Raw genomic sequence first — 55,938 nt, 5'->3', positions numbered from 1 at the left:
CGCGAACGCGGGCGGAACAGCGCCGGAGGGCGCGGTGGATGCGGAGCGGGAAGCGAAGCTGAAGGCGGCGGCGGAAGCCCGCGCGGCGAGAGCGGCGGCGAAGGAAGCCGCGAACGCGGGCGGAACAGCGCCGGAGGGCGCGGTGGATGCGGAGCGGGAAGCGAAGCTGAAGGCGGCGGCGGAAGCCCGCGCGGCGAGAGCGGCGGCGAAGGAAGCCGCAAACGCGGGTGGAGCAGCGCCGGAGGCGGCAGAGCCGCCGCCACCGCCGGAGCCGTCGCCCAGGCAGCCGGAGCTTGATGCGGCAGCGAAGCTGATTCGCAGCCTCGTTCATGAAGAGGCGCTGGAGGATGCATATATTAACGAGATGAGCCGGCATATGCCGACGATTATCGTAAAGAACGAGCATTGGGCCGCGACGGCCGAACTGCTGAAGCGGCATGAAGAGCTCCATTTTACTTATTTGCGGAATGTCTCCGGCGTTGATTACGAGACGCATCTGGAGGTTGTCTATCACCTGGTCCACCTCGAAAGCCGGCGAGAGCTGGCGGTGAAGGTGAAGGCAGACCGCAGCGACCCCGTTATCGCTTCGGCGACGCCCGTCTGGGCAACCGCGAATTGGAACGAACGTGAAATCTATGATCTGTTAGGAGTAACATTCCCGGGCCATCCCGATCTGCGCCGCATTATGATGTCCGACGACTGGGTCGGCCACCCGCTGCGCAAAGATTATGAGCCGCTCGATTCGGAGGTGTAGCTGCAGCGTGATTCGTACCGAAGAACTTCTATTGAATGTCGGTCCCCAGCATCCCAGCACGCATGGCGTTTTCCGTATCGTTGTCAAACTCGATGGTGAAGTCATCACGGAAGCAACCCCGGTTATGGGGTATTTGCACCGCGGTACCGAGAAGCTTGCCGAGCAATTGAATTATACGCAGATTATCCCTTATACCGACCGGATGGATTACGTGGCGGCCATGACCAATAACTACGTGTTGGTTCATGCCGTCGAGACAATGATGGGGCTTGAAATCCCCGAACGGGCGGAGTTTATGCGCCTTATCGTAATGGAACTGCAGCGGGTTGCCAGTCACCTCGTATGGTGGGGTACTTACCTGCTGGATATCGGGGCGATGAGTCCGTTCCTCTATGCCTTCCGCGATCGGGAGATTATTATTAATTTATTTAATGAACTGTGCGGGGCTCGTTTGACTTACAATTATATGAGGGTTGGCGGAGTGAAATGGGATGCGCCGCCGGGCTGGCTGGATAAAGTGCGGGGTTTCATTCCGTACATGTACGGCAAGCTGCAGGAATACGACAAGCTGGTGAGCGGCAACGAGATTTTCCTCGCCCGAATTAAAGGCATTGGCCGATACGATGCGGCAACGGCGATCGATTATGGTCTGTCCGGCGCCAACCTGCGCTGTACCGGCGTAGACTGGGATTTGCGCAAGGCGGAGCCGTACAGTTTGTATAGCCGCTTCGAATTTGATGTACCGCTGGGCAAAAACGGAGACTGTTACGACCGTTATGTCATTCGGCTGGAGGAGATTAAGCAGAGCCTCCGCATTCTCGAGCAGGCGCTTGAGCAGATGCCGTCAGGCGGAGAGACGATGGGCAAGGTGCCCCGCGTTATCCGTCCTCCGGCAGGAGAAGTGTATGTACGTATTGAATCACCCCGCGGGGAGATCGGCTGTCATATCGTCTCGAAAGGAAAAGCAGAGCCTTACCGCCTGAAGTTCCGGCGGCCGTCCTTTGTGAATCTGCAGATTTTGCCCAAGCTGCTGGTGGGAGAGACGATGACCAACCTGATTACGATCCTCGGCGGCGTCGACATTGTAGTCGGGGAGGTTGATTGCTGATGGGTGCATGGCTGCATGACTCGATGACTTGGGGCAATGCGGTTATTATTTTTCTATGGAGCGCGGTGTTCCTGTTCGTTGTGCTTGGCTTTGTGACCTACGCTATTTATTTTGAACGGAAGGTTATCGGCTGGATGCAGCTTCGGATCGGTCCAAACCGGGTTGGTCCTCTTGGCCTTCTTCAGACGGTGGCCGACATATTCAAGCTTCTTATTAAGGAAGACACGATTCCGCGCAAAGCCGACCGCCTTCTGTTCATTCTGGCCCCTATACTCTGCTACGTGCCCGCTTTTACGGTACTCGCGGTTATTCCTTATACGGAGAAGCTTTATTTTGCCGATCTGAACGTCGGTTTGCTCTATTACGCCGCCTTATCGGGCATCTCAACCTTGGCCATTGTGCTTGGGGGCTGGGCTTCGAACAATAAATACGCTCTTCTTGGCGGCATGCGCTCGGCAGCGCAAATGATCAGCTACGAGGTTCCGCTCGTTATCTCCGTCGTTGGCGTAATCCTGCTCAGCGGCAGCCTTAATCTGAGGGATATCGTGGCGGCGCAGTCCGGCGGATGGTTCTGGGATTGGAACTTTATTCCGCAAATTATCGGCTTTGTAGTGTTCATGATTGCGGCGGTATCCGAGCTGAACCGTACGCCGTTTGACCTGCCCGAGGCCGAGTCGGAGCTGGTTGCCGGTTATCATGTGGAATACAGCGGCTTCCGTTTTGCGTTCTTTATGCTGTCGGAGTATGTCTACGTCTATGCGATTGCGGCTTTGACGACCGTGCTGTTCCTCGGCGGATGGCACGCGCCGGCGCCGTTTCTTGATTTTGTGCCGGGAATTATCTGGTTCCTGCTCAAATTCGCGTTTATCGTGTTTTTCTTATTCTGGATCCGGGCGAGCTTCCCGCGTATCCGGGTTGATCAGCTGATGGGGCTGGGCTGGAAGGTGCTGCTGCCGGTATCGCTGCTAAACGTATTTCTGACGGCGGGTTATCTGGAGCTGTTCGTAAAATAAAGGCTGCTTCGCAATTCTTTAAGCTTATGCTTACGAAGCAATTCTTTTTAGGAGGATCTAGCCATGAATGGACTTGTGCAAGGGCTTGGCGTGACGCTCAAATCAATGGTATCGAAAAAAGTGACGACATCTTATCCCGACGAGCCGATTGTTATGCCGGACCGGTTCCGCGGCATTCAGCATTTTATTCCGGACCTCTGCATCGTCTGCAACCAGTGCGCAAGAATCTGTCCGACCGACTGCATTACGCTGACCGGCAAGCCAAACCCCGACCCGGCCAAAAAAGGCAAAGTCATCGACACGTTTGATATCAATTTCGAAATTTGCATCCTATGCGACTTATGCACCGAGGTTTGTCCGACGGAAGCGATTGTGATGACCAATCATTTCGAGCTGTCCGCGTACAGCCGCGATGATCTGTTCAAGGATGTCGAGTGGCTGACCGACAATAACACGCTAGTCCGTCAAGATAACAATAACATCGGGGCTCCTGCGAAAGGAGGCGCCAAATAAGTTGTTCAATATTGATTTTAATGGCGAGTTCGCCACCTTTTTTATCTTCTCGGCGATTATGATCATCGGAGCTGTCCTTATGGTTAGTCTTCAGAAGGTCGTGCATATGGTCATCTCCATGGCTGCGGTGTTCCTGGGCCTAGCCGGGATGTTTGTGCTGCTGGACGCGGAATTTGTGGCTTTTGTCCAGGTGCTGATCTATGCGGGGGCTGTGTCCATTCTGATGATATTCGGCATTATGATGACCAATCATCAGAATAAACAGGCCGATCCGGTTAAGCCTCTCCACGAGACGCTGGCCGCTGTAGGAGCGTTATGCCTGTTCGGGATTCTGTTTTATGCCATCCGAACGACGGATTTTCCCGATGCCCAGCCGCTGCAAGCGGTAGAGGATAATACGTCGAGCATTGGCCAGCTGCTGTATACGGGATACGTCGTGCCGTTCGAGCTGTTGTCGGTGCTGCTGACGGTTGCTTTTATTGGCGCGATTGCTATTGCGAAAAAGGGGGCGGATTAACATGCTTCCATCCTATCTGACGATGGCGGCGATCCTGTTTTGCATCGGGCTGTATGGAGCCTTGGTGAAACGGAATGCCGTGATCGTCCTGTTATCGATTGAGCTTATGCTGAACGCGGTAAATCTGAATTTGGTCGCGTTCTCCAAATACGGGGTTGTTCCGTCTCTGACCGGCCAGGTATTCGCTTTGTTCGCCATTACGGTGGCGGCGGCGGAGGCTGCTGTTGGGGTAGCGGTGCTAATCGCCTTGTTCCGCGCGCGAGGTACCGTTAATGTAGATGAATTCGACGAAATGAAGAGGTGATGTGACCCGTGGATCAATTAACGAAAGCAGCGTGGCTCATTCCGCTCTTCCCGTTTGCTGCCTTCCTTCTGCTCACGGCCCTCGGCAGGAGCTACCGGCTGGCGGGCGTGCTGATCGGTACGATTGGCTCGCTTGCGTCGCTGGTCATGTCCCTGCTTGTTTTTATCGAGAGATTGGGTCCGAATGCAGTAGATTACAGCGGCGACAGCTACAAATGGATTGGTCTTGGCGAATATACGCTTAAAATCGGTTTTGAAATTACGAATCTGAATGCCCTTATGCTTGTTATCGTGACGGTGGTCAGCTTTCTCGTAAACGTGTATTCGGCCGGCTACATGAAAAAGGATGAACGCATCACGGTCTTTTACGGCTATGTCGCGCTCTTTACCTTTGCGATGCTAGGGCTGGTGCTGTCCGACAATATGCTGGTCTTCTATATGTTCTGGGAGCTTGTTGGCGTCTGCTCCTTCTTGCTTGTTGGCTTCTGGTATGCAAAACCGGCGGCCCGCGCTGCGGCGAAAAAGGCGTTTATCGTGACTAGAATCGGCGACGCGGGGCTGCTGCTTGGCATTATCGTGCTGTTCTGGTATATGCCCGGCCATGCGCTTGATTTCAGCAGCATACATAATGTGTTTACCGAAGGGCAGTCCGGTACGATTACGATGGCCATTACAACCTCGATTGCCCTGCTTCTGTTCATGGGGGTCATCGGCAAGTCCGGTCAATTCCCCTTGCATGTGTGGCTTCCGGATGCGATGGAGGGGCCAACGCCGATCAGTGCCTTGATCCATGCGGCGACGATGGTAGCTGCCGGCGTATTTCTCCTTGCGAGAACGTTTGATATCTTCGAGGCTTCCGCGGCCGCGATGCATACGGTCGCTTACTTCGGCGGGTTTACGGCAATATTCGCCGCAACCGTAGCGCTCGCGCAAAACGATATTAAACGGATTCTTGCCTACTCAACCATCAGCCAGCTTGGTTACATGGTTATGGCGATGGGGCTTGGCTCGATGACGGGCGGTATTTTCCATCTGTTCACGCATGCTTTCTTCAAGGCGCTATTGTTCCTGGCGGCCGGCAGCGTGATTCATGCGGTACATACCCAGAACATTCACGAAATGGGCGGTCTTGGCTCCAAAATGCGAATCACGGCATGGACTTTTGCAATCGGAGCGTTATCCCTATCCGGTATTCCGCCGTTCTCGGGCTTCTGGTCCAAGGATGCGATTCTGGCTTCCGCGCTTGACGAGAATCCGTTCCTGTTTGCCGTTGGACTGGCGGCGGCCTTCTGTACAGCGTTGTATATGTCCCGATTATTCTTTATCGTCTTTATGGGCAAATCCCGTCTTCAGCAGCCGGCCGAGGTGAAAGAATCCTCGAAGGTGATGACCATTCCGCTGCTCGTGCTTGCCGTTATATCGGTTGGAGCGGGTTTTATCGAAACGCCTTGGAACGGTTGGCTGGGCAGCTGGCTGACGGACGGCGCGGAGGACGTTCATGCAAGCGGCGCTGCGATTGTGGCTTCCATAGCCGTCGGCGTGCTTGGCATCTATGTAGGTTGGCTTATGTACGGCAAAGGCAGCATCGAGCGAGGCGCTGCAGGAGACAAGATACCGTGGCTTGTTAATCTGCTGGAGCGGCAATATTACGTAAACGAATTTTATGACGCCGTAATTGTCAAATCGGTACGCGCCGTGGGCAAGGGCCTGAACGCTTTTGACGAATATGTGATTGGCGGCGCAGTCCGGCTAGTTGGTTATACCGCTGGAGCGGGCGGCCGGGTGCTGACCAGGCTGAACAACGGTCAGACGCAAGCGTACGGCTTGACCGCGGTTATTGGTCTTATCGTTATAATCGCGGCAATCGTTGGAAGGAGGTTTTGGTAAATGACGGACCTGACCGATCTTCCGATTCTATCGATTATTCTCGTAACCCCGCTTATCGGGCTGCTGGTTGTTCTTTTTCTGCCGAAGCACCGTAACCGATGGCTGCAGACTGCAGCTATCGTTGCCACGCTGATTCCGCTTCTCTTGTCCCTATGGCTGTATGCCGATTACGACAAGCATCAGGGCGGCAACTCCTTTGAGGAGACGGCTACCTGGGTAGAAGTTCCGTTAAACAAAGAGACGCAAGCCTCGAATGGGGTAACGAGCTACACGCTGTCGTTCCAGTATGATGTGGGCATCGACGGTTTGTCCTTGCCGCTTGTCATTCTGACGACGCTGATTACGGCGATGGCGGCATTTGCTTCCGTTCACGTGAAAAAGCGATGGAAGGCGTTCTACGCCTGGTTCCTGCTCCTGGAGACGGGCGTGCTTGGCGTATTTATGGCGCGGGATTTATTCCTGTTCTTTATTTTCTTCGAAATTACGCTTATCGCGATGTACTTCCTGATCGGGATCTGGGGTTACTTCAACCGGGAGCGGGCCGCTAATCAGTTCGTTATCTACAACGGGCTTGGATCGGCTATCATGCTTATTGCCTTTATTCTTCTTGTGAATACGGCCGGCTTCCATATCGATCAGGATACCTCATCCTTTATTTACAGCGGCAGCTATGCGGATATTCTTCGCAATTTGTCCGATCCTTCTGCGTGGGTGAACCTTGCTCCGGATCAGACGGGCGGATTGAACCCGTTCCATATGTCGGCTGCTATGCATACGGTTATTTTCCTCCTGCTGGTAGTGGCGTTTGGGATCAAGCTCCCGATTCTGCCGTTCCACACCTGGATGCTGAAGGTTCACAATGAGGCGCATCCGGCGATCGTTATGATTCACTCCGGCGTGCTGCTCAAGATGGGGGCATACGGTCTGATCCGGTTCGGCATTGTGCTGTTCCCCGAGCAGGCGAAGGACTGGGCGATTGTACTGGCCTCTCTTGGCCTGGCCAATCTGCTGTACGGGGCTCTTGTTGCTTTTCGGCAGACAGATCTCAAGCTGGTTCTCGCGTACTCCTCGATCAGCCATATGGGGATCGTTCTGCTGGGGCTTGCGGCCTTTAACCAGATAGGCTTGCAGGGGGCCGTGTTCCAGCTTGTCTCGCATGGCCTGATCTCGGCGCTCCTGTTCCTGATTGTCGGAAGCCTATACGAGAGAACGAAGACGACAAACTTATCCGAGCTTGGCGGGCTGGCGCGATCGATGCCGTTTATCTCGGGCATTCTGCTTGCCGGAGGTCTTGCATCCTTGGGTCTGCCGGGTCTATCGGGCTTTGTGGGCGAATTCCTGTCGCTGCTTGGCTTGTTCGACAGCCAGCCTTGGATTGCCGGCTTCTCGGTCATCGGCGTCATTCTGACCGCCGTATACGTCCTAAGGGCAGTGCTGAAAACAACCTTTGGCCCTATTGAAGAACGGTATCTCGCGGTCAAGGACGCCAGGCTGGTTGAAGCTCTGCCGATGATCGTGCTGCTGGCGTTTATCCTGCTGCTGGGCTGTTACCCGTCCGTGCTGACGGATACGTTCCAATACAGCGTTGACAGCCTGTTCAAGCCGTTATTTTCGTTAAGGATGGGGGGGTAAGCGATGGCCGAATTTGTACCGTTGACATGGCATGATACGTTGTATCTCGCTCCGGAGCTTATCCTTGCCGCCATGTTCCTAATCCTTATCGTAACGGACTTGATTCTTCCGGGGCGGACGAACCGCGCGGTTATCGGCTGGTTGTCTTTAGCGGGCTTGCTGCTGTCGCTTGCAGCCGTCATCTGGCGGATGATGGATATGAATCCTTCCGGCGTTTCGGCGGCGGAGGCGGCTGAAGCCGGTAAAGCCATCTCGCTCCTTGGCGCCAGCTATCGGGTGGATGATTACGGCAATCTGTTGAAAATAATCTTCCTGATCGGTACGTCACTGGTCGTATTGCTGGGGCTTGGCTCCACGCAAAAGGATGACGCGGTAACGGACAAAGCCGAATTCTATTACTTGCTGCTTCCGGCAGCGGCCGGAGCTATGATTATGGCCTCCTCCGGCAATCTCGTCACCTTGTATATCGGGCTTGAGCTGCTTAGCATCACGACCTATGTACTGGTTGGCTTGCGAAAACGCTCTACGCTATCGGCCGAGGCGGCTTTCAAGTATGTGGTTACAGGAGGCATCGCGTCAGCCTTTGTCTTGTTCGGAATGTCTTATCTGTACGGCGTGACCGGGTCGGTAAGTCTTGCCGATTTCCCGACGGCGCTGCCGCAGGCGTTTGCGGATTATAAGGCTTTGGTTTATGTAGGATTCTTCTTCCTGATCGCGGGCTTCGGAATCAAAATCGCGGCCGCTCCGTTCCACGTATGGGCAGCGGATGTGTATCAAGGAGCGCCAACGCCGGTTTCCGCTTTCCTGGCGGTAATTGCGAAGGGAGCTGCTCTGGCAGCGGTATTCCGTTTCCTGTACAGCAGCGCGTTTTTCCTCACCGGCGGTCCGGAAAAGCAAGCGGGCGATGATGTCTTCTTCGCTCTGCTGGTCATTGCCGCTGCGGCGATGATAGCCGGTACGGTATCGGCTCTGCGGCAAAAGCAGGCGAAACGGCTGCTCGCCTTATCGGGCGTAGCGAATGCCGGGTATTTGCTCGTACCGATTGCGATCTCGGTGACGATCATCCATAGCAATAATTTCGCCGAGTTTGTGTTTTACCTGGTTGCGTACCTGCTCATGAACGTAGGCGCATTTGCCGTTGTAACGGTAATCGCGAGGGCAGCGGGGCATGAAGAGCTGAAAGGCTTCTCCGGTCTCTATTACCGGGCCCCGTGGACAGCGGCGGCTATGCTGATCTTTATATTGTCGCTCTCGGGATTGCCGGTTACGGCCGGATTTTTCGGCAAGCTGTTTATCCTTCTCGGAGCGGCCAGCGTAAAAGCTTACTGGCTGGTTGCCATTATGGTGGTTAGCACCGTTATTTCCTACTACTTCTACTTCGGCATTATCCGGCAGATGTTTATGCGGTCAAACGGCGAGGAAGAGGATCACATTCATGTGCCGGCTGTAACGGGAATCGTCATCTGGATCTGCGCGGCCGCAACGGTTGCTCTTGGCGTATTGCCGGGTCCGCTTATGAAATGGATCGACGCGGTGTTTACGATTCAGGCGGATTTGTTCGTGAAATAGATTGGTTGGGTTGGGCTCAGCGGCTGGATTGCCGCTGGGCTTTTTTGTGTTGGGAAGGGGGGAGTTGAGTTAGAATTGGGAGATGAAAAAGCGTATGGCGGTTAACGATCCTTTTGCGGGACATGGGAAAGGGGAGGGAATGAAAGGATAAGACCCTGGCAGGGTCTTATCAAGCTGGTTGGGGGCTGGAATAGGAAGGATAAAGACCCTGCGGTTCCTTTATCAAGTTAGCTGGCTGCCGAGTTGGATTGAATAAGATCCTGACAGGGTCTTATATAAAATGGGGAGTAAGCGGAGCCTAAGTAGAAGTTAATAAGGTGGGGATGCGGGATGCGGCGGAAATTCGGTGTAGGCGGAGGTTAAGGTCCTTGAGGGGCCTTAATAGACAAGAAGCAGCTAGTTTGTGAGTGTTTAAGGTCCCTGAAGGACCTTAAGTAGAGTGGTTGAGGTGGGAAAGCGGGGGAAATGCGGTTGTAGGTGGAGGTTAAGGTCCCTAAGGGGCCTTAATAAACAAAAAGTACCTAGTTTGTGAGTATTTAAGGTCCCTGAGGGTCCTTAAGTAAAGTGGTTGAGGTGGGGATGCGGCTGAAATACGGGTGAAGGCGGAGGTTAAAATCCCTAAGGGAGCTTAATAGATAAGAAGCAGCTAGTTTGTATGTGATTAAGGTGCCTGAGGGATCTTAGGTAGGGTGGTTGAGATGGGAATGCTGCGGAAATGCCGGTGAGGCTAGGTTAAGGTCCCAAAGGGGCCGGCGTGGTGGGAATGCGGCGGAATATGGGGAAGACGGAGATTAGAGTCCCCAAGTAATTAGGAGTGACGGAAGAGTAGGGATATGCGAACTTCGTTAGCTATATCATGGCTTTATCATCCTCTTTACAGGTAATTATCTTTTGCTAGAGACAGGAGATCGGGGCCCGGAAATCGAATGGTAATAGGAGATAAATAGAGACTATTAAACGGTCAATAAAGAAACGTGTGGCAAGAGCATACGTATAATTTGAGACGGAGACAAATATACCGATAAAGGCAGAAACTGATGAGAAGAGATGCTCTCGGCAGCGTATTGAAAAGATCCCTCCCCGCGCTTCTCCTCGCGGGGATTCTCGCCTGCGGGGCGGCTATGCCCGCCGCACCTGCAGGCTTAGCCCCGGCTGAGGCCGCTGCGGCAAGCAAAGCCGTCGCAGGCGCCCCCGCCGGGGCAAAAGAGGAGCCGCAAGGCTGGCTCCTCAAATGGCGCGAACCCGCGCAGGCGCATGAGCTGCGCGGGACGCGTGTGCTCCGCCGCCAGAGCAGCGAGGCGGCGGAGGTCTGGCTCGTCCAGCCCGCGGACAGCGGGGCGGACACCAGCGCCTGGGCCGCCCGGCTGCAACGCGAGCCGGGCGTCGAATACGTGCACCCGAATGAGCGGGTGCATATCCTCGCCGCGGAGCAAACCGCGGCGGATGATCCTGAAATCGGCAAGCAGACCTATCTGAAGCAGATCGGCGCGCTGGAAGCCTGGAAGACCGAGCGGACGCAAACCGATCTGACCATTGCGATCGTGGATACCGGGATTGATCTGGATCACCCGGATTTGAAGCGGAATCTGGTTCCCGGCACCAACTTTGTGCAGCCGAACAAACCGCCGGATGACGATAATGGCCACGGAACCGCGGTGGCCGGCGTTATTGCGGCTGAAGGCAATAACGGCGTAGGGGTAAGCGGCATCCTCTGGGAAGCCAAGCTGATGCCAATTAAAGCGCTTGACTCGCAAGGGGACGGAACGGAACGCGATTTAGGGGAGGCCATCCTGTACGCGGTCCGTAACGGTGCCCGGATTGTTGTCATGTCCGTAGGTCTTAACCGTTACTCGCCTTATATGCTGGACATCGTCAATTACGCCGAAAGCAAAGGCGTGGTCCTTGTTGCCGCCGCGGGCAACGATGGGCTGACCCACGGGGATAAAGCGGAGGTCAAATACCCCGCTGCTTATCCGACCGTGCTTGGCGTCAGCGGAGTGAAGCCGGACAATACGCCGGATCCCCGTTCGAACCCCGGACCGGAAATCGATCTTGCGGCGTCCTGGAATGTATATACAACCGCAATAGGAGGACGCTATAAGAAAGAAGAAGGGACGTCCATGGCTGCCCCGCAGGTTGCGGCTGCGGCAGCGCTGGTATGGGCCCGTTATCCTTCGCTTGAGCCTTACCAGGTGAGGGAACTTCTCCGCCAGTCCGCCAAGGATATCGGTGCCCCCGGCCTGGATGACAAATCCGGATACGGTCTGCTGCAGGTGGATAAAGCCGTTACGATGACGGCGAAGTCCGACCGCTTTGAACCGAACGGCACTCGTGCGAGCGCCAAGCCGCTGCCGGCAGGCAAACAGGTTACGGCGCTGCTCTCCGGCGGCAGCGATCTCGACTGGTATACGTTAGATGCTCCTTATGATGGCATCATCACGCTGAATTTTGAGGAGCTGACCCCAGAGGGCAGCGCAACGCCGGCTGTCCGTTTATCGCATTATGCCGGCGATACGCTGAAGGCTTCGGCGGAGACCAGGCTGGGGAGCCGCGTAGTTGATTTTGCGGTGAAAAAAGGCAAGCAAGCTTTTTTGATTCAATATATGAACAAGGACTTGGATCTGAAGCTGCCTTACCTGTTGACGGCAACCTTCAGCATGGCTCCGGACAGTTACGAGCCTAATGACAAACCGTATGAGGCGTTTACGCTTCAGCCGCGCAGTCAGAGCATCACCGGTTCCTTCCATCAGCTAGCCGACAGGGACTGGTATGCGGTGACTTTTACGCAGGGCGGTACGTTAAGTCTCCGGGTAACCACCAATACGGTGCGAATGGATCCCGAGCTTGCGGTTCAGCAGGCTGGCCAGGCGCTTATGTCTTACGATGAGGAGCGGGAGGGCGAAGCCGAGCAGTCTCCCGTCCTGACCGTTTCGCCGGGCAAGTACTATATCCGGGTGCACAATGCGATATCTTCCGAAGCAAGTCCCACCGTCGGAACCTACACGCTGAAGATGGACTACGTTCCGAAATACGTGGATCCCAATGAACCTAACGACAAATATTACGAAGCGCTCATGACAACCTCCGGCACGGAATATGTCGGGGTCATAGGCAGCGCAAGCGATGTTGACTGGTTCCAGATCCGACTTGCTTCAACAAGCGTCGTAGACCTGAATTTGTTTAACGTTCCGGCAGGCAAAATGATGAAGCTGGAAGCATACGATAAGAAGCAGAAGCTGGTCTTCACTCAGCTGACCGGACGAAGCGGATCGCTTCAAGCCGCAAATAAGGTTCTGCAGCCTGGCGTGTACTACATAAAACTTACGGCTAACGGCGCTTTTGACAAGCAGTATTATCGGTTTAAAGTGAAGTTCGATCCGCTCGTGGCAGGCTTCCGCGATATCGGCAGCCATTGGTCGAGGGACGCCGTCGTGGAGATGAGCCAGCTTGGCATCGTGAGCGGCACCGGTCCTTATACCTTTGAGCCGAACCGTCCGATTACCCGTGCGGAAGCGGTAGCAATGGCGATCAAAGCGTATAAGCCGGTTGTATACGGCATGCCTTCCGATGTCCGGTTCAAGGATCTGGATTTCGATCATTGGGCTTACGGGGCGATTGCCAAAGCGGTTCAGAAGGGATGGATCAAAGGATTCCCGGACGGGACTTTCCGTCCGGACCTGCCGGTAACAAGAGCCGAGATGGCGATGATTATCGGTTATGCGGATCAGGTGAGGCCCGTAGCGCCGCTGGGCAATCCGTTCAAGGATGTAGGGCGCAATCATTGGGCCGCTCCGATGCTGAACGCACTGAAGCTGAAGGGGGTTATCAGCGGTACGGAGGACAATGTATACGAGCCGGGCAAAAAAGCGAGCCGGGCGGAGTTTACAACGATTTTATACCGGGTATATAGACAATAACCATGAATCAGACATATTGATGTAGAAGGGAAATTTAAACCAGATGGGTATCGATCAAATGGTGAACGATGCGCAAAATGCAACCGGGACCATCGCGTTATTTTCAATCGTCGTTAATTTATTCAGTATTGTTTTCGTCTGGTATATCCTGCAGGAGATCAAGCTGGATGTATTTTTTAAATTCCCGCGCAGTCCCAAGGCAAGGATGTTTCAGGTTGTCATGGCTGTTGTTATCGGTCACGGCTTCGCCGGTTTTATACTCGATTATTGGAACTGGACGAAGCTCCTGCGGTATTTTGTCGAATAACAACGTACAAAAAAGCCAACAATGGATACTACAGGACGGTATGAAAATGACACGAGACTACGAACAACTATATATAAAGCCCCGGATTCGAATTGAAAATGCTGCCCGAACGGCAACAGAGGGCAGTGCTTTCGACTCGGCATTAGCGGTTTTTTTAGTGCTTTTTGACGATCTTTCTGGTAATAATTTACCGCTTGTCGATTTGTGTAAATGAATGATAAGATGAAGGTTGGATAAAGCATGAATTTGTCATTTTCTTATACTAAAAATGGAACTAATGTTTGGAGAAATTCAGTTCGCGGAGGGAACTATAAGATGACCAAAATTATCGTCCGCGGAGGCCAGCGTCTATCGGGAACGGTCCGTGTCAGCGGTGCAAAAAATGCAGTACTTCCCATTTTGGCGGCCTCGTTATTAGCGGCGGAAGGAGACAGCGTCATCTGTGACGTTCCCCTCCTCGACGATGTAATGACCATTCAGAAAGTATTAGCTTCGTTAGGCGCAAAAATTACTTACAACAATGAGACGATGCAGATTTCTGCGGGGAAGATTTCCACCTTTGAGGCTCCATACGAGTTTGTACGCAAGATGCGTGCTTCCTTTCTCGTTATGGGTCCGTTGCTCGCCAGAATCGGCAAGGTCCGTATTTCGCTTCCGGGCGGCTGCGCGATTGGTACAAGACCAATTGACCAGCACCTGAAGGGCTTCGAGGCAATGGGAGCGGAGATCACGCTTGGACACGGCTTCATTGAAGCAAGTACGAAGACGCGACTTAAAGGTGCGAAGATCTATCTGGATGTAGCCAGCGTCGGGGCAACGGAAAATATTATGATGGCCGCCGCTTTGGCGGAAGGCACAACAACGATCGAGAACGCGGCGAAAGAGCCGGAGATCGTTGACCTTGCTAACTACTTAAACGCCATGGGTGCTAAGGTTCGCGGTGCCGGTACGGGCGAGATCCGGATCGAAGGCGTTGACTGTATGCATGGCGTAACGCATAACGTGATTCCCGACCGTGTGGAAGCAGGCACGTTTATGATTGCTGCAGCAATCACGGGCGGGGACGTATTTGTGGAAAATGCGATTGGCGACCATTTGACGCCGGTCATCTCGAAGCTCCAGGAGATGGGCGTGGAAGTCACGGAATCGGATAACGGCATTCGTGTTCGTGCTCCTAAATCGCTTAAATCGGTGGATGTGAAAACATTGCCGCATCCGGGCTTCCCAACTGACATGCAGTCCCAGATGATGGCGCTGCTGCTTGTATCGGAAGGGACCTCTGTCGTAACGGAGACGGTATTCGAGAACCGTTTCATGCATGTGGAAGAGTTCAAGAAGATGAGCGCGCAGATTAAGGTCGAAGGCCGTTCGGCGTTCGTAACCGGCAATGTACCGCTCGTTGGCGCCAAAGTGTGCGCAACCGATCTTCGCGCAGGCGCCGCTCTGATCTGTGCGGCTCTCCGCGCAGACGGGGAGACGGAAGTATCCGGCATTTACCACGTCGACCGCGGTTATGTCGATATTACAGGCAAGCTTGCCGCACTAGGTGCGGATATCAGACGGGTTGAGCCGGAAGCTCCGGTTGCCGCGGTAGCGGCAGCGCCAGCTGTCGAACTTGAGCCGGTGAGCACCTACAAGCGCGAAGCTGCAGTCTTGAAAGTACAGCCTACTTGGGCATAACGGATATAATAGAAAAAAAGCTGGTTCCTGACAAAGGAACCAGCTTTTTTTTGCGTGCAATTCTATGAGTTATGTCTGTTCGCGTTGACGTGCATTTGAAGCCCATAGTCCTATTCGCATAGGCTTGTTCATGCTCTGTTCATTTTCCCGTGATATATTCGTCGGTAGATATGACCGATGGAGGGTGGAGTACAGTCAATGAAGAAGTGGACATTATGGCTTGGTATAATCATTATTCTTGCTGCCGCCGGCGGGGGCGCGTATTACTACTATTACATGCGCGACGATAAGGCAACAACTAAGACGCCTCTTGCCGTACAGGCTAGAGCGATCAAAGGCGATATTAAGACCTCGATAAGCGGTACGGGCTCGGTAGAGGCCAACTCGAGAGAGACGGTAACCGCAGGCAAAAGCGGCACGATAGCGACGCTCTCCTTCAAGGAAGGGGACAAGGTGAAGAAAGGGCAGGTGTTAGCCACTTTCGAGGATAACAGTAATTACGATGATCAGATCGAGACGATTAACAAAAATATCACCAAAACAAAAAGTCAAATCGCCGATAAGCAAGAGGAGTATAAACAGGCGATCGGTACGGAGAATGAAGAGCAAACGACGAAGTCAATCAAGGATGAGATTGATGATCTGCAATCAACCATAGATGATTATAACGATCAGCTTCAAAAAATCTACGAGGATCAAGCGAAAGAAGTAAAGCAGGTTATCGCCCCGATTGACGGCGAGGTCACTACAAGCGATATAAGCGTTGGCGATGAGGTTCAGGCCAATACAACCATTGCCGAGATTGTTGATTATACGCATCTTGAGTTTGTCACGGGCATTGATGAGCTCGATATTCCAAACGTTAAGCTGAAGCAAACGGCTCAAATTACGCTTAGCGCAATTACGGACCATACCATTGAAGCAACGGTATCCGAAATTGCGAAGGAAGGTACATCTTCCAACGGTTCCGCATCCTACAGCGTCAGCTTGCTGCTCAATGATATTGACGGCGTTATGGTGGGCATGTCCGGCCAGGCGGATATCGTAACGGAGCAAAGCACGGATGCCGTGCTTGTGCCGGTAAATGCGGTTGTTGAATTCGGCGGAAAATCCTATGTCCGCGTGCCTGGTACCGGAAGCGGAACAGGTACGGGAACAGGCGCAGCGGGTTCGGGCGCGGCAACGGGCAGCCAAGGCGGCCAACAACAAGGTCAACGCAACCAGGGTACGCAGGGCGCAACCGGCAATGAAGCGGCTGCAGCCGGCGGCTGGCAGGGCAGAGGCGGAACTGGCGGAGGCAGCGGCCGATTCCAAGGCGCCGGCAGGGGAACAACGACTGCGGAAGGCGGCCAAAGCACAGGCCGCAATATAGCGGCTGCGGACGGCGGCAATCAGAGCGGAACGGGAACAACTCCGGGAGGAACGGCTCCAGGCGGAGGCGCTGCTCCTGGGGGAGCAGCGCAAGGAACCGCGCCAAGCGGCAGCGGTACGAACCGTGGTGGAACTGGCCAAGGCAATGCATCAGGCGGTAATTTCCCTGGAGGCAACGGTGCGGCGGGAGGCCAAGGCGGAAGAAATGGCATGGCCAACCAGATGAGAGAGAGCATTACGCTTGGCGGTCAGCTGAAGGAAGTGACGGTAGGGATCAGCAACGAAACTTACGTGGAGATCAAATCCGGTCTAGCGGAAGGCGATACCGTTCTGATTCCGGTAGCAACAGGTGCGCAAGGCATGGGCTCTTCCTCCACGCAGCAGCAACAAAAGCAGTTCGGCGGCTTCGGTGGAGGCGGCTTCGGCGGTAACTTCCCATCTGGCGGCTTTGGCGGCGGAGTCAGCTTCAGCGGCGGAGGCGGAAATGTACGAACCTCGACACGGGCAGCAACTGGCGGCGGTGGTGCACGATGACCGGGCAATCCGCACTGATTGAAATGAATGATATCGTCAAGTATTACAAGATGGCCGGAGAGAAAATGACGGTCCTGCACAATGTATCGCTGACGGTCAACCATGGCGATTTTTTGGCTATCGTTGGCCCGTCCGGCTCGGGCAAGTCCACGCTGATGAATATCATCGGCTGTCTGGACGTACCGAATGAAGGCAGCTACAAGCTTGACGGCATGGAGGTGCGCGGGCAAAGCGACAACAGGCTGACGGTGATGCGCAATAAGAAGATCGGGTTTATTTTTCAAGGGTATCATTTACTGCCCAGGCTGACGGCGCTTGAGAATTGCGAGCTTCCGCTAATCTACCGGGGACTGTCTGCGAAGGAAAGACGCAGCCGGGCGATGGAAGCGCTGGAGCGCGTTGGGCTTGGCGAGAGAATGGGTCATCGCCAGAATGAGCTGTCCGGCGGTCAGCAGCAGCGCGTAGCGATTGCCCGGGCACTAGCAACCAATCCGCCGCTCCTGCTGGCGGATGAGCCGACAGGCGCGCTTGATTCCAAGACAGGCATGGAAGTGCTCGGCATGATGGAGGAGCTTAATCGTGCCGGGCAGACCATTGTATTGATTACGCATGACATGGAGGTCGCTCAGCGTGCGAGCCGTACGGTAATCATCCGGGATGGGGTGCTGACGGAGCAGAAAAGGAGGGACAGCCATGAAGATTTCGCAGGGCCTCATAATGGCGGTCAAAAGCGTCTTATCGAACAAGCTTAGAACCATCCTTTCGATGCTCGGCATTCTGATTGGGGTTGCGACCGTTATTGCGCTTGTGGCAATGGGCAAGGCATCATCCAATGAAGTGGCAAGCCAGGTCTCGACGCTTGGCAGTCCGGATTCGCTGTCCGTTACGATCACGGGACGCGGTACGGTAACCTCTTTATCTGTCGATGAGGCACTGAAGCTAGGCGATTTGAATAACGTTAGCGGGGTTGCTCCCATTACAAGCACAACCGGTTATGCCAAATACGGCCGGACTCAAGTGTCCGTAAGCGTAGAGGGCATTACGCCGGAATATGAGGAAGTCAAAGACTTCAGCGTGCAGGACGGCAGGTATATTGCTGCTCCCGATATCAATAACAAGACAAAGGTAGCGCTTATCGGTACGCAGACCGCTCAAGACTTGTTCGAGGATGAAAGAGTGGATCCGGAGGACGCGGTCGGACGCAAGATTACGATAAACGGTTATATCTTCACAATCGTAGGCTTGCTCGAATCCAAGGGCGACTCGTTGACGGGCTCCAATGACGAGAAGATTCTCATTCCGATTTCGACGGCCCAGAAGATCTTTCAGGTTAATGGCGTAACCACGATTAATATGAAGGTGACGGACACCAAGCAGATGTCTTCGGTTGTGAGCGAGGTAGAAGCTAACTTGTACGAGAAGTTTCGAGGCAACGAGAATGCTTACCGGGTTCTTAATCAGGAAGAAGCGATGAAGACGCTCAATTCCGTTAACGAAACGATGAACCGGCAGCTGATCTACGTGGCGGCCATCTCCCTTGTTGTTGGCGGAATCGGGATAATGAATATTATGCTTGTCTCCGTAACGGAGCGTACCCGAGAGATTGGTATACGGAAATCGCTAGGGGCGAAGAAGAGGGACATCTTATTCCAGTTTCTCGTAGAAGCCGTCGTGATAAGCGGTCTTGGAGGACTACTAGGTATCCTTATCGGCAATATAGCCTCTTATATCATTGGCCAGGTTATGAAAACGCCAACCGAAGTGCCGATGAATACGATGCTTCTGTCGTTTGGCTTCTCGGCCTTCGTAGGTGTCGTATTTGGATATTTGCCAGCCAACAAGGCAGCAAGTCTACGTCCTGTAGATGCGCTGCGCCATGACTAAAAACAATAGAATATACGTCGTGCTTGAACGAGAACCGCGGGTTCTATCCTATTAATCAGGCTCATAGAATAAATCCATCAAGGCCGGCTTTAAGAGAGTCCACTCTCTTAAAGCGGCTTATAGGCGGAGAGGAGATCTATGAGATACGTAATAGGCAGAACGAAACGGGCGATCAGGCGTCCCGGCAGCAGATGGCTGGCCGTTGTATGCTGGACGGCCTTCGGAATTGGAATTGCGATGAGTATGTCTGTGCTGCTTGCGACTTCCGCATACCGGAACGCGGAATCAAGCAGTACCGGACTTGATCGGTTCCAGGGGGAGAAGAGCGGCGTAACGTCTAGCAATAAGGCGTCTGCCGACGGGTTCGGGCAGGCGCCTTTGCCGTCTCCATCCGAAAAGCCGGCAACGGCAGCAGGCGGCAAGGATACGTATATTACGGTCTATTTGACTAAGGAACAACGTACGGAGCGGGTTACGCTGGAGACTTATGTCAGAGGCGTGGTTGCGGGGGAAATGCCCGCCGATTTTGGCCTTGAGGCGTTAAAGGCCCAGGCCATCGCCGCACGTACTTATATAGTGAGAAGGCTTGAGCTGGATGATCACAGCGGCATGCCGGCAACGGGCGCGGCTTCCCGTGCGGATGTCACCGATACGATTGACCATCAAATCTATATTTCGCTAGATAAGCTAAAGGAGCTTTGGCCACAGAATGAACAGGAGTCCAGGATGGCGAAGTTGAACAAAGCGGTAAGCGAGACTCGCGGGGAAGTAATTACCTATGAAGGCGAGCCGATTCAGGCGGTATTTTTCTCCACGAGCAATGGGTATACGGAAAACTCGGAGCAATATTTTCAGGAGGAGCTTCCCTACCTTCGAAGCGTAGCGAGTCCTTGGGACAAGCGGCTTTCGCCCCGCTATAAGGAGACGGTGAAGCTGCAACTCTCTGATTTTTACGCAAGACTAGGGCTAGCCAGCAAGAGAAAACCGGATATTCGGGTGCTGGACAAAACAGCGGGCAACCGGATCGCCGATATTCGGATAGACGGCAAGACGTATACCGGGCGGGAAATACGGGAGAAGCTTGGACTGGCTTCCTCAGAGTTCTCGTGGAAGCTGGATGGGGACGAGATTGAGATAACCACCTTCGGCTACGGTCATGGCGTAGGCATGAGCCAGTGGGGCGCTAACGGCATGGCGGAAGAAGGGAAAAGCGCCGAGCAAATCGTAACCTACTATTATACGGGCACAAAAGTCGAACAAGCTTCGAAGCTTGCAGCGAAATTTCATTAAAAGTTTCTTTTCTCAAAAAATAGTAATCCCTCACGTATAAAGCTAGTTGTTCTGGCAACAATGGCTAGTGAGGTGATATCAAATGAATGAAAATCAAAACAAAACAAAGCAAGAATCTCCTAAAAACGTAATAGGAGAAGTATCTGCCGCTAAGTCTAGCAATGGCTTTAAAAAACTGCTGTCGAAGAAATGGGTAACCCCGGCAGCATTTATGGCAGCCGCGGCAATCATCGTAGCCTTAATGTGGATCTACCAGGGTTCGGACACCACCAAAGAAACTTCAGCTACGACTTCCGAAAACACGGAGACCGTTGCAGGCAGCGATGCTGCGAAGCCGGATGACCAAGCGCTCCAAGCGGAAAGAAAAGGCGAGAAATTGGAATGGCCGGTAGTAAACAAAGACAACCTGGATGAAGTGCTCCCTTACTATGATGTAAACGCAACGAGCGACGAGAAAGCGAAAGCCGTTATCCAAATCGGCGATAACACGCTTGCTCCTCACACCGGCGTAGACTTTGCGGATCCAAGCGATCAACCGTTTGACGTACTCGCTGCTCTCTCCGGTAAAGTAACCCGCGTTGAGAAGCATCCTACAAACGGTAACGTTGTAGAGATCAGCCACGGCGACGGTCTCGTAACGGTATACCAAAGCCTTAGCGACATCCAAGTAGCCGTAGGCGACGATGTGAAGCAAGGAACGAAAATCGCAGTAGCGGGCCGCAACGATCTCGAAAAGGATCTCGGCGTTCACCTTCACTTCAGCGTGCAGGAGAACGGCAAGTCGGTTAACCCGGCTTCCCTTGTTGGCCAATCGCTCGCTCAAGAGAAAAAATAGGACGAAAGTCTCACAGGCAGGGGTGGAAACCCCTGCCTGTTTCGTTTTTTTATGAAAATTTTAGGCCAAACACGCCACTAAGGCTTGACCATAAAGAATATATACCCGTACCCCTCATATACTGTACCAAACTATCTCGAGTAGGGAGGCGGGAACGTGCATGATTACATCAAAGAACGAACCATTAAAATAGGTCGCTGCATCGTTGAAACCAAACATACGGTACGTACGATCGCTAAAGAGTTCGGCGTTTCCAAAAGTACGGTTCATAAGGATTTGACCGAGCGTTTGCCGGAAATCAACCCCGATCTGGCGGACCAGGTGAAGCACATTCTCGAGTATCACAAGTCGATCCGGCATCTGAGGGGAGGCGAAGCTACAAAGATCAAATACAAGAAGACCAGCACGAAGAAACGGGAAGTTATCGCAGCTGGCAAAAGCTAAACATTTTTCGAGTTTTTGTGCGCATAGATAAGAGGAATTTTGTGGTTTTTGGCGAATAATGTACATCAGTATGTCCTATGTCGTGGGAACTATTTATGGACGGGATGATTACATTATTGGTTGGAGGACTATAGCCTTATGCTTAGCAAGGATATCGGTATTGATTTGGGTACAGCAAATGTATCCATTCACGTGAAAGGGAAGGGCGTTGTTCTCGACGAACCTTCGGTAGTCGCGATTGAAAGCGATTCGAAACGGGTGCTCGCCGTTGGCGAAGAAGCACACCGCATGGTTGGGCGTACGCCAGGCAACATCGTTGCCATCCGTCCGCTTCGCGACGGGGTTATTGCCGATTTCGAAATTACGGAAATTATGCTTAAGGCTTTTATTGACCGTGTTGAAGGCCGCAAATGGTTCAGCCGTCCGCGCATTCTGATCTGCGCTCCTACCAATATTACGTCGGTAGAGCAGAAAGCGATTCGCGAAGCGGCTGAACGGAGCGGCGCCAAGGAAGTGTTTCTGGAGGAAGAGCCAAAGGCTGCCGCTATCGGGGCTGGGATGGACATATTCCAGCCTAGCGGCAACATGGTCGTGGATATCGGCGGGGGAACGACCGACGTGGCGGTTCTGTCGATGGGCGACGTTGTGACCTCATCCTCGATCAAAGTCGCGGGGGACAAGTTCGATGCGGCGATTATGAAGTACATCAAGGACAAGTACCGTCTTCTGATCGGTGAGCGGACAAGCGAGGATATCAAGATCAAGATCGGTACGGTGTACGAGGATGGACGGCATGACGAGATCGACATTCGCGGACGCGATATGGTATCCGGTCTGCCTCTGACGATTACAATTCGTTCCGCGGAAGTGCGCGAAGCCCTGTGGGATCCGGTGATGTCGATTGTGGCTTCGGCTAAAATGGTGCTGGAGCGCACGCCACCCGAATTGTCCGCCGATATTATCGACCGTGGTGTCATTCTGACCGGCGGCGGCGCGCTGCTGGACGGGCTGGATGCTCTGCTTGCGGACGAGCTTAAGGTTCCCGTTCTTATTGCGGAGGACCCGATGCATTGCGTCGTGAAGGGGACGGGCATTCTTCTGGATAACTTGGACAAGCTCGGCAAAAAAAGCCGGGCCTAAATTTGTGCGGGTAGGGCGCTGTGGGGGGCGTGCCAAGGCATAAATGAGTCGAAGGTCGCAGGGAGGATCTATAACGGCGGCTCTGCGCGAAGCCGATATTATATAAGAAGAGATACGATTTTTTAAGAGCACGGCTTCGTAAGCGGACCGGCCGGGGAGGCGCACATGTTAAGAGGTCTTTATACGGCTGCGGCGGGTATGACCGCGCAGCAGCGCAGACACGATACGATAACGAATAATATTACCAATATTAATACGCCAGGTTATAAGCAAACCTATGCGGTAACCCGATCTTTTCCGGAGATGCTGCTGTCGCTGACGGGAGTAGACGCGAAGGATGAGAAGCAGATCGGCAAGGTCAGCACCGGCGTGTTTGCCGAAGAAAGCCTTGCGATTCATCTGCAGGGCGACCTGATGCAGACGGGCAAGTCGTCGGACTTTGCCCTTGTGTCCAATATCGATGTGCCGGGAATGGCTTTTGATGCCTCGGGCAAATACGTATCGCCGGACGGCCAAGTGACGTTCCAGCCTCAAGCCTTTTTTACGCTGCAGGACAAGAACGGCGAGATCCGCTATACGCGCGGAGGCTCCTTTACCTTGACATCGGACGGCTTCCTGGTAGCCGGTGACGGATCGAATGTGCTCGGGACGGACGGCAACCCGATTCAATTCCCTTCCGGCGTCAGCCTTGACGGCCTGACCTTGACGGCGGACCAGCGTTTCGTTGACGCAAAGACGGGAGCGGATTCGGGAAAACAGCTATTGCTGACCCGGATTGATAATCCCAATGAGCTGGCCCGCGAAGGGGACGGTAAATTCCGTCTGGCCGGCGATGCTCAGGATGTCCGTCCCGTTGCCGCGGGTGAGCGCGTTGAAGTGCGGCAGGGCTACGTAGAGCGCTCCAACGTTGATGCCGCGCAATCCTCGGTAGATTTGATGGCCGCGCTGCGCGCTTATGAAGCGAACCAGAAGGTTATCCAATTCTACGATGAAAGCTTGGATAAAGCGGTTAATCAAGTAGGCCGGGTATAGGAGGCATAAGCATAAATGAACAGCTCGATGATTAATGCCAGCGTATCGATGAATGCCCTGCAGCAGAAATTGGACATGCTGGCGGATAATATTGCGAATGTGAATACGGTAGGCTATAAACGTAAGGAAGCTACCTTCGAGGATTTGCTGAATAATACAAGGAAGCAGCCGGATGCCTTTAATCAGCCCGGAAGACTGACTTCCCTGAACTTCAATCAAGGCTGGGGCTCGAGGCTTGCGATGATTCAGCCGAATTTGCAGCAGGGGACGATCAAAACGACGGAAAAGGATACCGATCTTGCGATTGAAGGCGACGCTTTGTTCGAGGTTGCCGTTAACGCAAACGGAGACCGCGCTTATACCCGCAATGGCGCACTGCAGTTGACGGTTGCGGCAAACGGTGATACGATTTTGGCAACGCCGGAAGGATATCCGGTTGTTGCGAATACGCCGGCAGGCGAGGGACCTCTTGTCGTGCCAAGCGGCTATCAGCTTCGGGTTAATCCGGACGGTACGGCGGAAGGCGTGGCTACTGACGGAAGCACGATTGAGCTTGGCTCCATCAAGCTTGTTCAAGCAACCCGTCCCGCAGCCTTAACGCTGGTAGCGGATAATTTGTATGAAATAGCCGACGGCATTAACGTGGCAGACGTGCTGCAGAACGTAACGCCAAGCGGCGAGAATGGCATAGCGCTTCGTCAGGGCGCCCTAGAGCAATCGAATGTTAATCTGGGTGACGAGATGACGGAGCTTATTAATGTGCAGCGTGCTTACCAGATGGCCGCAAGAGCTTTAACGTCCAGCGACACCATGATGGGGTTAGCCAACAGCCTGCGCAAATAGATAGGGTGAGAGTATGACGGATGAACGGGCGGTTCTGACGCGGAGCGCGCCGAAAAATCAGGAGAAGCCGCCAGTCGAGGAAAGAAGCAAAGCGGTGGACGGCGACCATTCCGAGAAAAAGCAGCGTTCCACTGGTGCGCGAATCACATTTTGGATTTTGCGCAAAAGTATTGTGCCGGTCATCATGGTTATTATGCTCATCACCGGTTTGTATGTCGGATATGCGGTTGTAGGCAAGCAGCCTGGCAGCGATGTATTCCATTGGGAGACCTGGCAGCATATGTATGATTTGGTCTTCTCCGATACGTAGAACATGAATATTTATTAATGAAGGGCTGTTTCCGGAAGTCATTATGTTATGGTGACTGGGGAGCAGCTTTTTTTGGTTTCCGCGGACAGCCAGTGCTGTTTTCATTTTCATATGGTAGTTGTATAATGATTGGGAACCTTGTATGGAAGAAACGGATAAAGGTAGAGGGGCGTGCGCGTTTGAATCTGCCGAATTTTTTAACGTCGCTGCGTTTTGCAATGATCCCCGTCTATGTCGCGATATTCGCGCAGGGACACATGATTTACGCCTTTCTGGTTGTCGTGGCAGCAGGCCTCACGGATATACTCGACGGATATATTGCCCGGCGCACGGGGCAGGTAACGACAGTCGGCCAAATGCTCGATCCGCTCGCAGACAAGCTGATGTTCATTTCCGTCATTTTATCGCTACTTCTTGCCGGCCACATTTCGTGGGCAGCGGCTGCAGCGATCTTTTTGCGCGATTTGGGAATGATAGCCGGAGGCATGGTGTTTCACTTTAAAGGTAAAAAGACCGTGCCGGCGAATTGGATGGGCAAACTGACAACGGTGCTGTTTTATATCGGCATCATGTTTGTATTTCTGGAAGCACCGTTTGCAGCAACGTACTTGTGGGCAGCTATTGCCTTCTCGTTCCTGACGGCGATTGTGTACATTATTTTGTTCCAGGCGCTGAACAAGCCGGGCTCCGGACAGAACAAAACCATTGGGCCGGGGCAATAGGCAGTAGGCGCACAAAGAGGCTTGGCCCGTGGATTATCGATATCCGCCAGCCAAGCCCCCTTATCTCAACCTTCACAACCTGCAGTTTGATGAAGGATACTATCAGTTTTCGTATTGTAAACGTATTTTATACCTGTTAACCCGTGAAAGGAGCGAATAATATTCATGCTCGATATTAATCAAATCCAAGAAATCATACCGCATCGCCCGCCATTTCTGCTCGTTGACCGCATTACAGAGGTAGAGCCGGGCGTCCGTGCCGTAGGCATCAAAAACGTAACGATGAACGAACCTCACTTTGTAGGGCACTTCCCCGGATATCCGGTTATGCCGGGTGTACTGATCGTTGAGGCGCTCGCGCAGGTCGGTTCCGTTGCCATGCTGATGGTTGAAGCGAACCGCGGCAAGCTGGGCTTCTTCGCCGGCATCGACGGCTTCCGTTTCCGCGGTCAGGTAAAACCGGGCGACACGCTTGAGCTGGAAGTGGAAATTACCCGTCTTAAAGGGCCAATCGGCAAAGGAAAAGCGACAGCAAAAGTTGACGGCCAAGTGGTTGCGGAAGGCGAGCTTATGTTTGCCTTGTCGGAACGCTAAGTACCACAATAGAATTTTATAAGTTCCGAGATAGTGGAAACATAAATTCTATTTGGCGATAAAACTTACCTCTAAACGCGGTCGCTCATCTTCGAATGGCTTCGATAGAGGTTTTCCCACCACAATAAAATTTCATGAGTTCCAGAATAATGGAAGTTTGAAATTTTTATTTGGCGATAAAACTTACCTCTAAACGCGGTCGCTCATCTTCGAATGGCTTCGATAGAGGTTTTCTCATAATCATCTTTTTATAAAAAAGGAGTGAAGCTGTTTAATGAATCAAAATGAAAAGGCAATTGAACGTTACCAAGCTTGGTTGAATGATGCGCTTATCGATGAGGCTACAAAGGAAGAGCTTCGCGGCATTGATGGACAAGAGAAGGAAATTACGGACCGTTTCTACCGCGACCTTGAGTTTGGGACAGGCGGTCTTCGCGGCGTTATGGGCGCAGGCACAAACCGTCTGAATGCATATACCGTAGGCAAAGCTACGCAAGGTCTTGCGAACTGGATTCTCTCCCGAGTAGAGGGGCAGCCATCCGCGGTAATCGCTCACGATTCGCGTAACAACTCGCCCGAGTTTGCGCTTGACTCCGCGCTAGTGCTTGCGGCAAACGGCGTGAAAACCTATCTGTTCCCATCGCTGCGCCCGACGCCTCAGCTTTCTTATGCGGTACGCGCGCTTGGCTGCTCGACGGGTATCGTTATTACGGCGAGCCACAACCCGCCGGAATATAACGGCTATAAAGCCTACGGCGCGGACGGCTGCCAGCTGATCCCTGAAGACGCAGAGCAAGTTATTGCATCGATCGGCCAGGTGACTGGTTTTGATCAAGTGAAAAGAATGAGCCGCGAGGACGCGGAAGCGCAAGGTCTTCTTGTATGGCTTGATGCGGAAGCAGACGAGCAATACACGGATACCGTTGTTGCGCAAAGCTTGAACAAAGAGCTGCTGCAAAGCGGCCTTGGAGAGAAATTCAAAGTGGTCTTTACGCCGCTTCACGGTTCGGGTAACCTGCCTGTACGCGAAGTACTGCGCAAAGCGGGCTTCAGCAATGTTCATATCGTAGCCGAGCAGGAGGCGCCTGACGGTTACTTCAGCACGGTCAAATCTCCGAATCCGGAAGAGCGCGAAGCTTTTACGCTTGCGATGAAGCTTGCTCAAGAGATTAATGCCGACATTATTATGGGTACGGACCCTGATGCCGACCGCATGGGTGCGGTTGTAAAAAACAATAATGGTGAATATGTCGTCCTGACAGGCAATCAGTCGGGCGCCCTGATGATCGAATATGTGCTCAGTCAATTGAAGGAGCGCGGCCAGCTGCCGGCTAACGGCGTCGTGATCAAAACGATCGTTACCAGCGAGATGGGGGCCGATATCGCTCGTTCCTATGGCGCAGCCGTAGAGAATACATTGACTGGCTTCAAATATATTGGTGAGAAAATGACGGCTTACGAGCAAACAGGCGAGCATACTTTCCTGTTCGGCTATGAAGAAAGCTACGGTTATTTGACTGGCGATTATGCCCGCGACAAAGATGCGGTTGTGGCTTCGTTATTGATTTGCGAAGCGGCGGCATACTATAGCAGTCAAGGAAAAACGTTGTACGACGTTCTTCTTGAGCTGTATGCGAAGCATGGCTTCTATCTCGAAGGTCTTGAGTCGCGTACGCTGAAGGGTCTTGACGGCGTGCAGCAGATTGCCGGCATTATGAATGACTGGCGCAACAATCCACCTGCCGAGATCAACGGCGTGAAGGTGGAAAAAGTGCTTGATTATCTTGGCCGACTTGACGGACTTCGTCCGGAGAACGTACTGAAATACATGCTTGCCGACGGATCGTGGTTCTGCCTGCGTCCATCCGGTACGGAGCCTAAGATTAAAGTGTATTTCGCCGTTCGCGGGGAGTCCACGGAGCATGCAGCCGAGCTGCTTGGAAAGCTCCGCGGCGCCGTGATGGAACGCGTAGACAGCAAAGCTTAATCCGCCGAGGCGGGTTATTGTCAAATAGGGATTACATTCGCAAGAGATTGAACGGAGGATTATTGTGCTTCAACGTTGGCAGCAATGGAACCGCAAAGCGATACTCTGGCTGTGGGTTATTGCAATTATTGGCGTAATCGCCGCAATGCCGATCGGTATGAATCGAATGAATATGGAAGCATCCTCGAAATCCGTGGAATACGTATTCGATTATCGCGATCTGGTTGAAATCTCGGAATACCAGACGCGGCCGCAGCAGTTTATCGATGAGCAGCTGGAGAAAATGAAAGGCGCCGGCATTACGACGATGTCCCTGTACGAAAGCTCCCTTAAGGAGCTTTCCCAAGCCGGACGCTTGAAATATTACAGCTCGAAGGATATCGCTCTGCTTCAAAGCAAGCTGGAGCCGGTAGGACAGAACTATACTTACATTCTGTTCAGCGGCCCGGAAGAGGAAGAGAAGATCGGACCAATCGTCCGTCAGGCAATGGATCACGCCGGTGCAACGTACCGTCCGTGGTCCTTTGACGGCCGCAATGGCCTTGTCGTTGAATTGCCGCTGCAGTCCGTGCTGCTGCAGCCGATGGATTTTGACCCGATTACGCTTCAGACTCTGCACGACAAAGGCTTTCACATCCTGGCCCGGTTCTCGGACCGCGTGCTGCCTTACGATGAGGCCGCAACGGATGCGCAGCTGGCCCGTCTGAAGGAAGTTGGCGTAACTCGCGTATTGTTTGACGGTGCTACGGTGAAAGGCTATAAGGATCAGGTCGAGCTTCACAGCCTGAATTCGTTCGCTGATTTGCTGAACAAATACGGTATGGGTATCGCAACGATCGAGAATTTGAAAAAACCTCAAGCCGGCATAAATAAATTAGCATATATTACAAATTATAATATCGTACGCCTGTATTCCTTGTCGGCTGAAGATGCTATCGGCAAATCGCCGGAGGTGCTAACCGACCGCTTCCTGCTTGCTGCGAAGGACCGCAACATTCGAATGTTCTTCCTGAATGCCGGCGTGCAGACAAGCCTGGAGAAGTCGGCTGTCGTAAGCGGTCTGGATAATCTTTATATCACGATGAAGGGCAAAGACGGTCTGGTTCAGCGAATGACCGACGAAGGCTTCTCTCCGAATCTGGCACAGCCGTTTGACGTGAAGCATCCGTCTTATATCAAGCCGCTTAAGATGGTTGTAGCTGCAGGTGCCGTTGCTCTGATCGCCCTGCTCATTAACGTATTTATCTCAGGTACGCTGATTCCGGTTTATTTGATCGGTCTCGTTGGGGCTGCTGGCCTGTTCCAGATTAACAGTCCGCTTGCCGAGCAGGCGCTGGCTCTTGGAGCCGGCATCAGTGCTCCTACCCTTGCGCTTGTCTGGGTCATGAATCGCGTCTATTCCCGTACCGAGGGCAGCCTCCGCACGGTGGGCGGGGCCGCCTGGAATGGACGAGCCGGCGCTCCTGGCGAAGGCAAATGGATATTCGAAGGCTTGACGGTAGGTCGTCGCCTTGGCCTTGCGGTGATCTGGTTTATCGTAACCGCACTGATCTCGCTGATGGCGGTGCCTTTTGTCTTTGGTCTTCTGAACAATATTACGTACAGCATGGTGCTGCAGCAGTTCCGCGGCGTCAGCCTGCTTCATTTGGCGCCTATCGGCTTAACGGCGATTTACGTGCTGCTCTATACCGGCAATTCTCCGGTACGACGTATCCGCAAATTCGCCAATATGCCGATTACGGTGTTTATGGTTGTGGCCTTTGTGGTAATTGCCGTAGTAGGTATGTACTACCTGTCTCGGACAGGCAACGAAGGTTCGGCTTCCTCGCTGGAGCTGACGTTCCGCAACTGGCTGGAGCAGACGTTTGGCGTTCGTCCGCGAAGCAAGGAATTCCTGTTGGCGCATCCGCTGCTCTTGGCGGGTCTGTTCCTTGCGCTACGCTACCGCGCAGCGTGGGTGTTCATTATTGTTGGCTCGATCGGACAGCTGTCGATGGTCGATACGTTCGCTCACATTCATACGCCGCTGTACATTTCGATTATCCGCGTATTCCTCGGTCTTGGCCTTGGCGCGATTATCGGCCTGATCTTGATCGGCGTGTGGCAAGTGGTGGAAGGGGTATGGCGTAAATGGTCACCGGGACTGATAAAAAAAATTACCGAATAGTGATTTCCGGCTACTACGGTTTCCGCAACAGCGGCGATGAAGCGGTACTCCGCTCGATCCTGCTTGCGTTAGCCGAGCAGGGCGAAGCTAACGGTGTTCAAATTCAGCCGGTCGTTCTATCGGCCGACCCGGCTTGGACAAGCCGCATGTACGGCGTGGAAGCCGTCCGGAGGATGCATCCGAAGGATGTGCTGAACGCGCTCCGTGCAAGCGACGGGCTGATCAGCGGCGGGGGAAGCCTGCTGCAGGACGCCACAAGCGCAAAGACGATTCCGTATTACACCGGAATCATCAAGCTTGCCCAATGGCTTGGCAAGCCGACGTTTATTTATTCGCAAGGGATCGGGCCGGTGAACCGACGCTGGATGGATCCGCTCATCCGCTCAAGCATGCGGAAGAGCGCGTATGTGTCGGTGCGGGACGCCGAATCCGCTGAGTTATTGAAGCGGATTGGCGTTGCGGCCGGCCGGATCGAGGTTGTACCCGATCCGGTAATGGGGCTGCCGCTGCCGGCTGGCGCGGCTGCGGGGCGGGCTGCAGCCGCCGATGATGCAGCGGCTGTGCCCGTGCTAGGCGTATCCTTGCGGCATTGGCGCAAGGACGGCGCCGATCTTGGCCGCGCGGCGGACGCGCTGGCCGAGCTGGCCAGCCGCCGCCCGGTGCGGCTGAGGTTCTTACCGTTCCATACCCCCGACGATGCGGAAGCGTCGAAGGTGGTCATGGAAAGGCTCAGCGGCAGGCTGGCCGGCGGAAGCTCGGCTGAGCTGGCCGCCCCAGGCGACGATCCCCAGCAAATGCTGCTGGAGGTAAGCCGCTGCGATGCGCTGTTCGGCATGCGCCTTCACGCGCTTATCTACGCGGCGAACCAGATGGTTCCGATGCTTGGCTTATCGTACGATCCGAAGATCGATCAGTTCCTTCACCGTCTCGGTCTAACGCCGGTCGGCACGACCGAACAGCTTGATCCAATCGCTTTCGCGGACAGCGCCCAGCGGCTGCTGGACGACGCAACCGGCTGGAAAGAGAAGCATCGCGAAGCGATCGAACGATTAAGACAACAATCGCAGCAGCCAGCGCAACAAATTGCGCAGTTATTGCGTCATACCATATCGAGGTGATTTTCACTTGTCGAAACAAGTCCCAACGGTGCCGATTTACGGAATTCCATTCTCCAAGATGAGCATGGACGAGACGGTCAATTATCTTACAGAAGCAATTGAACACAAGCGCCAGACGCATGTCATTACGGCTAATCCGATTATGGTAATGTCGGCTGTGGAAAGCCAGGATTACTACAAGATGATGAGAAAAGCCGAGCTTATCGTACCGGACGGTGCGGGAGTCGTATGGGCGGCCAATTATGTGGGAACCCCGGTGACAGAACGCGTAACGGGCTTTGACCTGTTGCATCGTCTTATGCAAGAGGGCGAAAAACGGAAATGGACAGCTTATTTGCTTGGCACATCGACGGAAATTATTGAAGCGGCGGCCGAGAAGCTGCAACTGCAATATCCGCAGGTTCGCATCGTAGGCTGCCGCAACGGCTACTTTGGTCCTGAACAGGACGCGGAAGTAATCGAAGCGGTTCGGCAGGCAGCACCGGATTTATTGTTTGTGGCACGGGGCGCGGAAACGCAGGAGCCTTGGATTGCCAAATATAAGAAGCAGCTTGGAGTCCCGCTTATTATGGGAGTTGGAGGAAGCTTCGATATTATTGCAGGCAAGTTGAAAAGAGCGCCATTGCTATTCCAGAAGCTGCGTTTGGAGTGGTTTTACCGGTTATTACAGGAGCCGAAAAGGCTGCCAAGAATGATGGTATTGCCGAAATTCGTCGTGAAAGTGGTTCGCGATAAAGAAAACGTCAAGAAACCACGCCCTACTACGTAATAACCTCCCAAAACCGTTGAAAACACGTGAAAACGGGATTTGGAGTTTCTTCTTCTGTCGGAGTATAATTCACTTCGGTAGAAAGAAAAAGGGGAGCTGCACAATATGCCAGCAGGCTTACTGTACACACTAGGATTTATCATATCTCTAATAATAGCTCTAGTTATGACACCGCTAGTTAAAAAATTCGCTTTCAAGGTTGGAGCGATAGATAAACCGAATCACCGCAAAGTACATACGCGGATTATGCCTCGTATGGGTGGTCTCGGGATCTATCTTGCTTTTGCAGTCGGATTTCTTATTCTGATGCCGTTCATTCCGGACGGATTGCTGAACCACGAGGGAGAGAATCTGATCCGCGCCGTTCTGGTTGGCGGTACGATGATTATCCTTATTGGCGCGTTTGACGACCGCTTCGAGCTGTCGGCCAAGGTAAAGCTGGTTGCGCAAATCGCAGCGGCTTGCGTAGTGGTATTCGGCTTCGGAGTGAAGATCGACCTGCTGAACGTACCGTTCGGCGCAACGATGCAGCCGATTGAAGCCTGGATCTCCATTCCGATCACGATTTTCTGGATCGTGGGCGTGACGAACGCGATCAATCTGATCGATGGTCTGGACGGGCTGGCAGGCGGCGTATCCGCCATTGCGATCGGTACCATCCTCGTGATGGCGATCATTATGGGCAATGTGCCGATTATCTTGCTCAGCGTTCTGCTCTTGGGTGGTATCGTTGGATTCCTGTACTTCAACTTCCATCCGGCCAAAATCTTTATGGGTGACTCCGGCTCATTGTTCTTAGGCTTCTGCCTGGCGATGCTGTCGATGACGAGTTTCAAGCAGATTACGATCGTATCGTTCGTAACTCCGCTGCTTATCATCGGTGTACCGTTGTCTGATACGTTCTTCGCGATTATCCGTCGTCTTGTGAACAAGCGCCCGATCTTCGCCCCGGACAAAGGACATCTGCATCATTGTCTGCAAGAACTTGGCTTCAGCCATCGCAAGACCGTTCTTATTATCTGGAGCGTGGCTGCGGTGTTCGGCGGATTTGCGGTTCTGCAATCAACCGTAGTGCAATCGTCCTCCGCGAACTGGATTACGTTTATCGTGATCTGTCTGGTGATCTTCAGCCTTCAGATTGGCGCGGAGCTCATCGGTATCGTAGACAAGTCGCGTCGTCCGCTTATTAACTTCTTGAACCGCATGCTTCGTTCGAAGGTCGATGCTAGAAGCTCGAAATAATTTGATATCTTTATAACATAAGGTTGTTCCTTTAGGCAGTCCTCTGGGCTACGTAAGGAACAACCTTTTTTGCATTCCTGTCCATCTTTGCCCTACAAGTTCTGTGCCGGAATAGAAGTTGCGTTGCTCTTGCGTTAGAGTCCCAGAGGGACCTTAAGGGCGATTAAAGAGTAGCTAGATTGGAGATTAAAGTCCCTCAGGGACCTTAATGCAGCCGAAGTGGCAGTGTTCTTCACTGAATTAAGCGATTTGGAGTAAATTAAGATCCATAAGGGCTCTTAAGAGCGGAAATATAAGCAGCAAATTAGAGGTTAAGCTCCCTCAAAGACCTTAACCCTCTTTTTGTAGGAGAACAGGCTTCATTAAAAATTTCTTTATCATTCCAATCTGCCAAATGAACTAACATTTTAGGGCTAGCGGACCGATAACAACAGTACAGAACTATTCTTCAGCCGAAGCTAACGAGGGAGGAAGTAAATCGGGACATACAGTTGTATTTACAATCGACCTCTAATTGCAATGTCAACCAGTTGGAACCGTCGATCGTTCATTTATTTATTACGCTAACAGCCATTACATAAAGGAGGAACATCGTTTTGAAAAAGCTATTATCCCTTGTGCTGTCACTGGCGCTTCTAATTACGCTGCTGCCGCCGTTTAGTACACCGCACAAAGCATCCGCCGCGGGGACGTATTTCCTATTTCCGAATGAGCAGTATACTTCAGGAAGCGCAAGGATTACGACCGACCAACGCGTAACCCTGAAAGGTACAATCAACAATGTAGTAGGTAACTCGATCAGCTACAGCGTCTACAACGTTTCGGTTAGCGGTGGCAAAGAGACCGTCGTAAATTCGATCGAGAATCAGACGGCCAATATCTCTTTAAGCGGAAACAATATCTCGGTTAATAACGTGGAATTGTATCCGGGTCTTAATAAGCTGACGTTTAAAGGGATCTACGGTACTTCTACCGTCAGCGAGTCGATTTATATCGAATACCGCAACAGTCCGATGCTTTATGATTTGACGGCGACTATTCGCGGTACAAGCTACCCGATATTGGAGGATCAAACAACGGTTCTGCAGTCGGCTTTGTCTGACGGCAAAACAAGCGAGGATATCTCCATCAGCGGTAAAGCGCCAAATGCGACTAAAGTTTCGGTTTCCGTAAACGGTAAGAGCTACGAATATAATGTGTCCGATGCGGGCGATTACAAGTTCGTTGCCTCTCCGTTAAATATCAAAGCAGGCAAAAACATTGTCACGATCCGCGTGTACAATAACAGCCAGGTTGTAGAGACAACAAGGGAGATTGCGTTCTACAACGGTTCTTCGACCTTCTATGATATGTCGGTAACGGATGGCACAACATCTATTGATCTAGATAAAACATCGGATCTGTCCGTAGGTGCCAATAAGAACCTTACTCTTTCGGGTAAAGCGATTATTCCGGTTAAGTACGCGAATAACGCCTATACGCCGAATGTAGCGGACTTTGCCAATCTGGCTAGCCAATTTCAATATTTGCCGCAATGGGTCGGTGGACAAAACTATCAACTTACAGCGACAGATATTATAGGTGTCAGCCCAGACAAGGATTCCATAACACCGTCTACAAAATACATTACAGTTTCATTCAGCTTTGCTATTGGCGACACATCCTCTACCGGTTTTTCGTATGAGACGCCATATCGGTTCAAAATGCAAGGGTATAACGTTGTTGATGCTCAATCCCAGCAATCAGGAACTTATACATTAACGCTCCACAACAGCACATTGCCATATATCTATGACGTCAACTACCTGACTGGCTATACGGCAGGAATGAAAGGCGATCTTACCAAGCTGCAAGTACTCGAAGGCACTGACATTGAGAACGCGAATATTTACTCGCTTCCGATGGGTGTTGAGGTACTGATTGGGAACTACAACTCCTTGGGAACAAATTTAGACAATATCGTTTCACTAGTAGATAGTGCTGGGAAGGACTTGCTTCCTGCAGCAGGCATCACGTTTAGTCAAGATACGGTGAATCAAGTTGTGTATAAGAATGTCAACGGCGTATCTGTTCCATTCCTTCGCGTATTTATGGAAATTTCAAAACTGCCTACGGCCGGTACCCAACAACTTTACTTTAAAGTAAAGAACAATAATTCCCTTAAAGGCGCTTCTATTAAGCTTTTGTACGGTCCTTTCGTGAAATACGACAGCTTGTACAATGGAATGCAGATTAATTACGACACGACAATGAAAGTTAGCGATGGCATTCAGTACATTTTTGATCAGCTTGGCAGTTTCGCTGGTCAATTTATGAACATCGCTAACGAAGACGAGATCGTTTATGCAGGCGATTCTAAACCTCAAACCGTTTTCTTCTATATTAACAACGTAGAGGTTCCGCTTGAGCAGAATGGTTCTACTACTAAGACCAAATTTAAACTTGCTGTGAAAAAGGACTCAAACGGCGTAGATACGATAAAAGCAACAGCTTTCGGCGTTCTGAACAAAACAGGCGAAAACACCTTCAAAATCGTTTATAAGACATCCAAGAACAATTATGAAAACACAGTCAAAATTAATATCGTTCCAACTAATCTGCCTTCCATTCCGGCAGCAAATACGGACGGTGTATATCCGTACAGTGTGAACCTGCAAGAACCGCTGGCAAACGACCCTAACTTCACAAATGTATCGAATATTTACTCGACAAAAGAAGCTCGAATGAATGTATACGGTACATTCGATTTTGTAGACCTGGGTGACGATCCGATAGAGATTGCAAACAAAATGGCAGAACTTCAGAATCCAGACGGAAATCCTAATACGGATGACAGTCTTTTGAAGAACTATATTTTAAAGGTGAGTTCTCCAAATTTCACAAAAGATATTACATGGGACTTAACTAGAGAGTTCACCCCAACTTCCAATGGTAAAGTGGCTGGAGAGGCTATTAATTCTGCAGCTAAAAATGGAGCAGGCCCTGTAGCAGGCATCAAAGTTTACTACGATATTGATAAACAGTACTTCTATTTCATCATGGAAGATCAAGAAATTCCTGAAGACGGAAGTGCACAGGTCTTTACGTTCACCGTATTTAACAGCGGTGAAGCAGGTCCACGCGCGACTTACCGTCTCGAGGTTGACCCTGTGGCTATTCCGTATACCGTGCTTGCGCCAGTAACGGAAGAGCGTAATCTGAATTCTAACTTTGTTGACGTCATTATTGCTTCGCCAGGCGCGGATTCCATGACGATTAACAAGCTTGCTGCAAAGAAAGTTACTTATCTTGATTACAGCCAAGACCCGGTCACTCCGGTACCGATTGCGGCATACAAAGTACGCGTAACAGGCTTGAAGGCTAATAAAGAAACAGCTATTCCGATTGTCATTACACGCGGCAAGGATAAAATCACGGATTCCTTAACCGTTAATTATGAACCGGCGAACATTCCCGGTGCGCAATATACGGAAACAATGGCAAACTCTCATAAAGTGTTCGATGGCAGCTTGGCATTGACTTTCCCGAAAAACACCAAGCTTGTTCGTCCTTCTTACAACTCGACAAGCAACAATTCAAGCCAGATCTATAGCGGCAACCAGCTTCTGTTCGGTATTGCCAATCCTACGGATGGCGTAATCAACCGTTATGAATTCAGAAGCCAGCCTGCAGACTATTGGTCGGAAAATGCAGTTGGTTCGTATTACTTGAGCGAATTTTTCTCGGATCGTTTCATTAAAGTAAGCTCGCTCTTCTGGATCGACGGAGGCCTGGCGGATGACGATGCTACCAAAGCCTATGATCCGGTAACAAGCGGTCAGGACCCTTATCCATACGCAATGGTTCAGGGGGACCCAACCCAACAATTCTTCAAGCGTTTCAGCAGTGGTAGGGAAGTTGTTCCATCCCTATCGGGTACACTGACGTTGTCCTATGATCCTAATATCTCGCAAGGCGCCGGAACCGTTGTAACGGTATTCCGTTATGATCCATACGAGAATGTGTGGGAGAACATGGGTGGTACAGTAGACGAGAAGAAACACACCATTAAGGTACCGTTCCAGAAGTTTGGCTACTATGTAGTAGGCAAACTGACGTATGGCTTTAATGATATCAACGACCATTCATATGCACGTAATGCAATGGAGGCTATTTTCGCTAAAGGCGTTATGAACGCAGAAGATCCTACGGGTATCTTTGGTGCAGACCAATACGTATCCCGAGGCGAATTCGCGCGTATGATCGTTAAAGCGCTGAGCATTCCTTTGAATTATGAAGGACCAAAGCATTTTATCGATGTACCGATAGACCCGATTCTGAATATAGACGCTCTCTATGATTACCGTTATATTGAGACAGCCGCTAGAGCGGGTATCGTACGAGGCACCCAGCCGGTTACGTTTGAGCCGGATACGAAGTTGACGCGCCAAGACGCATCGGTTATTCTAGCAAAAGCGCTTAATCTGAAGCTGGAGACAAACGCTGCTAAAGCAAAAGCTGCACTGGATAAAGCGTTTAAGGATTCCGCGAACGCCGACTATTACGCGGTACCATCGATTCTTGCTATTCAGAAGAAAGGCTTTATTCAAGGCTCTATGATTGATCCTAAAGATAAGAAAGCTGGCTATGTGTTTGAGCCTAGATCCAGACTGCTGCGCAGCGACGCATCAATCCTGATCGCCAAAGTTATGGCAAGCAACAAAACATTGCCAGCAATTTACGCGAATTAATGAGGTAGAGCAGTTCGGCTCTTGGCCGATCTGCTCTATTATTAATTTTTATTAATTACTGCTAATTTCCAATGCAATATTTTCTAAAGTAAGTTTATCCATGGAAAATGTTTTGCAATGACGAGATTGATAGGCCAAGCTATACTAAACACATACTTAGAGAAGGGTAGCAATACATAAACAACCGAATCGAAAAAAATCTCAGAAGTTTTTTTGAACGGAGCGCAACTTTTTGAGCTACTGTGCGTTTAATTACATGACATTGCAAAAACGAGGCATGTAGTACCTTGGGACTACTATTATTCCTGTAAGTGGAATGATTTCTCAACTTCCTCTTTACGCTGTGAGTAGCCCATTGTATAATGTTAAGTGGTAGGTCTTCTCTAGTAATATATTTATATGGTTTTTTCGTAGGTTTACGAGTTTCTGCGACATGTTCTTACATAGGGTTGAAGCATGGAAGCAGACATCATTTATATTAATTATTTATGCTCTTAACTCGGGGAAGGGGGTGAATCGGCTATGAGAAAAACGAGCAATTCATTTTCTAAACAAAACTCTCAACAACCGAAGGTATTTAGAGGAGGAGAAAAAAAGGTTATGAAAAAAAGTTTACTTTCGCTGGCACTCGCTGGCTCCATGCTTTCCGCTTTGGCAGTTCCTGCATTTGCAGCTACTCCATCTGACGTAGTTGGCAAACCAGTACAATCCGCAGTTGAGCAACTGACTGCACTGGGTATCGTTCAAGGTTATGCTGACGGTACTTTCAAACCGGACAACACGATCACTCGTGCTGAGCTGGCTAAAATCGTTATCGTTGCAACTGGCAACGAAAGCTCCGCAAACCTGATGGCTAACACAGCTCCTGCGTTCAAAGACGTTAAAAAAGGCGCTTGGTACACAGGTTACATCAATGCTGCTGCAGCTAAAGGCTTCATTCAAGGTTACAACGGTAACTTCCGTCCTAACGACACTATCAAGTTTGAAGAAGTTGTAGCGATCCTGGTTCGTGCTCTTGGTTACCAAGACAAACACCTGTCCGGTTCGTGGCCGTACAACGTATTGCTTCAAGCTGACGAAGTTGGTCTGTTCGAAGGCGTTGATGCAGCAAACGGTACAAACGCTACTCGTGGCGTAGTTGCTGAACTGACATCCAACACTTTGGATAAACAACTGGTAGCTTACGATGCAGACGGCAACCTGGGCTACCTGTTGGTAGATACTGACGGCGACGGCAAAGGCGACGCTGCTAAACTGTTCATCAGCAAACTCGGCGCTTTTGAACCAGCTAACGTATTGACAGCTGGCGCACTGAACTCCAGCGGCCAAATCAGCCTTGGCGGTAAAAGCGTTGCAACTGCAAAAGAATTCTTCGTTACTGGCGGCAAAAAACTGTCTGAACTGTTGGGTCATACAGTTAGCGTCCTGAAAAACAAAAACGGCGAAGTTATTGCAGTAACTGATGCTCAAGTAGCTGGTAAAATCGTTAACGCTTCTACAGATGTATCCACAATTACGCTTGGCAGCACAACTCCTGCAGTTCCTGCTAATCTTACATTTAAAGTGAACAACGGAGCCGCTACTTACACAGCTACTGCTGATGTGAAAATTTATGTGAACTCTGTTGAGCAAGCTTTGCCTTATACATTTACTAATGATCAAGATGTTCAATTGCTCTTGAACAGCAAAGGCAACGTTCAAGCGATTCTCGTGAGCAACTGGAAATCGAACAATGTATTCAAAGAAGTTGTATCTTACTCCACATACAGCAGAATCATCGGTAAAGACGGCTACTCCGTTAAAGTGGATGCTAACACAGCAATCACTCTGGACGGCAAAGCGGCTACACTGGCTGATCTGAAAGAAAACGACGTTCTTAACTTCGTTGTTAACGGCGACGGCCTTGCACTGCAAGTAGTTGCTACTCGCAACGTTGTAACTGGTAAGCTTCAAGCTGTTGGCCGTGATAACGACAACAACCCAACTTACACAGTAAACGGCACTACTTACTCGCAAGTAGGCGCTCAAATCAGCGCGCTGACAGCATCGAACATCGGTACTGAATATGCGTTCAACCTGAACAAAGACGGCAAAGTAGTATTCTATTCTTCTACTGCAGCTGTTGCAGCTTCTAACTATGCTGTAATCCTTGATGTAGATAACACTACTAAATACTCCATCATCGATAACGGTATGGTTTCCGATAAAGTCTACAACAAAGTAGTTTACTACTCGTTGAAAGACAACACTAAAGTAACTGCATTCACTAAAGACGGTGACTATGCTAAAAATACTTTGGTACCACTGAAAACTGACAGCGACGGCCGTCTGACTCTTGTAAGCGCAGCTGACAAAGCGGCTGACAACACTCTGACTGTTGACACTGTTACTGCTCTGACTGGCGCTGCTGTAACTGCAGTTGATTCGTCCAAAGTAACTGCTGGTACAACTTACCGTCTGGACAGCAGCACAGTTTACCTGAAATTCGGCGTAAACACAACTACTCCTTCGGATTCGACAGTAGCTGCTGGTACAGCGGCTGACGTAACTAAAGGTGCATCGATTGCTGTTCGTTCTAGCGACACTGGCGTAGCTCAATACGTAATCGTTCTGGGCAGCGGCTCTGTAGACCAATTGGCTCAAGCTCAAGGTCTGTTCATCAGCAAATCGTACACTGCAACAACTACTAACGCTGCAGACAATGTTTACACTATTAACCTGAAAGTTAACGGTGAAACTAAATCGTTCAAAGTAGATGCTACTACTTACAATGCAACTTACGCTGCTAACGATCTGGTAACATTGACTGACGCTGCTACAGGTGCAGGCGCAGGCGACGGTAAATACGATGGTAAGGCTATCGTAAATACTCCAGCTACTGGCGTAACTATCACTGACATCAGCGGCAAGAAATTCACTGTAGCTGGCGCTGCTAATCCGTTTGTAGCTACTGCTGCTACTCAAATCTACATTAAGAAAACTGACGGTACTATCGAAGTTTCGAACTTCACTGACGTACTGGTTGCAGCTGACAACTATGGCACTGCTCCTGGTAAATATGAAGTTACAGTAACTGGTACTGGCACTTCTTACAACGGCAACGACGAAGCTGGCGTGATCCTGATCACTGCTCACTAATTGCTTCTTCGGAACCATCTAGAAAGCTGAGAGCTTGCTCTCAGCTTTCTTTTTATTTTCTAAGAATCGTTCATACATAGTTCATATAAACACGTTATAGTTACTGGTATAGGCGGATTCAGAGTGAAGAGGGCGAAACATTTTTGAAAGTGCCGAAACTTATAGGATTCCATTCTCGTCTATTTAAGTAAATCTAATTATACGGAGTGAATGTGACAATGCGGAAAAGCTTTAAACGATCGACAATGCTCGTATCTCTCTTCGTCGCTTTTGTGATGCTTCTAAGTGCCATTCCGGTATCTTTCGCGGCTGCGACAACGGCATCATCGGTTAATAAGAAGGTGTACATATCAGGTAATTCCTATGTGCAGCTTACGGATGCCAGCTTGATCCCAAGTGTTAACGGCGCTACGGCTAGCTTCACATTTGAATTTTATAATGGAAGCAGCAGTCCTATTAATCTTGTTGATTATTGGGCACGTTTGAAAACAAAAAGCGGCACAAAATATACTCTTACGCTGCTAGACAAAGCAACCAAAAAAACAGTTAGTCCAAAGTCTAGTACAACTCTTACTTTCTACAGTGCCGTAGGCTCAAAAGTGACAATGGATCAGCTCATTCTTAACTTTGTGAAATTCGATTTCTCCGTTTCGGGCTATGAGAAAACGATTGGCCAATTTACATTCCCTGCTGGCTACACAAATGACGTAAAGGCCGGCGGTTATCGAGCAGTTAAAGTTGGCGGCTCCAGCGTGAACATGCGTGTTAATAAAACAACGGTAGGCAAGACTGTGGATAATTACTCGGTCAATCTTACTTATGTAGCACGCAATACAAGCCAATTTGGAGTTAATCTCCCGGAGTATAACTACTATATCAAAACTTCGGTAGGCCTTTATAAACTGACATTGAAAGATACGGCAGATCAAAATCTGCTGCTCGCGCCATCGGTACTAAATACAATTGAATTAACAGGCACGATTCCGAACACTGTTTCGACTTCCGGATGGAAATTCATTGTTACCCAAAAGGTAACGGCTGCTGATAATACGCAAGTTGAGCTGCCTGTCGTTTCTTTTGTAACACCAGTATCCGTTGGGAATACAAGCACTGGTACAGCAAAACAAACCTTTACGGATGATAATGGTACTTATAATGTAGAGCTTCAATCCGTTCAACGTATGCCTTGGAATAACGAAGATAACGTAGTTGCTAAACTTGCTGTAAAGAATACGGGTACAACATATCTTCCATTACCGGAACTCACAGGTACAATGCTGCTTGATGAATCTATTAAACTGACGAGTCAAACGGTCAAAAATGCCGGAGATATTAGCATCGCTCCAGGGGCTACCACAACGATTACATTCATCGGTAAACTGCAAACCAGCTATAACTGGAAGAAATTCGAGCTTCAATTAAACGAAAAATCGGGTAATGATACGGTTGAAGTAGCAGAGGTAACCAAATCTGACGTTACACCGATCTACTCGGTATCGTCCGGCAGCGTTTATACTCAAAAATCAATTGGGTCCGAAATGAGCGTCAAAGTAACGGATGTTCGTACGTACAGTGGAGATACAAATGATCTCTATGCGGTATATCTTGATGTTACGAACAACCAGTCTAGAAGCAAAACGATGCCGCAATGGACAGGATATTTCAAATCGGTGAACGGTAATTATTACGACGTTACTTTTGTAAAAACAGCTACGACAATCTCACCAGGCTATAAAGAGCAGGTTATTGCTTATACGCAGCTTCCTTCGAATGTAAGTCGCGAAGGTCTGCAACTGTTAATCGGTGAATCTATCGACACAAACGGATTACTGAAAGGTGCAACAGGAAATCCTACCGGTTATATCCGCGGCGTATTGTTTGGTCTACCGGCTGAAACGGCTACCAATAGCAACAAAGGAATCAAGATTGGTCCATACACAGTAGATCTTACTCAATTCAGTATCTTTGTTCAAAATGAACTCAATGTTGTTATCAATCTGGCTAGCACAGTTAACCGTGATTACAACTACGATGGATTCACGCAATCCAAGCTGCAATATGAACTGGTTTATGAGCCAACTGGCGATGTATTGTGGACGCAAAATGTTAGCCTGGAAGGCAAAGCAGATAACAGCCTGCAATGGAAAGTCGGCAATAACATGAATGAGATTACTCAAACGCAAAAAGAAAATAAATACTGGAGCACCTATACTTTAAATGTGTATGAAGTACTAAACGGCAACAAGAAGAAGCTGTTCTCCAAAGACATGAAATTTGCTCCTTCTTATAACTGGTTAGATGAAACGAACAACTAATCTAGTTTATGAGGAAATTTTAAAGTAAGAAATAACTGGTTAATCCCATTCAAATCTAGTATCTTAGTAGAAGATACTAGATTTGTTTGCGTAATTTTGCGTAATTGCGTTAAGAAAGGAGCTTGTCGAAATTGAAGAAGTATGCACTACGGATTGTACTCGCTGTTGTTCTTGTAGGAGCAGGCATTATTGCTGGGGTGAACTGGCCGACAACCCTTGAGGCGGAATCAAATGCAGCTGTGCCAGGTTCTGCCGATGATCCGGTTGTAACCAAGAGCTATGTGGATGAACAGATTGCCAAAGCTGGTTCCGGTTCTAACGGTGGCGGAACGACGCAGCCGGAAACAGGCGGTGCAAGCGCAAAGCTTGAAGTTGTATCTGTTCCTAACGGCAAAATCCTCATTGCAAACGAAGGTACCGAGGTAGTCGTGCGTTCAGGTAAAGCCGTTGTATATAGTACGGACGCTAATGGTATTGCGGATTTGACGGATGGTAAAGATTTAACGAACGGCAAATCCATCACGGCTAACCATCACATTTTGTTCCCGCGTGCAGGACGTGGTATTACTACTGATCCGTCTTATAAAGGTTCGTTGACTGTATTAGTGCGTGGCAGCTACGTTATTCAATAAGCTTGGATGTTATAGAACATTTTACCCGCACAGTAAATAAGTTATACGCTTCAAGCCGCCCGGAAGCACACATAATAAAGCCACGTTCCTAATTTAAATGGAGGTGTTCTTATTATGGGTCGTCGTTCTTCCAATAGAGTGGTTGTACCGGAGTGTAAGGAAGCGTTAAACCAAATGAAGTATGAACTTGCAGCGGAGCTTGGCTTATTTGCTTCTCATGGTGTGAGCGTTGGTGCTGACACAGAGTTTGCGGACGAGCTTGGCGGAGTAAGCGGAGGTACTCGGATCCAATGGCGGGAAGTGACAAGCCGCGATGTTGGTTCGATCGGTGGCAGCATCACGCAGCGTCTTGTTGCCCAAGCCGAAAAAGTGTTAAACGGCTACGTTTAAATTCTAAGCGTTTATAAATTTCTTCTTATATATATGGCTTAGAATTATCCGGGTTGAAACGTGTTCTGCCGCCTATGGACGGCGGAGCCGTTTTCACTTTAACCCGGAAACTTATATTGTATCAAAAATTGGTATCCGTTGACACCAAGCGACATTTTCGGTATTATACTGTTTTAGAGAGTTGTCTAACAACCTTTTCCTACGGGAAAAGGTTCATTTTTTGTGTAGGATGTCTGCACTTATTTCATACTAGCTGTAGGAGGTTGATACGGATGTCTGTAAAAGGTCGTCACTTGTTTACATCGGAATCGGTTACAGAAGGCCACCCGGATAAGATTTGTGACCAAATCTCGGATGCTGTTCTGGACGCGTTTCTGGAAGCGGACCCTTACGCTCGCGTAGCTTGCGAAGTTTCGGTTGCAACTGGTCTTGTACTTGTTATTGGAGAAATCAGCTCCCGTGCTGATTATGTCGATATTTCCGCTATTGCTCGCCGTACCATTAAAGAAATTGGTTATACGCGTGCAAAATACGGTTTTGACTCCAGCACTTGTGCGGTGTTGACATCGCTTAATGAACAATCCGCGGATATCGCGCAAGGCGTTAATGCTGCGCTTGAGAGCCGCGATGGGAAAGACGTTCAAAAGGAAAACGAAGATATCGGTGCCGGTGACCAAGGCCTGATGTTTGGTTTTGCTACGAACGAAACTCCTGAACTGATGCCTTTGCCAATCGCATTGTCGCATCGCATCGCTCGCCGCCTGTCTGAAGTTCGTAAGAACGATACGCTGGGCTACCTGCGTCCGGACGGCAAAACGCAAGTTACAATCGAGTACGTGGACGGTAAACCGGTTCGCGTAGACACAATTGTCGTATCGACTCAACATGCTGAAGAGATCTCGCTGGAGCAAATCCAAAAGGATATCCTTGAGCATGTTATTAAGCCGGTTGTTCCTGTTGAATGGCTGGATGAGCAAACGAAATACTTCATTAACCCTACAGGCCGTTTCGTAATCGGCGGTCCTCAAGGCGATGCTGGTCTGACTGGCCGGAAAATCATCGTTGATACTTACGGCGGTTATGCACGTCATGGCGGCGGCGCATTCTCCGGTAAGGATCCAACGAAGGTTGACCGTTCCGCAGCTTATGCAGCTCGCTATGTAGCTAAGAACATCGTTGCCGCAGGTCTGGCTGACAAATGCGAAATCCAATTGGCTTATGCCATTGGCGTTGCACAACCAGTATCGATCAACGTTGACACTTACGGCACTGGCAAAGTATCCGAAGAGCTTCTGGTTGACGTGATCAAAAAGAACTTTGATCTTCGCCCAGCAGGCATCATCAAAATGCTTGACCTTCGCCGTCCAATCTACGCTCAAACAGCTGCTTACGGTCACTTCGGCCGTACGGATGTGGATCTCCCTTGGGAGCGCGTGGACAAAGCAGAGAACCTTAAAGCAGACGCACTTGCTGCGAAATAATTGCTTTCATACAAAGCCTTGAATCTTCGGATTCAGGGCTTTTTTTGTTGTTCTTTTCCTGGAAAGTGCAACCTTTTCGTCCCGGTTATCGACTAATACCTAGTTAGCCTAAATTTTTCAAGTTGATTTGCCGACAAATAGGGTACAAGTGTATTTAGCTGGGGAGTGATTGCGGGAAATGTTAGTACGAAGCCGATTAAGTTTCATGATAGCTGTCTTATTAGTACTCCAACTCGTTCTTTCGGGTTGGTCGGGGGACACTCACGTGGCGCAAGCTGCATCAAGCGGACCTATCATTGTAGGCATGAGTCCAGCGGATAATGCAATTGGGGTTACGCCTACAAGCGATTTGACGCTGACGTTTGATGAAGCCGTAACAAAAGGCGCCGATTCAGCCGTTATTACCATTTACAACTACAATACAAGCGATATTGTCGAGAGCATTCCGATGTCTTCCTACAAAATCAGACTCGATGCGACAGGCCGAACAGCAACCATTAATCCGGATGCCATCTTAAATGTAAATACGGATTATTACGTGTTGATTGATTACGGCGCCTTTGCCAACGTATCTAACGGTGCTTATTATGCCGGCATTTCCAGTGCGACAACATGGAACTTCAGAACGGCAGCAGTTGTTGATACAACGGGACCTTCGATCATTACGAAGTCGCCGGATTCTGGCGCAACGAAAGTGGCTGTGGACAGTAAAGTGATCCTTCAGTTTAGTGAACCTGTCTATGCGGCAAGCGGCAGCGTGACGCTAAGCAGCGTAACGGATACGAAAAATATTCCCGTTACCTCAAGCATGGTGCAAGGCAGCGGAACAAGCACCATCACGATTACGCCAAATACTCCGTTGGATTCCAATACCGACTATTCGGTTACGATCCCGAGGACGGCTTTTCAGGATGCTGCAGGTAATGTGATGGAGACGGGAGGAGCTTCGTATGTAAGCTGGAGCTTCCGTACGGATCTTGCGCCTCTTAATATCGTCACGGTTACGCCTGCAAATTATGCGACCTCTGTATCCGTCTTAACGGATAAGCTGACCATGACATTCGACCACAACATTGCGGCCGGAACCGAAAAGTATATTGAAATCAGAGACGTGAAGAACAACACGACTTTTGCCAGAATCAAAACAAGCTCATCGCAAGTGGCGATTACGGGAGCGACAGCAACTGTTACATTGCCGGCAAGTCCTAGGTTTAACGCAAACACCTCTTATTATGTGCTAGTGGATGCAGGAGCGTTCATCGAGACGGACTCGGGCTTGAATTATCCATTCCCGGGAATTGCTAATGCTGCCGCTTGGAATTTTACAACCGGGTATGGCAATGATACAACCAAGCCGGCTCTCAAGAGCCTTCAGCCAACGGCAGGCGGTATTCTAACCGCTACTACCGGCAAGCTTGTATTGACGTTTACAGAGCCTGTCTTCCAGGACAGCGGTACGATTGAGATCCGTACGGTCACAAGCGGCAGCTTGTTCCGTTCCATTCCGGTTACTTCGGGCCGGGTATCCGGCGGCGGTACAGACACGATTACCATTGATGCAACAAGCGCTTACGGCGGCGAGGCCGGAAAAGCTTTTGTGAATAATACGGCATACTACGTCACTGTCGGAAGCCGTGCTTTTAAAGACGGTGTAGGATTGTATTATGACGGGTTAACGAGTTCATCCAGCTGGAGATTTACAGTTACGCAAGATAATGTGAAGCCGACTCTGGTCGCTACTTCACCGGCTAATAGTTCAACCTCGGCTGATCCCAAGGGGACTTTGTCCGCAACGTTTAGCGAAGCCGTACAGGCGGGCGGCGGACAGATCTGGATTCAGTGCGTGAGCAGCACCAGCAGTCAATGCGCGGCACCTTCGGTAGGAACTTCGGTTTCCGTAGATCCGCTGAACAACAAGAAGCTCATTATTACGCCAAACCAGGCTCTGCAGGCAGGAACGGCTTATTATGTCGTTATTGACCCCGATGCGGTAACCGATCTTGCGGGAAATACGTTTAATGGCATTCAGAATGAATATCAATGGGCATTCAAGACGCTTGGCGGGGATACAACGCCTCCGGCGATTTCGAAGCTGGAAGCCAACGGATCAACGATTGTGATGACTTATAACGAAGATCTGATGGAGAATTCGATTCCTACGGCAGGAAGCTTCTATATCACGGTTGACGGCGCATACCGCTCCGTTATCGGTGTTTCGGTATCCGGACCAAAGGTTACGTTAACGTTGTCCAGCAACATCGTAGACGGGCAGCAAGTGAAGCTGTCGTATTCCAAGCCTTCGGTTGCAACGCTTGGCATTCGGGATCTTTCGGGCAACCAGGCGCTTAGCCTGGCTTCCCAGACGGTAACTACCGCTGTGGACACAACTCTGCCTCAACTGACGGGAGGGACCGCTGCAGGCGGGATCGTAACTCTGATTTTCTCGAAAAATCTGGCTTCGGTCAGCAGCTATGCTTATTCACAATTCAGCGTCTATGTTGGGGGTAACTATTACACACCAACATCTGTGTATAGCACGGCAAATAAAGTTATCCTAGCTGTGAATACTTCAATCGATTCAAGCTCGAGCGTTAGAGTATCCTACAGCGCCGGATCTTACCCGCTGCAGGATGCCGCAGGCAACAAGGTAAGCAATTTCAGCAATTATTCATTATCAAGCACGGTAGATACATCGCTGCCGACGGTGCAAACCATTGACGCTTACGGATCTTCTATCATCATTACTTATAATAAAACGCTGGATTCGGCCAGAAGGCCGTCAACCAGTCAGTACAGCATACTTGTTAACAACTCGCTGCGCAGCGTAACGCAAGTATCCGTCTCAGGTTCTCAGGTTCTCCTTACGGTAAGTCCGGATATTCCGTCCGGTTCATCCGTGAAAGTGTCTTATTCCAAGTTATACACAGCTGTGGCTGATTTGTCCGGCAATGAAGCGGCAGCCTTTACGAATGCGACTGCTTCGGTAGGAAACGGTTCGTCATCGGATACCGGGTTATACGGGGCGGTTGTCAAAGGAACCAAATTGACCTTGTCCTTCTGGAAAACGCTCAATTCTTCCTATGTCCCTTCTTCCGCCTACTTCTCGGTAAAGGTTAATAATTCGGCGGACCCGGCTACTAATATAACCGTCAGCGGCAATACCGCCGTACTGACCCTTGCCAAAGCACCGGGCGTCGGCGATGCGGTTACCGTTACTTATTACGCGACTTCTACTAACAGCCTGCGTACATCTGACGGCACGGTTATCAACAGCTTTACCAATGTGACGGTAGCCAATCAGACGACGCTTATTGATTCGCTGCCTGGAGGCTATGAAGAAGCAAGCGGTGGAGGTATTGGATTAACGACATCGATGGCAACGCAGACATCGGATGTTTCGCCTGCTGGCTACACGACTACCCGTTATACCATCCAAGCAGATAAGCTGTCTACCGCTTATACCGCAGCAAAAAGCGCGGGAATCAGCAATGCGCGCGTTGTTTTTGAAGTGCCTAGCTCCGAAAGAGCAGCAGTTGTATCCGTTCCGTTAACCGTATTGGAGACGGCTTACCGTTCGAGCAATGGATCGTCTTTTGTCGTCCAGTACGGCACAAGCTCTTATGAGATTCCGCTTAGCGCACTAGCCTTCAAGAGCATGGCTTCTCTTATGGGATCGAGCTCAACAACAGGCAACCTCTTGATTAAGATTGAAAAAGGTCCTAACTCCAACACCAGCGGGCTGACTTCGGCTATCAGCAAAGCAGGGGCATCCCTCTTGTCGACGCCGATCACGTTTGAGACCTCGGTTGTGAACGGAACGACCGAAAAGAATCTTTCGGAATTTGGCGGCTATGTTAAACGGAGCTTTGAATCGATAGTAGCTGCAAATTCGAGTAACAGTGCGGTTGTGTGGCTGGACCCGCAGACCGGCAAGCTGTCGTACGTTCCAACGACATTCTCGACGGAAAACGGTACGAATATGGTGTCATTCAAGCGGAAGGGCAACAGCTCATACGCTTTGGTCAGCGGTTCATCGAAGTTTACTGATATCGGCTCGCATTGGGCGGGTTCAACGATCAAGATGATGTCGAACAAATTCATTATCGAAGGCCGTTCGGGCTCCACAACGAAGTTTGATCCGCAAAGCTCCATCACCCGTGCGGAATTCGCAGCTTATATTGTTCGCGGTCTCGGGTTGTCCGGAAGCAAGAGTGATGCTTCGAAGTATAAGGATGTAACAGGGGGAACCGCTACAGCTGCTTATATCGGCGCCGCTTCCAAAGCTGGCATCGTAATGGGCAATACAGACGGTACGTTTAAGCCAAACAGCCCGATTACCCGCCAGGAGATGGCGGTAATGATGTCCCGCGCGGCAAAGGCTGCTGCGGTGACGATCTCGCTTCCACAGTCGGAAACGACGTACCTGTCCAAATTCAGCGACCGGACGAAAGTAGCGTCCTGGGCGAAGAGCGACTTGGCCAAAGCCGTATATATGGGCGTTATCACCGGCCAAACTGAAACTATCTTTGGCCCAACCAAAAACGCTACTCGCGCCGAAGCTATCGTTATGATCAAACGCTTGCTCGACTATGTAGATCTGTTAGACTAATTAAATCTATTTAAAAGCCCCGTCGCTTCGACGGGGCTTTTTGTGTGCAGAAGTGGCAGTGTGGACGTTCGAAATGGGCGTTGGTGTAGAAGTTAAGGTCCCTTAGGGACCTTAAGGGTGGAAAAAGAGTAGCTAGAAAGTAGGTTAAGGTCCCTAAGGGACCTTAAGAGATAGAACCTGCGGGTCATCAGTGGGCGGTAGTTTAGCCCACGCGATGACCTACTTCTTTCGGTCCGCCCTCCCAAGTGCTGGGGGATGGGGCGGGTAGAGGGGCGGAGAGGAAAGGTCATTCTGGAGAAATGAAATGTTCGCCTTTGCAGACGAATTCTAACGATAGCATCGTTAAATTCAAAGAATTCGTCTGCAACAGCGATCGGAAGAATGACCTTTTCTCGCAGCCTTGCCCTCGACTTTCGCCCTACTATCACCCAGCACTTCCCTCCCATTTTTATTAAGAAATTTTTATACTCGGAACTTTTCTCCCCTTCTAATAGTCTATAATAGATAGATTAATAGATTAGGAGAGTTGCTATAACGATGAGTAAGGTACATAACAGCAAAGTCCGGCAGACGGGAAGTCTAGGCAAAAAGATTGCGGTTGTCGTAATCGGTGGCACATTGCTGGCTCAGCCAGTCTCGTCAGCTATTTCTTTGGACTGGAACCCGTTCCAAGTAGGCACAGCGGCTGCTGCTACGGCAGAGCCATCCCTCAAGCTTCTCCAGCAGTCGTATATTACGGCTGGTGCGCAACGAATGGACTATCTCTGGACGACTACACGAAGCGGCAAAGCTGCTCAAGCTAATATCCATGTTATTCAAGTCGATCTTACCAATCCTTATGTTAACTTGAACACGATGAGCGGCAAGAACGATACCGTAGGCAAGCTGAATACGGTTATGAATATGACGAAAGAGAACGGCGCGGTTGCAGGCATCAACGCCGACGTGTTTATCACGACAACGGAAGGCTCGCCAATGGGCGCGCAGGTAACAAGCGGAACGCTTATGACTAGCCCGATGCAAATTAAGGGCATGTACGCTTTTGCCGTGACCAAAGACCGCAAGCCGGTCATCGACAGCTATACCTTCGACGGTAAAGTTACGTCCGCGGACGGCTCCAGCTTTACTCTCGCAGGGCTGAATCAGTCTGCTTATATTCCGGAGGGCGGTTCCTCGAACTACAGCCATCTTAACGCTCTCTATATTTACAACAGCGCTTGGGGCGGCGCGGAACGTCCTAAGAACTCGTCTACAACTCCGACGGAAGCACTTGTCGTAAACGGAGTTGTTCAGCAAATCTCGGACGGCAAGCCGTTAACCGGGGCGATCCCGGCAGACGGTTATATTCTGCGCGGCCATGGGACAGCGGCACAATTTATTCTCGAGCATCTGCAGGTTGGCCAGTCGGTAACATCCGATTACTCGCTTGTATCCGCAACATCCGGGCAAAAGGTAGATCCTACGTCCTTTGAAATGCTGGTAGGCGGACATACGATTCTCGTAAATAACGGCGCGGCTGCTACTTTCTCCCGCGATATTACAGGCGTAAGCGGATCCTCTTACGTATCTCGTACGGCGGTGGGCTATTCCAAAGACGGTACAAAGGTCTATCTGATTACAAGCGAGGACTACGGTGACAGCACGGGCCTTAATTTGAAAGAATTGCAGCAGGTTATGGTGAAGCTTGGCGTGTACAAAGGGATCAACCTCGACGGCGGCGGTTCAACAACAATGATTGAGCGTCCGCTTGGCGAGACTTCGCTTCGTCTGGCTCATTCCACGCAATACGATACAACGCAGCGCAGCATCTCCAATTCGATTGGCGTATTCACAACGGCACCGCAAGGCAATCTGAAAGGGATTACGATTAGCGGTTCGAACGTTCTTTTTGTGGGGCAAAAGACAACCTTTTCGGTAAAAGGCTATGATACTTATTACAATCCCTATACGGTAGACGGAACGAATGCAAGCTGGAGCAGCACTACGGGGGTTGGCTCGTTCAGCGGCAATACGTTTACGGCTTCCAAACCGGGTTCAAGCAACATTACGGTAAAATCCGGCTCCGTAACGGCAACTTATCCGGTTGAGGTTATCGGCAAAGACCAGATTGCGGAGCTGAAGCTCGACACGGCGGCAGGCGTCCTGTCAAAAGGCGCAACGGTGTCCATTCCGGTTAAAGTTACCTTGAAAAACGGCAAAACCTATAAGCTGACCGGCGACTCGCTGCAATGGGAATTCACTGGTTTTACCGCAACCACAAGCGGAGACACGCTTACGGTTAACTCCGTCAATTCGGGCACGACAACGGGCTACGCGATTGGCCGCTACGACGGATATGGGACCATGCTTCCTTTCACGCAGGGCGGTTCCGAGAAAACGCTGGAGACGTTCGAAAATGTTACCTACGGGATTAATCCGCAAGTTACGCCGGCTGCGACAACAACGGGCAGCGTGAAGCTGGTGACGGATCTACCGGGCCAAACGTCTGGCAAAGCGCTGCAAATTTCCTATGACTTTAGTGCCGGAACCGGTACAAAAGCGGTATACGCGCAGTTTAACGGCCCCTCCGGAAAATCGATTGACGGCTCGCCGGTATCGATGACAATGGACGTATACGGCGATAAGAGCCTTAACTGGCTGCGTGCTGAATTCGTGGATGCCAATGGTACGGTCCACCTCGTGGACCTGGCGAAGCAGCTAGACTGGACAGGCTGGAAATCGGTTAAGGCCGATTTGTCTGCCAAAGGAATGGCTTATCCGGTTAAGCTGAAGCGCGTTTACGTGGTTACAACGCCGGACGGCCAGGATGAGCGTGCTGCAACAGGCGCGGTAGGCATTGATAACATTAAGCTGCAGTATGCGACGTCAACGACAACACCAACCAAGGGTCATATCGAAATGACGATCGGCAAAAAGTCGGCTGTTTCCAATGGTAAGACGATTGCAATGGAGGTAGCACCGTTCGAGACCGGCGGTACGACTTATGTACCGATTCGGTTTGTTACCGATGCGATGGGCGTTACCCTGAAATGGGACAATAAGCTCAATCGCGTGACCGTTCTGAACGGTTCGAAAATGCTTGAAATGGTTATCGGCAAAAAGGAAATTAATATCAACGGCGCGCTTTCCCAGACGGAAGTTGCTCCAATGATCAAGAACGGAAGAACGTTAATTCCGATTCGTCTCGTTTCCGAAAAATTGGGTCTAAAGGTCACCTACGATAATAAAACGAAAAAGATTGCCATCGATTAATGGTGGACGAGCGGCAACCAACCTGTGTTATGATAAAGGGGAATAGCCTATAACAAGGTGAAACGGCCTCGCTGTCCTTTGGGAGCTGGTGGTGTTTCATTCCGAGAATTCTAAGCGCTATTTATAAGGTGAAACTTATATATTCTTAGAATTTAAGAAAGGTTGCCGATTGTTTTGGACCAGCACATAGTCGATATTAATAGAGTGATTACGAATGCGATCTCCGTTATGGAGGACAGCAAACTACAAATTTACGAAATATGCGAATCGGCGCGCCAGGAGCTCGAATCCCTTGGTCAAGAGCTCGAGATTGTACTTGCGGAAACGTTAACGACAATCGAAAGAGTAGACCAACTGGAGCAGGACTACCGGCGCGCTCGCATTCGACTGACTGAAGTTAGCAAAGATTTTGTTCGATATAAAGAAGAGGACATCAAAACCGCCTACGAGAAGGCGACTCAAATTCAGCTCGATCTGATGGTCTACCGGGAGAAAGAAGCGTATCTGAAAACTCGCCGGGACGATCTGCAGAAGCGGGTCCGCAATGTCGAGAAGTCGATTGAGCGGGCGGAGACGATTGCCTCGCAAATCAATGTGGTGCTCCAGTATTTGTCCGGTGACCTTAACCAGGTATCACGCATATTGGAGTCGGCGAAGACGAGACAGATGATAGGTCTTAAAATCATCGTGGCGCAAGAGGAGGAACGGAAGCGAATTTCGCGCGAAATTCATGACGGACCGGCTCAATCGCTTGCTAATATCGTGCTTCGTACAGAAATTGTGGAAAGAATGCTACTAAAGAAGGAATTTCAAATGGTGCAGGACGAATTATTAGATTTGAAAGGTCAGGTTCGTTCCGGACTGGAGGAAATAAGAAAAATTATTTTCAACCTGCGTCCGATGGCCTTGGATGATTTGGGTCTTGTACCTGCACTTCGCAAGTTCGCTCACGACTTTGAAGATAAGACAAAGATCCGGACAATCTTTGAGCTTAGCGGTAAAGAAGTCAGGATGCCGTCAGCCATGGAGGCTGGTGTTTTCCGTCTCGTTCAGGAAGCGTTCACCAATGCTCAGAAGCATGCAAGAGCATCCTTTGTTACGCTGGAGGTTGCTTTTACGACAGAGACGGTCACGATTACGATCGTGGATAACGGTATTGGATTCCATAGCGAGCAGGCGGAAGCCCATGCGCAGAACAACTCTTCTTTCGGCTTGATTGGCATGCGCGAGCGTGTAGATCTTCTTGAAGGGAGGATGGAAATCGACTCAAAATTAGGACAAGGGACGAAGATTATAATCAACATCCCAATTACCGTAGAGAGTAGAAAGGAGTAAGATGACGATGAACCAGGCTGCGCCGGGAAGTAAGCGCAAGATAAAAGTATTGCTTGCGGATGTTCACCAACTTTTCCGCGAAGGACTTAAACGGATTTTGAATATGGAAGACGATCTCGAGGTCATTGGGGAATGCGGAGACGGCATACAAGTGCTCGAGTTTTGCAACCACACGATTCCGGAAATCGTGTTAATGGATATTAACATGCCAATCGAGAACGGCGTTGTAACGACCGAGAGGCTGAAGACGATTTTCCCTGATGTAAAAGTCATTATTCTGTCTATCCATGATGACGAAAGCTATGTATTCGAGACGCTCCGCAAAGGAGCTACCGGTTATTTGCTGAAGGACATGGAGGCGGAGTCGCTTATTAACGCGATCCGTTCCGTCGTGAACGGTCATGCTTATATCCATCCGAAGGTGACTGGCAAGCTGATCAATCAGCTGCGCCGCATGACTTACCTTGATGAGATGGGCGTGATTTCGGGCGCTGCGGCTGGCATGGAGCCAGGCGTGAAGTTCGTAGCGGGCGAAGACAATCCTCTGACCCGCCGAGAGGCGGAAGTGCTGCGT

The 55,938-nt window shown here is 50.6% G+C and carries 39 protein-coding genes (1 of these 39 cut by a window edge); all 39 read left to right on the top strand.

The features are described from left to right. Nucleotides 1–754, top strand: a 754-nt coding sequence (locus WFJ73_RS30555; protein ID WP_336776650.1) for an NADH-quinone oxidoreductase subunit C, incomplete at its 5' end; no start/stop codon positions are given. A 7-nt stretch (nucleotides 755–761) separates the two neighbouring features. Then, nucleotides 762–1,862, top strand: a complete 1,101-nt coding sequence (locus WFJ73_RS30550; RefSeq protein ID WP_336776649.1) for an NADH-quinone oxidoreductase subunit D — start codon at nucleotides 762–764, stop codon at nucleotides 1,860–1,862. Then, a complete protein-coding gene (gene nuoH / locus WFJ73_RS30545) occupies nucleotides 1,862–2,875 on the top strand; it encodes an NADH-quinone oxidoreductase subunit NuoH (RefSeq protein ID WP_336776648.1) in 1,014 nt (337 codons plus the stop codon). The genes WFJ73_RS30550 and nuoH overlap by 1 nt, the downstream gene beginning before the upstream one ends. A 63-nt stretch (nucleotides 2,876–2,938) precedes the next feature. Then, nucleotides 2,939–3,388 (top strand): NADH-quinone oxidoreductase subunit NuoI, encoded by a 450-nt coding sequence (nuoI, locus tag WFJ73_RS30540; RefSeq protein ID WP_336776647.1) that lies wholly within the window; start codon nucleotides 2,939–2,941, stop codon nucleotides 3,386–3,388. 1 nt (nucleotide 3,389) lies between these two features. Next, nucleotides 3,390–3,905, top strand: coding sequence for an NADH-quinone oxidoreductase subunit J (locus WFJ73_RS30535; protein ID WP_015847349.1), 516 nt, complete (start codon nucleotides 3,390–3,392; stop codon nucleotides 3,903–3,905). Between the two features lies 1 nt (nucleotide 3,906). Then, entirely contained in the window at nucleotides 3,907–4,209 is a 303-nt protein-coding gene (gene nuoK / locus WFJ73_RS30530; RefSeq protein WP_015847348.1) for an NADH-quinone oxidoreductase subunit NuoK, read from the top strand. Between the two features lie 8 nt (nucleotides 4,210–4,217). Then, on the top strand, nucleotides 4,218–6,095 hold the full coding sequence (nuoL, locus tag WFJ73_RS30525; RefSeq protein WP_336776646.1) for an NADH-quinone oxidoreductase subunit L: 1,878 nt from the start codon (nucleotides 4,218–4,220) through the stop codon (nucleotides 6,093–6,095). Continuing rightward, a complete protein-coding gene (locus tag WFJ73_RS30520; protein ID WP_336776645.1) occupies nucleotides 6,096–7,727 on the top strand; it encodes a complex I subunit 4 family protein in 1,632 nt (543 codons plus the stop codon). Nucleotides 7,728–7,730: 3 nt separating this feature from the next. Continuing rightward, entirely contained in the window at nucleotides 7,731–9,296 is a 1,566-nt protein-coding gene (locus WFJ73_RS30515; RefSeq protein WP_336776644.1) for an NADH-quinone oxidoreductase subunit N, read from the top strand. A gap of 1,037 nt (nucleotides 9,297–10,333) precedes the next feature. Next, nucleotides 10,334–13,213, top strand: a complete 2,880-nt coding sequence (locus WFJ73_RS30510; protein WP_336776643.1) for a S8 family serine peptidase — start codon at nucleotides 10,334–10,336, stop codon at nucleotides 13,211–13,213. Nucleotides 13,214–13,256: 43 nt separating this feature from the next. Continuing rightward, nucleotides 13,257–13,520 (top strand): DUF1146 family protein, encoded by a 264-nt coding sequence (locus WFJ73_RS30505; protein WP_015847343.1) that lies wholly within the window; start codon nucleotides 13,257–13,259, stop codon nucleotides 13,518–13,520. 315 nt (nucleotides 13,521–13,835) lie between these two features. Beyond that, a complete protein-coding gene (murA, locus tag WFJ73_RS30500; protein ID WP_336776642.1) occupies nucleotides 13,836–15,200 on the top strand; it encodes a UDP-N-acetylglucosamine 1-carboxyvinyltransferase in 1,365 nt (454 codons plus the stop codon). Nucleotides 15,201–15,398: 198 nt separating this feature from the next. After that, entirely contained in the window at nucleotides 15,399–17,105 is a 1,707-nt protein-coding gene (locus tag WFJ73_RS30495) for an efflux RND transporter periplasmic adaptor subunit (protein ID WP_336776641.1), read from the top strand. Then, nucleotides 17,102–17,857 (top strand): ABC transporter ATP-binding protein, encoded by a 756-nt coding sequence (locus tag WFJ73_RS30490; protein ID WP_336776640.1) that lies wholly within the window; start codon nucleotides 17,102–17,104, stop codon nucleotides 17,855–17,857. Before WFJ73_RS30495 ends, WFJ73_RS30490 begins: the two co-directional genes overlap by 4 nt. Continuing rightward, the gene (locus WFJ73_RS30485; RefSeq protein WP_248756724.1) at nucleotides 17,799–18,989 is read left to right on the top strand and encodes an ABC transporter permease; all 1,191 of its coding nucleotides are present in this window, start codon (nucleotides 17,799–17,801) and stop codon (nucleotides 18,987–18,989) included. Before WFJ73_RS30490 ends, WFJ73_RS30485 begins: the two co-directional genes overlap by 59 nt. Before the next feature lie 138 nt (nucleotides 18,990–19,127). Then, nucleotides 19,128–20,279 (top strand): stage II sporulation protein D, encoded by a 1,152-nt coding sequence (spoIID, locus tag WFJ73_RS30480; protein ID WP_336776639.1) that lies wholly within the window; start codon nucleotides 19,128–19,130, stop codon nucleotides 20,277–20,279. A gap of 82 nt (nucleotides 20,280–20,361) precedes the next feature. Next, nucleotides 20,362–21,114 carry a M23 family metallopeptidase gene (locus WFJ73_RS30475; RefSeq protein ID WP_336776638.1) on the top strand — a complete coding sequence of 251 codons (753 nt, stop codon included), beginning with the start codon at nucleotides 20,362–20,364 and terminating at the stop codon, nucleotides 21,112–21,114. 156 nt (nucleotides 21,115–21,270) lie between these two features. After that, the gene (gene spoIIID / locus WFJ73_RS30470; protein WP_015847336.1) at nucleotides 21,271–21,558 is read left to right on the top strand and encodes a sporulation transcriptional regulator SpoIIID; all 288 of its coding nucleotides are present in this window, start codon (nucleotides 21,271–21,273) and stop codon (nucleotides 21,556–21,558) included. Nucleotides 21,559–21,696: 138 nt separating this feature from the next. Then, nucleotides 21,697–22,698 (top strand): rod shape-determining protein MreB, encoded by a 1,002-nt coding sequence (gene mreB / locus WFJ73_RS30465; protein ID WP_336776637.1) that lies wholly within the window; start codon nucleotides 21,697–21,699, stop codon nucleotides 22,696–22,698. Nucleotides 22,699–22,863: 165 nt separating this feature from the next. Continuing rightward, nucleotides 22,864–23,730, top strand: a complete 867-nt coding sequence (locus WFJ73_RS30460) for a flagellar hook-basal body protein (RefSeq protein WP_336776636.1) — start codon at nucleotides 22,864–22,866, stop codon at nucleotides 23,728–23,730. A gap of 15 nt (nucleotides 23,731–23,745) precedes the next feature. After that, a complete protein-coding gene (locus WFJ73_RS30455; protein WP_201002420.1) occupies nucleotides 23,746–24,573 on the top strand; it encodes a flagellar hook-basal body protein in 828 nt (275 codons plus the stop codon). A gap of 13 nt (nucleotides 24,574–24,586) precedes the next feature. Beyond that, on the top strand, nucleotides 24,587–24,883 hold the full coding sequence (locus WFJ73_RS30450; RefSeq protein WP_336776635.1) for a DNA-directed RNA polymerase subunit beta: 297 nt from the start codon (nucleotides 24,587–24,589) through the stop codon (nucleotides 24,881–24,883). A gap of 179 nt (nucleotides 24,884–25,062) precedes the next feature. Then, nucleotides 25,063–25,605, top strand: coding sequence for a CDP-alcohol phosphatidyltransferase family protein (locus WFJ73_RS30445; RefSeq protein WP_336776634.1), 543 nt, complete (start codon nucleotides 25,063–25,065; stop codon nucleotides 25,603–25,605). A 165-nt stretch (nucleotides 25,606–25,770) separates the two neighbouring features. Continuing rightward, nucleotides 25,771–26,199 carry a 3-hydroxyacyl-ACP dehydratase FabZ gene (gene fabZ, locus WFJ73_RS30440; protein ID WP_015847330.1) on the top strand — a complete coding sequence of 143 codons (429 nt, stop codon included), beginning with the start codon at nucleotides 25,771–25,773 and terminating at the stop codon, nucleotides 26,197–26,199. Between the two features lie 274 nt (nucleotides 26,200–26,473). Further along, nucleotides 26,474–28,186 (top strand): phospho-sugar mutase, encoded by a 1,713-nt coding sequence (locus WFJ73_RS30435; protein WP_336776633.1) that lies wholly within the window; start codon nucleotides 26,474–26,476, stop codon nucleotides 28,184–28,186. 64 nt (nucleotides 28,187–28,250) lie between these two features. Continuing rightward, nucleotides 28,251–30,353 carry a DUF5693 family protein gene (locus tag WFJ73_RS30430; protein ID WP_336776632.1) on the top strand — a complete coding sequence of 701 codons (2,103 nt, stop codon included), beginning with the start codon at nucleotides 28,251–28,253 and terminating at the stop codon, nucleotides 30,351–30,353. Beyond that, nucleotides 30,317–31,471: a polysaccharide pyruvyl transferase CsaB gene (csaB, locus tag WFJ73_RS30425; RefSeq protein ID WP_336776631.1), complete on the top strand. Its 1,155-nt coding sequence runs from the start codon at nucleotides 30,317–30,319 to the stop codon at nucleotides 31,469–31,471. Before WFJ73_RS30430 ends, csaB begins: the two co-directional genes overlap by 37 nt. A gap of 58 nt (nucleotides 31,472–31,529) precedes the next feature. Then, nucleotides 31,530–32,240 (top strand): WecB/TagA/CpsF family glycosyltransferase, encoded by a 711-nt coding sequence (locus WFJ73_RS30420; RefSeq protein ID WP_336776653.1) that lies wholly within the window; start codon nucleotides 31,530–31,532, stop codon nucleotides 32,238–32,240. Between the two features lie 105 nt (nucleotides 32,241–32,345). After that, nucleotides 32,346–33,482 (top strand): glycosyltransferase family 4 protein, encoded by a 1,137-nt coding sequence (locus WFJ73_RS30415; protein WP_201002414.1) that lies wholly within the window; start codon nucleotides 32,346–32,348, stop codon nucleotides 33,480–33,482. 596 nt (nucleotides 33,483–34,078) lie between these two features. Continuing rightward, a complete protein-coding gene (locus WFJ73_RS30410) occupies nucleotides 34,079–38,212 on the top strand; it encodes an S-layer homology domain-containing protein (protein ID WP_336776630.1) in 4,134 nt (1,377 codons plus the stop codon). 522 nt (nucleotides 38,213–38,734) lie between these two features. Beyond that, nucleotides 38,735–41,350, top strand: coding sequence for an S-layer homology domain-containing protein (locus WFJ73_RS30405; protein ID WP_336776629.1), 2,616 nt, complete (start codon nucleotides 38,735–38,737; stop codon nucleotides 41,348–41,350). A 218-nt stretch (nucleotides 41,351–41,568) separates the two neighbouring features. After that, the gene (locus tag WFJ73_RS30400; RefSeq protein ID WP_336776628.1) at nucleotides 41,569–43,665 is read left to right on the top strand and encodes a hypothetical protein; all 2,097 of its coding nucleotides are present in this window, start codon (nucleotides 41,569–41,571) and stop codon (nucleotides 43,663–43,665) included. A gap of 131 nt (nucleotides 43,666–43,796) precedes the next feature. Further along, on the top strand, nucleotides 43,797–44,297 hold the full coding sequence (locus WFJ73_RS30395) for a hypothetical protein (RefSeq protein ID WP_336776627.1): 501 nt from the start codon (nucleotides 43,797–43,799) through the stop codon (nucleotides 44,295–44,297). Between the two features lie 114 nt (nucleotides 44,298–44,411). Next, nucleotides 44,412–44,687 (top strand): alpha/beta-type small acid-soluble spore protein, encoded by a 276-nt coding sequence (locus tag WFJ73_RS30390; protein ID WP_127499058.1) that lies wholly within the window; start codon nucleotides 44,412–44,414, stop codon nucleotides 44,685–44,687. A gap of 272 nt (nucleotides 44,688–44,959) precedes the next feature. Further along, the gene (gene metK, locus WFJ73_RS30385) at nucleotides 44,960–46,168 is read left to right on the top strand and encodes a methionine adenosyltransferase (RefSeq protein WP_015847319.1); all 1,209 of its coding nucleotides are present in this window, start codon (nucleotides 44,960–44,962) and stop codon (nucleotides 46,166–46,168) included. 265 nt (nucleotides 46,169–46,433) lie between these two features. After that, complete coding sequence (locus tag WFJ73_RS30380; protein WP_336776626.1) at nucleotides 46,434–50,777, top strand: Ig-like domain-containing protein; 4,344 nt, start codon at nucleotides 46,434–46,436, stop codon at nucleotides 50,775–50,777. Between the two features lie 537 nt (nucleotides 50,778–51,314). Further along, complete coding sequence (locus WFJ73_RS30375) at nucleotides 51,315–54,029, top strand: stalk domain-containing protein (RefSeq protein WP_336776625.1); 2,715 nt, start codon at nucleotides 51,315–51,317, stop codon at nucleotides 54,027–54,029. Between the two features lie 174 nt (nucleotides 54,030–54,203). After that, nucleotides 54,204–55,364 (top strand): sensor histidine kinase, encoded by a 1,161-nt coding sequence (locus tag WFJ73_RS30370; RefSeq protein ID WP_336776624.1) that lies wholly within the window; start codon nucleotides 54,204–54,206, stop codon nucleotides 55,362–55,364. Nucleotides 55,365–55,371: 7 nt separating this feature from the next. Continuing rightward, a protein-coding gene (locus tag WFJ73_RS30365; protein ID WP_336776623.1) for a response regulator transcription factor crosses the window boundary here: on the top strand, nucleotides 55,372–55,938 show its 5' portion. It continues 162 nt past the right edge of the window; only the first 567 of its 729 coding nucleotides appear in the window; its start codon is at nucleotides 55,372–55,374; the stop codon falls past the right edge of the window.

Origin of the sequence: Paenibacillus sp. MMO-58 (genome assembly GCF_037146255.1) — a bacterium.
Lineage (GTDB): Bacteria > Bacillota > Bacilli > Paenibacillales > Paenibacillaceae > Pristimantibacillus.
Note: the sequence above shows the minus strand (reverse complement) of the source record. Positions and strands in the feature narration are given on the sequence as shown.

Coding starts and splice junctions, on each gene's coding strand:
- WFJ73_RS30415 (WP_201002414.1), top strand. CDS start 32,346: ATGCCAGCAGGCTTACTGTACACACTAGGATTTATCATATCTCTAATA.
- WFJ73_RS30485 (WP_248756724.1), top strand. CDS start 17,799: ATGAAGATTTCGCAGGGCCTCATAATGGCGGTCAAAAGCGTCTTATCG.
- murA (WP_336776642.1), top strand. CDS start 13,836: ATGACCAAAATTATCGTCCGCGGAGGCCAGCGTCTATCGGGAACGGTC.
- WFJ73_RS30405 (WP_336776629.1), top strand. CDS start 38,735: ATGAGAAAAACGAGCAATTCATTTTCTAAACAAAACTCTCAACAACCG.
- WFJ73_RS30505 (WP_015847343.1), top strand. CDS start 13,257: ATGGGTATCGATCAAATGGTGAACGATGCGCAAAATGCAACCGGGACC.
- WFJ73_RS30375 (WP_336776625.1), top strand. CDS start 51,315: ATGAGTAAGGTACATAACAGCAAAGTCCGGCAGACGGGAAGTCTAGGC.
- nuoH (WP_336776648.1), top strand. CDS start 1,862: ATGGGTGCATGGCTGCATGACTCGATGACTTGGGGCAATGCGGTTATT.
- WFJ73_RS30520 (WP_336776645.1), top strand. CDS start 6,096: ATGACGGACCTGACCGATCTTCCGATTCTATCGATTATTCTCGTAACC.
- WFJ73_RS30515 (WP_336776644.1), top strand. CDS start 7,731: ATGGCCGAATTTGTACCGTTGACATGGCATGATACGTTGTATCTCGCT.
- WFJ73_RS30495 (WP_336776641.1), top strand. CDS start 15,399: ATGAAGAAGTGGACATTATGGCTTGGTATAATCATTATTCTTGCTGCC.
- csaB (WP_336776631.1), top strand. CDS start 30,317: ATGGTCACCGGGACTGATAAAAAAAATTACCGAATAGTGATTTCCGGC.
- WFJ73_RS30490 (WP_336776640.1), top strand. CDS start 17,102: ATGACCGGGCAATCCGCACTGATTGAAATGAATGATATCGTCAAGTAT.
- spoIID (WP_336776639.1), top strand. CDS start 19,128: ATGAGATACGTAATAGGCAGAACGAAACGGGCGATCAGGCGTCCCGGC.
- WFJ73_RS30390 (WP_127499058.1), top strand. CDS start 44,412: ATGGGTCGTCGTTCTTCCAATAGAGTGGTTGTACCGGAGTGTAAGGAA.
- WFJ73_RS30475 (WP_336776638.1), top strand. CDS start 20,362: ATGAATGAAAATCAAAACAAAACAAAGCAAGAATCTCCTAAAAACGTA.
- WFJ73_RS30460 (WP_336776636.1), top strand. CDS start 22,864: ATGTTAAGAGGTCTTTATACGGCTGCGGCGGGTATGACCGCGCAGCAG.
- WFJ73_RS30400 (WP_336776628.1), top strand. CDS start 41,569: ATGCGGAAAAGCTTTAAACGATCGACAATGCTCGTATCTCTCTTCGTC.
- nuoK (WP_015847348.1), top strand. CDS start 3,907: ATGCTTCCATCCTATCTGACGATGGCGGCGATCCTGTTTTGCATCGGG.
- metK (WP_015847319.1), top strand. CDS start 44,960: ATGTCTGTAAAAGGTCGTCACTTGTTTACATCGGAATCGGTTACAGAA.
- fabZ (WP_015847330.1), top strand. CDS start 25,771: ATGCTCGATATTAATCAAATCCAAGAAATCATACCGCATCGCCCGCCA.
- WFJ73_RS30510 (WP_336776643.1), top strand. CDS start 10,334: ATGAGAAGAGATGCTCTCGGCAGCGTATTGAAAAGATCCCTCCCCGCG.
- nuoI (WP_336776647.1), top strand. CDS start 2,939: ATGAATGGACTTGTGCAAGGGCTTGGCGTGACGCTCAAATCAATGGTA.
- WFJ73_RS30455 (WP_201002420.1), top strand. CDS start 23,746: ATGAACAGCTCGATGATTAATGCCAGCGTATCGATGAATGCCCTGCAG.
- WFJ73_RS30420 (WP_336776653.1), top strand. CDS start 31,530: ATGAGCATGGACGAGACGGTCAATTATCTTACAGAAGCAATTGAACAC.
- WFJ73_RS30450 (WP_336776635.1), top strand. CDS start 24,587: ATGACGGATGAACGGGCGGTTCTGACGCGGAGCGCGCCGAAAAATCAG.
- mreB (WP_336776637.1), top strand. CDS start 21,697: ATGCTTAGCAAGGATATCGGTATTGATTTGGGTACAGCAAATGTATCC.
- WFJ73_RS30435 (WP_336776633.1), top strand. CDS start 26,474: ATGAATCAAAATGAAAAGGCAATTGAACGTTACCAAGCTTGGTTGAAT.